General features: G+C 35.1%; 47 protein-coding genes, 1 pseudogene and 1 riboswitch. Of the genes and pseudogenes, 28 read left to right on the forward strand and 20 right to left on the reverse strand.

All coding sequences use genetic code 11. The annotated features are described in order from the left end of the window. Positions 1–407: 407 nt before the first annotated feature. The 4 genes from ACECE_RS0220135 to ACECE_RS0220150 form a co-directional block, all read right to left on the reverse strand. Positions 408–614: a hypothetical protein gene (locus ACECE_RS0220135; protein WP_010250531.1), complete on the reverse strand. Its 207-nt coding sequence runs from the start codon at positions 612–614 to the stop codon at positions 408–410. 184 nt (positions 615–798) lie between these two features. Continuing rightward, positions 799–2,643 carry a leucine-rich repeat domain-containing protein gene (locus tag ACECE_RS29700; protein WP_010250533.1) on the reverse strand — a complete coding sequence of 615 codons (1,845 nt, stop codon included), beginning with the start codon at positions 2,641–2,643 and terminating at the stop codon, positions 799–801. A gap of 354 nt (positions 2,644–2,997) precedes the next feature. Continuing rightward, on the reverse strand, positions 2,998–4,320 hold the full coding sequence (locus tag ACECE_RS0220145; protein ID WP_010250535.1) for a hypothetical protein: 1,323 nt from the start codon (positions 4,318–4,320) through the stop codon (positions 2,998–3,000). Next, on the reverse strand, positions 4,317–4,559 hold the full coding sequence (locus tag ACECE_RS0220150; protein ID WP_162862601.1) for an SDR family NAD(P)-dependent oxidoreductase: 243 nt from the start codon (positions 4,557–4,559) through the stop codon (positions 4,317–4,319). The genes ACECE_RS0220145 and ACECE_RS0220150 overlap by 4 nt, the downstream gene beginning before the upstream one ends. A 523-nt stretch (positions 4,560–5,082) precedes the next feature. Here ACECE_RS0220150 and ACECE_RS0220155 point away from each other — a divergent pair. Next, a complete protein-coding gene (locus tag ACECE_RS0220155) occupies positions 5,083–6,480 on the forward strand; it encodes an MATE family efflux transporter (protein WP_010250539.1) in 1,398 nt (465 codons plus the stop codon). Between the two features lie 148 nt (positions 6,481–6,628). Then, complete coding sequence (locus ACECE_RS0220160; RefSeq protein ID WP_010250541.1) at positions 6,629–7,657, forward strand: DUF6709 family protein; 1,029 nt, start codon at positions 6,629–6,631, stop codon at positions 7,655–7,657. Between the two features lie 86 nt (positions 7,658–7,743). Here ACECE_RS0220160 and ACECE_RS0220165 read toward each other — a convergent pair whose 3' ends face one another. After that, entirely contained in the window at positions 7,744–9,777 is a 2,034-nt protein-coding gene (locus tag ACECE_RS0220165; protein ID WP_010250543.1) for a carboxylesterase/lipase family protein, read from the reverse strand. 437 nt (positions 9,778–10,214) lie between these two features. On the opposite strand from ACECE_RS0220165, the gene ACECE_RS0220170 reads away from it, so the two are divergent. Then, positions 10,215–10,970 carry an acyl-[acyl-carrier-protein] thioesterase gene (locus tag ACECE_RS0220170; RefSeq protein WP_010250544.1) on the forward strand — a complete coding sequence of 252 codons (756 nt, stop codon included), beginning with the start codon at positions 10,215–10,217 and terminating at the stop codon, positions 10,968–10,970. A gap of 230 nt (positions 10,971–11,200) precedes the next feature. On the opposite strand, the gene ACECE_RS32690 is transcribed toward ACECE_RS0220170, so the two are convergent. Together ACECE_RS32690 and ACECE_RS28390 are read right to left on the reverse strand one after the other, a co-directional pair. Further along, on the reverse strand, positions 11,201–11,365 hold the full coding sequence (locus ACECE_RS32690) for a hypothetical protein (RefSeq protein WP_010250545.1): 165 nt from the start codon (positions 11,363–11,365) through the stop codon (positions 11,201–11,203). A gap of 78 nt (positions 11,366–11,443) precedes the next feature. Further along, positions 11,444–12,583, reverse strand: a complete 1,140-nt coding sequence (locus ACECE_RS28390; RefSeq protein WP_010250546.1) for a sugar-binding protein — start codon at positions 12,581–12,583, stop codon at positions 11,444–11,446. 152 nt (positions 12,584–12,735) lie between these two features. Here ACECE_RS28390 and ACECE_RS0220185 point away from each other — a divergent pair, with 152 nt between their 5' ends. Both ACECE_RS0220185 and ACECE_RS0220190 read left to right on the forward strand, forming a co-directional pair. Continuing rightward, positions 12,736–14,406 carry a phosphate ABC transporter substrate-binding/OmpA family protein gene (locus tag ACECE_RS0220185; protein WP_010250547.1) on the forward strand — a complete coding sequence of 557 codons (1,671 nt, stop codon included), beginning with the start codon at positions 12,736–12,738 and terminating at the stop codon, positions 14,404–14,406. Between the two features lie 47 nt (positions 14,407–14,453). Further along, a complete protein-coding gene (locus ACECE_RS0220190) occupies positions 14,454–15,218 on the forward strand; it encodes a hypothetical protein (protein WP_010250548.1) in 765 nt (254 codons plus the stop codon). 80 nt (positions 15,219–15,298) lie between these two features. Here the strand turns inward: ACECE_RS0220190 and ACECE_RS0220195 are convergent, their stop codons facing one another. Beyond that, positions 15,299–16,927, reverse strand: coding sequence for a dockerin type I domain-containing protein (locus ACECE_RS0220195; protein ID WP_010250549.1), 1,629 nt, complete (start codon positions 16,925–16,927; stop codon positions 15,299–15,301). Positions 16,928–17,162: 235 nt separating this feature from the next. Between ACECE_RS0220195 and ACECE_RS0220200 the strand changes: the two genes are divergently transcribed. From ACECE_RS0220200 to ACECE_RS0220215, 4 genes are all read left to right on the forward strand, one after another. After that, positions 17,163–17,540, forward strand: coding sequence for a YsnF/AvaK domain-containing protein (locus ACECE_RS0220200; RefSeq protein ID WP_010250550.1), 378 nt, complete (start codon positions 17,163–17,165; stop codon positions 17,538–17,540). A gap of 398 nt (positions 17,541–17,938) precedes the next feature. Next, on the forward strand, positions 17,939–18,607 hold the full coding sequence (locus ACECE_RS0220205; RefSeq protein ID WP_010250551.1) for a GntR family transcriptional regulator: 669 nt from the start codon (positions 17,939–17,941) through the stop codon (positions 18,605–18,607). A 2-nt stretch (positions 18,608–18,609) separates the two neighbouring features. Continuing rightward, the gene (locus tag ACECE_RS0220210; RefSeq protein WP_010250553.1) at positions 18,610–19,956 is read left to right on the forward strand and encodes a citrate/2-methylcitrate synthase; all 1,347 of its coding nucleotides are present in this window, start codon (positions 18,610–18,612) and stop codon (positions 19,954–19,956) included. A 120-nt stretch (positions 19,957–20,076) separates the two neighbouring features. Beyond that, a complete protein-coding gene (locus ACECE_RS0220215) occupies positions 20,077–22,002 on the forward strand; it encodes an aconitate hydratase (RefSeq protein WP_010250555.1) in 1,926 nt (641 codons plus the stop codon). Between the two features lie 355 nt (positions 22,003–22,357). Here ACECE_RS0220215 and ACECE_RS0220220 read toward each other — a convergent pair whose 3' ends face one another. Next, the gene (locus ACECE_RS0220220) at positions 22,358–23,605 is read right to left on the reverse strand and encodes a DUF445 domain-containing protein (RefSeq protein WP_010250557.1); all 1,248 of its coding nucleotides are present in this window, start codon (positions 23,603–23,605) and stop codon (positions 22,358–22,360) included. Between the two features lie 298 nt (positions 23,606–23,903). Here ACECE_RS0220220 and ACECE_RS0220225 point away from each other — a divergent pair, with 298 nt between their 5' ends. Continuing rightward, positions 23,904–25,088 (forward strand): oxygen-binding di-iron domain-containing protein, encoded by a 1,185-nt coding sequence (locus ACECE_RS0220225; RefSeq protein ID WP_026073933.1) that lies wholly within the window; start codon positions 23,904–23,906, stop codon positions 25,086–25,088. A 38-nt stretch (positions 25,089–25,126) separates the two neighbouring features. Here the strand turns inward: ACECE_RS0220225 and ACECE_RS0220230 are convergent, their stop codons facing one another. Beyond that, on the reverse strand, positions 25,127–25,441 hold the full coding sequence (locus ACECE_RS0220230) for a carbohydrate-binding protein (protein WP_010250562.1): 315 nt from the start codon (positions 25,439–25,441) through the stop codon (positions 25,127–25,129). 216 nt (positions 25,442–25,657) lie between these two features. Here ACECE_RS0220230 and ACECE_RS0220235 point away from each other — a divergent pair, with 216 nt between their 5' ends. Beyond that, complete coding sequence (locus ACECE_RS0220235; RefSeq protein ID WP_010250563.1) at positions 25,658–26,008, forward strand: hypothetical protein; 351 nt, start codon at positions 25,658–25,660, stop codon at positions 26,006–26,008. Here the strand turns inward: ACECE_RS0220235 and ACECE_RS0220240 are convergent. Further along, positions 25,997–26,386 carry a hypothetical protein gene (locus tag ACECE_RS0220240; RefSeq protein ID WP_010250565.1) on the reverse strand — a complete coding sequence of 130 codons (390 nt, stop codon included), beginning with the start codon at positions 26,384–26,386 and terminating at the stop codon, positions 25,997–25,999. The two genes, ACECE_RS0220235 and ACECE_RS0220240, sit on opposite strands and share 12 nt — an antisense overlap. Positions 26,387–26,564: 178 nt before the next feature. Between ACECE_RS0220240 and ACECE_RS0220245 the strand changes: the two genes are divergently transcribed. From ACECE_RS0220245 to ACECE_RS0220275, 7 genes are all read left to right on the forward strand, one after another. Beyond that, complete coding sequence (locus tag ACECE_RS0220245) at positions 26,565–27,740, forward strand: homocysteine biosynthesis protein (RefSeq protein WP_010250567.1); 1,176 nt, start codon at positions 26,565–26,567, stop codon at positions 27,738–27,740. Continuing rightward, a complete protein-coding gene (locus ACECE_RS0220250) occupies positions 27,727–28,134 on the forward strand; it encodes an NIL domain-containing protein (protein ID WP_010250569.1) in 408 nt (135 codons plus the stop codon). The genes ACECE_RS0220245 and ACECE_RS0220250 overlap by 14 nt, the downstream gene beginning before the upstream one ends. A gap of 21 nt (positions 28,135–28,155) precedes the next feature. Continuing rightward, entirely contained in the window at positions 28,156–28,878 is a 723-nt protein-coding gene (locus ACECE_RS0220255) for a UPF0280 family protein (RefSeq protein WP_010250571.1), read from the forward strand. Between the two features lie 39 nt (positions 28,879–28,917). Then, positions 28,918–29,475, forward strand: coding sequence for a hypothetical protein (locus tag ACECE_RS0220260; protein ID WP_010250573.1), 558 nt, complete (start codon positions 28,918–28,920; stop codon positions 29,473–29,475). Positions 29,476–29,486: 11 nt separating this feature from the next. After that, positions 29,487–29,825 carry a DMT family protein gene (locus ACECE_RS0220265; RefSeq protein ID WP_010250575.1) on the forward strand — a complete coding sequence of 113 codons (339 nt, stop codon included), beginning with the start codon at positions 29,487–29,489 and terminating at the stop codon, positions 29,823–29,825. Between the two features lie 209 nt (positions 29,826–30,034). After that, positions 30,035–30,727 carry an iron-sulfur cluster assembly scaffold protein gene (locus tag ACECE_RS0220270; protein ID WP_010250577.1) on the forward strand — a complete coding sequence of 231 codons (693 nt, stop codon included), beginning with the start codon at positions 30,035–30,037 and terminating at the stop codon, positions 30,725–30,727. Positions 30,728–30,754: 27 nt separating this feature from the next. Beyond that, positions 30,755–31,753, forward strand: a complete 999-nt coding sequence (locus ACECE_RS0220275) for a GGGtGRT protein (protein WP_010250579.1) — start codon at positions 30,755–30,757, stop codon at positions 31,751–31,753. A gap of 91 nt (positions 31,754–31,844) precedes the next feature. On the opposite strand, the gene ACECE_RS0220280 is transcribed toward ACECE_RS0220275, so the two are convergent. Next, on the reverse strand, positions 31,845–32,762 hold the full coding sequence (locus tag ACECE_RS0220280) for a Tad domain-containing protein (RefSeq protein ID WP_010250581.1): 918 nt from the start codon (positions 32,760–32,762) through the stop codon (positions 31,845–31,847). Between the two features lie 272 nt (positions 32,763–33,034). On the opposite strand from ACECE_RS0220280, the gene proB reads away from it, so the two are divergent. Together proB and ACECE_RS0220290 are read left to right on the forward strand one after the other, a co-directional pair. Further along, the gene (proB, locus tag ACECE_RS0220285; RefSeq protein WP_010250583.1) at positions 33,035–33,871 is read left to right on the forward strand and encodes a glutamate 5-kinase; all 837 of its coding nucleotides are present in this window, start codon (positions 33,035–33,037) and stop codon (positions 33,869–33,871) included. A gap of 1 nt (position 33,872) precedes the next feature. Next, entirely contained in the window at positions 33,873–34,505 is a 633-nt protein-coding gene (locus tag ACECE_RS0220290) for a response regulator transcription factor (RefSeq protein WP_010250585.1), read from the forward strand. 8 nt (positions 34,506–34,513) lie between these two features. Here the strand turns inward: ACECE_RS0220290 and ACECE_RS31940 are convergent, their stop codons facing one another. The 3 genes and pseudogenes from ACECE_RS31940 to ACECE_RS0220300 all read right to left on the reverse strand — a co-directional run bounded on the left by ACECE_RS31940 (position 34,514) and on the right by ACECE_RS0220300 (position 37,738). Further along, positions 34,514–35,506, reverse strand: a complete 993-nt coding sequence (locus ACECE_RS31940) for a sensor histidine kinase (protein ID WP_235715987.1) — start codon at positions 35,504–35,506, stop codon at positions 34,514–34,516. A gap of 54 nt (positions 35,507–35,560) precedes the next feature. Beyond that, positions 35,561–36,256: pseudogene (locus ACECE_RS32440) on the reverse strand (histidine kinase N-terminal 7TM domain-containing protein); the annotation flags it as partial. 153 nt (positions 36,257–36,409) lie between these two features. Next, positions 36,410–37,738 (reverse strand): cellulose binding domain-containing protein, encoded by a 1,329-nt coding sequence (locus tag ACECE_RS0220300; protein ID WP_010250589.1) that lies wholly within the window; start codon positions 37,736–37,738, stop codon positions 36,410–36,412. A 245-nt stretch (positions 37,739–37,983) separates the two neighbouring features. Between ACECE_RS0220300 and ACECE_RS0220305 the strand changes: the two genes are divergently transcribed. From ACECE_RS0220305 to ACECE_RS0220315, 3 genes are read left to right on the forward strand one after another with little or no spacing between them, the layout of a single operon-like run. Continuing rightward, positions 37,984–39,513, forward strand: coding sequence for a cache domain-containing sensor histidine kinase (locus ACECE_RS0220305; RefSeq protein ID WP_026073935.1), 1,530 nt, complete (start codon positions 37,984–37,986; stop codon positions 39,511–39,513). Beyond that, complete coding sequence (locus tag ACECE_RS0220310; protein ID WP_026073936.1) at positions 39,461–39,835, forward strand: sensor histidine kinase; 375 nt, start codon at positions 39,461–39,463, stop codon at positions 39,833–39,835. The genes ACECE_RS0220305 and ACECE_RS0220310 overlap by 53 nt, the downstream gene beginning before the upstream one ends. Next, the gene (locus tag ACECE_RS0220315) at positions 39,810–41,033 is read left to right on the forward strand and encodes a response regulator transcription factor (RefSeq protein ID WP_010250591.1); all 1,224 of its coding nucleotides are present in this window, start codon (positions 39,810–39,812) and stop codon (positions 41,031–41,033) included. The genes ACECE_RS0220310 and ACECE_RS0220315 overlap by 26 nt, the downstream gene beginning before the upstream one ends. Positions 41,034–41,039: 6 nt before the next feature. On the opposite strand, the gene ACECE_RS0220320 is transcribed toward ACECE_RS0220315, so the two are convergent. The 4 genes from ACECE_RS0220320 to ACECE_RS0220340 all read right to left on the reverse strand — a co-directional run bounded on the left by ACECE_RS0220320 (position 41,040) and on the right by ACECE_RS0220340 (position 46,507). Beyond that, positions 41,040–42,536: an ABC transporter substrate-binding protein gene (locus ACECE_RS0220320; RefSeq protein WP_010250593.1), complete on the reverse strand. Its 1,497-nt coding sequence runs from the start codon at positions 42,534–42,536 to the stop codon at positions 41,040–41,042. A gap of 350 nt (positions 42,537–42,886) precedes the next feature. Further along, positions 42,887–43,642, reverse strand: coding sequence for a cell wall hydrolase (locus tag ACECE_RS0220325; protein ID WP_010250594.1), 756 nt, complete (start codon positions 43,640–43,642; stop codon positions 42,887–42,889). Between the two features lie 3 nt (positions 43,643–43,645). Further along, positions 43,646–43,772, reverse strand: a riboswitch (cyclic di-AMP (ydaO/yuaA leader). 58 nt (positions 43,773–43,830) lie between these two features. Further along, the gene (locus tag ACECE_RS0220330; protein ID WP_010250596.1) at positions 43,831–44,520 is read right to left on the reverse strand and encodes a DUF1287 domain-containing protein; all 690 of its coding nucleotides are present in this window, start codon (positions 44,518–44,520) and stop codon (positions 43,831–43,833) included. A 352-nt stretch (positions 44,521–44,872) separates the two neighbouring features. Continuing rightward, positions 44,873–46,507, reverse strand: coding sequence for a WG repeat-containing protein (locus ACECE_RS0220340; protein ID WP_010250598.1), 1,635 nt, complete (start codon positions 46,505–46,507; stop codon positions 44,873–44,875). A gap of 490 nt (positions 46,508–46,997) precedes the next feature. On the opposite strand from ACECE_RS0220340, the gene ACECE_RS28395 reads away from it, so the two are divergent. The 3 genes from ACECE_RS28395 to ACECE_RS0220355 all read left to right on the forward strand — a co-directional run bounded on the left by ACECE_RS28395 (position 46,998) and on the right by ACECE_RS0220355 (position 53,572). After that, positions 46,998–51,368, forward strand: coding sequence for a peptidoglycan-binding protein (locus ACECE_RS28395; RefSeq protein ID WP_010250600.1), 4,371 nt, complete (start codon positions 46,998–47,000; stop codon positions 51,366–51,368). Between the two features lie 205 nt (positions 51,369–51,573). Further along, positions 51,574–52,671 (forward strand): hypothetical protein, encoded by a 1,098-nt coding sequence (locus tag ACECE_RS0220350; protein WP_010250602.1) that lies wholly within the window; start codon positions 51,574–51,576, stop codon positions 52,669–52,671. A gap of 304 nt (positions 52,672–52,975) precedes the next feature. Continuing rightward, entirely contained in the window at positions 52,976–53,572 is a 597-nt protein-coding gene (locus ACECE_RS0220355; RefSeq protein WP_162862602.1) for a hypothetical protein, read from the forward strand. A gap of 99 nt (positions 53,573–53,671) precedes the next feature. Here the strand turns inward: ACECE_RS0220355 and ACECE_RS0220360 are convergent, their stop codons facing one another. After that, positions 53,672–56,095: a transglycosylase domain-containing protein gene (locus ACECE_RS0220360; RefSeq protein WP_010250606.1), complete on the reverse strand. Its 2,424-nt coding sequence runs from the start codon at positions 56,093–56,095 to the stop codon at positions 53,672–53,674. A 222-nt stretch (positions 56,096–56,317) separates the two neighbouring features. On the opposite strand from ACECE_RS0220360, the gene ACECE_RS0220365 reads away from it, so the two are divergent. Together ACECE_RS0220365 and yunB are read left to right on the forward strand one after the other, a co-directional pair. Next, on the forward strand, positions 56,318–56,782 hold the full coding sequence (locus tag ACECE_RS0220365) for a helix-turn-helix domain-containing protein (protein ID WP_407636676.1): 465 nt from the start codon (positions 56,318–56,320) through the stop codon (positions 56,780–56,782). 75 nt (positions 56,783–56,857) lie between these two features. Further along, positions 56,858–57,529, forward strand: a complete 672-nt coding sequence (gene yunB, locus ACECE_RS0220370; RefSeq protein ID WP_010250610.1) for a sporulation protein YunB — start codon at positions 56,858–56,860, stop codon at positions 57,527–57,529. The last annotated feature ends 142 nt before the right edge of the window (positions 57,530–57,671 follow it).

The raw sequence follows: 57,671 nt of genomic DNA on the forward strand, positions 1-57,671 counted from the left end.
ATTCCAGAGGAATATTTTCACTTTTCAAGGTTCGCGAGAGTAAATTTCATTACTTTCTATTTTCATATCTCACTTTACACTATCGATTAGATTATTTATATTCTTTGCCTTTACTTAAAGCTTATTTTTATATAACCGTAAACATAAGGTGTTCCAAGCTTTTACAAGATTGAGGCAATTTCTATTGAAAAAATAAAATGTATTGGCAGATGTCAGAGACAGAATCGATGTGAAAAAATAATATATACAAAAGCATATATCCAAATGTATTATAACAAAATTCTCCACAAGCAGTCAATATATTATGTCCATGAATTATCAATTCAGAAATTTCAAGGAAAAAGTTTCGTAAGAATTGGGCAAGATTAAATATAAAGTTTATCATATCTGCAAATGTTAACCATTACTTATTGAAAGCAATTATCATTGCCCGATAAAGAAATGCCTTCAATAAATTTTTTATCGTCTTTAATCATTGTAGCTTCTGACAGTTTTCTACCTAAATCATAGCAACTTATATTGAATACCCTGAACCCTTGTCCTTCAAGCTCATCCAATAAATTTAAGTAATCTTCCTTTGTATCTCTAGTGCCCTGCTTGATGTTAATAATCATATGAATTCCCCTTGTCGTAAAATTATTTTTGTTTCACAATCCCGAACATTTGTTCTTTTTATATTATATACATTATTCCATTAGTTGTCAAGGAATTAAAATAAGTAGAATACTTTTGATCAAAAAAGAGTCCAATATTTTAGAGTATCAATACTGGACTCTCCTTGGATTTTTACAAGCTTAATCAGAACTGATTTATTTTACCTGAAAGGTATTGTTTCATTTTGGCAAAGTCTATAGCATTAAATGCACCATCAACATTTACATCTCCCAATGGTCCATCGGAAAACTGGTTACAAGGTAACTCCTGTATCATTCCAAGCAGACACATTCTCATAAATCCAAAGTCAACGGAATTAACCTTACCATCTACATTTACATCGCCCATATCAAAAACAGGCTTCTTAGGTGCAAAAACTTTTATTGGATAATAATGTGGCGTTGGTGTTGGGGCTATGTAGTTATCAAGGTAGACAGAAACATCTGAAGCAAACGAATCGAGTGTGGTTCTATCAAGTTCGGGGATGTCAGATAAGTAAAGGTATTTAAGATTAGGACATTTACTTAATGCACTTACATCAGTTACCTTGGTTTTGGATAACCAAAGTTGAAAAACTCTTGACATATTACCTAAAGCGCTTACATCGGTTATAGGGTTGTTAATCAGATTAAGATGAGATACACTATTCAAATTACCTAAAGGAGTTATATCAGTTATTAAGTTGTTGCTTAAGTTAAGAGTATAAAGCATTGTCAGATTACTTAAAGGACTTATATCAACTATATTGTTATTATTCAAATTGACTGAATAAATATTAGTAACCTTACTTATCGGACTTATATCAACAATATTGTTGAAAGAAAAGTCTATACAGCCTAGTTTTAAGTTGCATAGAGGAGCTATATCAACAATTTTGTTATTGTCAATAGTCAGGTCGGAAAGTTTGGTTAAGTTACTTAAAGAACTTACATCAACTATATTATTATTGTGTAAATAAAGTGTAGAAAGATTGGTCAAACTAGCAAAAGAACTTACATCAGAGATATTGTTTTCATATAAATAAAGTTCAGAAAGATTGGTTAAGTTACCTATAGGAGTTGTGTCAACAATATTGTTATTACAAAGATTAAGATAAGAAAGGTTGGTAAGGTTGCCTATTGCACTTATATCACTTAAATTTATGTTGGAAATAAGAGTTAGCTTTGTTAAGCTTTTTATATTGGAAATACCGCTAATATCGTTTAAATTGCCCGATAGTATCTCAAGAGTAGAGAGATTTGAAGCGCTTAATTCTGAATAATTGTTCAAATTAGTGAGTAAATTGGAATATACAATCAGAGTATGTAGTTTTTCTAAACCGCATAATGGCTTCATTTTAATATCTGGTCCATTATTTAGCTTTAATATTTGGAGATTGGATAAGTTGCTTAGATGACTAAGGTCTCTGATTTTATAAGCATTTAAATTTAGTTCGGTTAAATTGTCAAGCCCCTCTAAACAGATTAAGTCGGAAGATGTAGTAACATAATAGTTCAGATCTAAATACTCAAGCTGTTTTAAGCTGCTTATTGCACTTAGATCTAACGAATAACTCTCCTCTATGCTCTTAGCTGTCAGTTTTTTTAGGCTTGTTAGAAATTGAATACCTTCAAAGTCAAATGCAGAATCTACTTCTAGAGATTCCAGATTTTTCACATCTCCGTAATAAATATCGCCAGTGAATTTTCCTGTTGCATATCTAATACATTTTTCTAAAACATAATCTGGGAAATAAATGGTTGTGCTATCGGTCAGTTCATCATTAACCGCAGGATTATCAGGGAAAGTAGTAGGTTCAGGCCTAGTAGGCACAGGTGTTTTAGCAGCCATTGTAAATGCAACGCTTATTTTACCCGGAGTAGGTACGGGTAATTGTAAAACCGCAGCTTTTGTCTCAACTGGTTGTGAATAGAAAAAGGAGAACATCAATGTGTTCACTAGTAAAGCTGAAAGCATAATACAGATTAGTTTTCTTTTTTTTGAAATCATATTTGTACCCCCTAATGTAATATATTTGCAAATGCCTATAATATATTTAACAAACTCCTTGATACCGGAGTTTGTTTTTTGGATCGTAAGGCTGTTATATGCTGCAAAGGATGGGTGTATAAAAAGGAATATTAGTAACTAGTAGGAATAGATTGAGTATATAATTGCATTATATACTAATTTCTATAAAAATCTCAATTCTAATAAAGAGATTTAATAAATTGTTAATTATTCTTGGTTACAAACTGAATTTTCAAGACTGTAGCGTATAAGAAATAGACTCAAAAAAGTGAAACCACTAAATACAGCAACTTCACTTTTTAAATCTCATTATTGTAAATTAAATAACACGGCCTATTTAATTATTATAAAATTCTGAGTTTTATCAAGCTTAAATGAAGTGTGAACATCAATTTCAATACGGTCAGAAAATTTGCTAATCTTAATTTTTTTACCTGTAAAATAGTCTTGTGGAACATTTTTATAATTATTTTTATCCATTGCATAAAAATACACAGAGATTTCGTTTTTCCTTTTTATAGCATTTTCAGTTAATCCGCTATACACACCATCATTTATATTGTATAGAAATTCTCCAATATAGTCTTTTAAAAAAATGGGATCTTCCATAGCTCCAAAATCTACTGGTTCTTCATAAGGTACAATATCTAAAGGGTTTCTTACGCTTTCAGCTGACGAATAATAATAGCCATCCAATCTTCTCAAGTATTTATTTCTATCCATTAAAGGCCATATACTTCCCGAATTTTCAAGCATTGTTTTATATCTCATATATTCATTTGAAAATCCCACTTTATAAGTTCTATCCAAATTATCTATAATGTCGTCCTTTAGGTTTGCAAGTTCTTTCAAATCATATGATGCAAAAGTATTCTGGTTGTTATAATAATATTCTCCCATGTCTTTTGAAATAGCAACAAGACATAGAGCGCCTATCAAATCTGTATTTTTGATTCTATAAGCATTAGCTAAATTATGCCATGCTAAAATATATTTATTTACTGCTTCATCGTATTTCTGTTCCATTTTTAATCTTTCCATTTCAAATAATTCCAATTTAAAGATAGTTATAAGAGTTCTAATGTGAACTATAGAATTATCAGAACCCTCCGATAAAAAATTAAATTTTCGTGTTTTATCAAAAGTGCTTGGAATAGCAATGCTATTTTTATTTATAAATTCAAAAACTTCTTTTCTATCGTTATCAGTTCTTTTAATCAGTTCTATTATTGCTGATTTATTGGAATCAATAATCTTAGTATTTCTAATTAAATCTTGATTGCTAACAGCTAGTTTTTCATCAAATTCTTCAAGCATTTTAGCCAAATGATTTCCGGCGTTAATCTCTTGTTCTGTTACATATTCAGGTTTAAGCTTTTCTTCAAACGACCCTTCAGAAGGATAATTAATTATACATAAAATTATATAAAACACCAAAGCAAGGTATGGTATTAATGTAGATAAAACGAGAAATATCTTCATAGCAGTCTTTTTAAGAAAAGCAATCTTTCTGTAAACAATCGCTAAAAGTAAGAAAATAGCTGGAATAATATATATCCAAGGAGCTTTTTTTGGTATAAAAAATGATATAGCCTCAACTATTTTACTACATAAAAATGTACTTACAATAAACGCGAAAAACAAATTTAATCTCATAAAAGTGCCTCCATATCTTCCGCTTTTCTCAGATCTGCACAAAAAATGCTTACTCTGGCAGTTTTCTTTTCTATATCATTTTTTATTGCCAAAAGCTTTTCCTCTCTTCTAGCAACCAAAATAATATGGACATTCATATCAGCCAGCATATATGCCAAGTGTTCTCCTATACCGGAACTTGCTCCAGTTATGAGAACAGTTTTTCCCTCGAGTTCAACTGCCAACTTCTTTTTATTCATGTAAGAAGGTAGAAACAATATGTTTTCGAAAAAACTGTATTTGTGCATAATTTCCCTTTCCGTAGCTGATTGAAGCCCAAAATGAATTTTCTAATTTTAACTAATATTCTCCATAAAAGTAAAAACTCCTTTCGTAACATCATGGCATCCAGCGTATTATTCTGTTTCTGTATATCTTATTTGGGGCAAGATACTTTGATCCTATTGGATTAAGTATAACGCCAATTTATAAATCACAACACGGTTTATTATCTCCAATTCTCCCAGAAGTACAGTCAGGACACGATTTATATTTCTGTAATACCTATAAGTTGCATTTACTCTTACAAAATGTATAAAAATATAAATCTCCGCTTAAATTTATTGATTAAACAAACCAAAATATGTTATTATATAAACTATTGCTTAAAAAACTTACCATCAGATAAATCCTGCTCTGTTTCAGTATGCTTGTTTGACAAAGATTGTTTTCAAATATAGAGAAACCAGGTTTTGATGAGGAAAAAACGAAAGAAGGGATATTATGAGCAACAAATTGGGTACAGACTTAACAACCGGAAGTATACCCAAACATCTTCTGTCTTTTTCACTTCCTATGCTGCTGGGAAATTTGATGCAGGTAGGCTACAATTTAGTGAATACGATTTGGTTAGGGAATATTGCGGGAAAAGATGCTGTAGGAGCATCAGGAGTAAGCTTTCCTATTGTATTTATACTTCTAGGAATTGCAGTGGGAATCAGCATGGCAACCACTATTCTGGTTTCACAATATTATGGATCAAAGGATTATAAAATGGTAGAGAAAGTTGTAAATAACTCATTCTCCATATCTTTAATCTTAGGTATCTTTTTTACAATTGCAGGGATATTATGCAGTGATATACTTCTAAGACTTATGGGTACTCCACCAGAAATTTTCTCACTTGCTTCAAGCTATCTGAAAATAACTATTGCGAGTTTCGTTTTCATGTACCTGGGAAACTTAATTACCTCCATCCTCCGTGGAATTGGCGATACCAAAACTCCCCTAATATTTATGGCTATTGGGTTAGTAATAAATGCTATACTTGATCCTTTGTTTATTATCGGCGTAGGTCCGATTCCCAAGCTTGGGCTAAACGGCGCTGCTTATGCTTCTTTTATTTCACAACTCATTGCAACATTAATGGGAATGATATACTTAAACAAGCAAAACCATATTGTTTCTTTCCGCTTTAAGAAACTAATCCTAGAAAAGGATTTGACACTGCTTATTCTAAAAATAGGATTCCCATCTGTTGTTCAACAGTGTTTGGTTTCCATTGGTTCTGCGTTCGTTACAACTTTTGTAAACAAGTTTGGTCCATCGGCGATTGATGCCTTTAGTGCAGTTGGAAGAGTAGATTCAATTGCCTTCTTGCCCGCCATGTCCATGAGTGTGGCCGCCGCAACATTGACAGGCCAAAACCTTGGCGCTGGAAAACCCGAAAGAATAAAAGATATATTCAAATGGGGTGTGATCATGACTTCAGTTATCACTCTCACTATTTCACTGTTTGTTGTGTTATTCCCGAGATTGATCCTTACAACCTTTGGATTTGGCAAAGAACCTGTTGTAATGGATATTGGAATTACATATTTGAGAATGGTAGGTTCATCCTATATCCTGTTTGCTATTATGTTCATATCCAACGGAATTATCAATGGTGCAGGACATACTATGAAAACTATGATATTTTCTCTTGTATCCCTGTGGGTTGTCAGAGTCCCTCTAGCATGGATTTTATCGAGTACATCATTAGGTTTAAGGGGTATATGGATTTCTATGATAGCAAGCTTTCTTGTCACTATGGTTATCAGTTTTGCTTATTATAATTCTGGGAAATGGAAAAAACCAGTGGTCAAACACAATACCACCGCTCCTATCCCTGAATTCGATTAGTACTACTTGATTCTTAAAAGGTTGTTGGATATTCTCCAATAGCCTTTTGATAGGGTGAAAGTATGGTCTACATGGTACGAAAGAAACCTACCTGAATATGCTATCTGTATGTTAAAAAAATATTTTATAAAGGATGAAGGGTGAGTGTATGGTCAATGGTTTTATTATTTCAAATGTAAAGCGTACTAATCGAAATTTATTAATAACAAACACGGTGCTAATATTGTTTGTTGTGTCTACACTACTCTTATCTTGGCGGTATTTTTACAATGTTATCAATGGCCCATTTGAAGTCAGTAATAATAAGTTATTATCAATATCGGATTTGTCGCAGGAACTGGAGTATTATATAACGGTTAAGGGTTATGAAGTAATATATAGTGGGTTGTCGTATGTTGAAAAAAGTCAGGATGGTTCTGAAAATTCTAGTATCAAATATGATTATTTATTGCTAAAAGTAGATAGTAAAATGTTGGTTGTACAAACACGACCGACTACAGATCAAACTCTGGTATATTCTGGAGCATTATTGAAAATGCCTGATGAAATAGATGGGCAACTCATTGAGATTGCAAAAAAGCAAGGAATATCTCCTGATGAATATAGACAAAAGTTTTTGCCATATATTCTTGACACTGTAGACTTTAAAGCTGATGGCTATATTTTGCTTAGCTTAATTATTTTATGTTTCATTTTGAGCACAGTAAACCTTACAAAGTTTTTTATTAGGGTAATGAATAATCGTTTTCATCCAATACATAGAGCATTGTCATACTATGGCAATTCGGATTTGTTAGAAAAAGAAATTAATGAAGAGATAAAGAATAATGTAAAAGCATATAGTGATAAAGTAATCATAACGAAATCTTGGCTATTTATTAAAACATTATATAAATTGAAAGTTGCAAATATAAATGATATAGTATGGATACATAAAGATTCGTTTTCCATAAATGGAATTTTGATACCCGAAAGAGGAATTCATATATATCTCAAAAACGGGAAAAAATACTATGCGCCGATGAAACGTGAGCTTATAAATGAAATGTTTATATACTTGCAAGAATGGTGTCCATGGTGTATCTTTGGGTACTCTAATGAGATAAAAAATAAGTGGAATAAAAACCGAAAAGATTTAGTTAATTTTGTTGAAGAAATAAGATGTCAATATAGATGAAAATAAGGGCAGAAAAAAATCTACTGCCCTTATTTTTATTCATATATAATGGTTCGTTGCAAACTACTAGTGCTCTATAATAGAGTTTACCATAATAAAATTTTGACAAGATTCCGTACAGCTTCGGGAAGTGATTCAACCTCGTTTAGTATTTCCTCTTTTTTATATTCTTCTTCCATCATACTGATTTTAGCTTTTTCGAAATCTGCTTCAAATACTATGCTCTTAGGACCTTTATCATTTGACCATTTTGTCCATTCAGGAAGATTATCGATATTATTGTTAGGATTCCCGGACTTGATAAAAGAAGCTATGTAGGACATTATAGCGTTCTGAAGATCTTTTCTTCCCGGTTCGTTTTCTTGTGAAAATGATACATTGCCCCATGTATCGGTATCCCAACCAAAGAAGAATGATAATTCAAAGGCATGTCCGCTGCCAATCAAAAAGTCAAAAGGCTCAGTACCGGAACCTATACCACCCCAATTGAAAACATAACAGTAAACATCATCCTGGTTATTCTTTAAAATTCTCGCCACAGAATCTACTGTTGAAGCTTTCCAATACATAGAAGGATATTTTCCGCAAGCATCATACAATTGTCTATCCGAGTCGGTTGGCATTAATTCATCAAGTGTTATTTTAGGTTCTTTAACGCCAATAGCGTTATAAACATTATACCAAGTGTATCCGCTGGAAGTTGGAACAAAACCGAGCCAGGATGGGAGGAATGGTCTCATCTCATCCTTGTCGCTGCCAAGTATAACGGGTACTTTGTTATAAGCACCTGATTCAAATACCGAGGCTTGGGTGTCTGGCAACACAGCTCCGTCTGCAAATGGAGCTACAGTGGTAATTGAACCGTATTGATCCATGACTGAGCGCTCTATTTCTTTATCTGTTTTACTTCTCAAATAAGTTGATATTTGTTCATTAGTCATATCTGCTCTATACTTTGCAGCGGAAGCCAAATCAGTACAGGTTCCGTCTGCCACGAGAAGGTTGTCTATAGCTGAATTTGACCTTTCAATACCTGTTGAAAGAGGGTAATTTACGCCGCTTGCTCCTGATGCTATTATCTTATTGAATAGACCTTTAGCAAGAGGTGAAATCATTAGGTTTAAAGCATGATATCCTCCGGTTGATTCTCCGGCGACGGTTACATTGTCCGCATTACCGCCAAATTCTTTGATATTTTGTTTTACCCAATTGAGGGCTTTAATCTGATCAAGTGTGCCATAGTTGCCTGAGTTGTCTTCAGCTGTGCCATTGGGGTTTAGTGAAGGATTATAAAACCAGCCTAAAGGTCCTATCCTGAACTGAATTACAACAACAATCATGTTGGACTTGCTTGCAAGTTTTGTTGCGTCATATTGTTCCGCACCGCTAAATACATGACCTCCTCCATGTATCCAAACACAGACAGGCAGATTTTTTTCATTTGTTTTTGGTCGGAACACGTTTAAATAAAGACAATCTTCTGAACCTATAACATCATTTAACGGATTCCATTGATTATCAAGAGCAGGTTGAGTACATCGCGTGAAGTCATATGTAGAATATCGTACCTTTTTCCATGGTTCGGGATCTTGAGGAGCTTTCCACCTAAGTTCTCCTACAGGAGGCTTAGCATAGGGTATACCCATCCAAGCCCAACTGTCGTTGATTGTTTCTACTCCTGCAACTTTTCCGAAGGAGGTTTTAACTGTTGTTCTAAAAGCATTTTCCAATGAGGCTATTGTAGTGTTAAGAGATTCTAATATTAGTTGCTGTTGATTTGCATTTATGTAAGTTATGATTTTTTTTCGTATATCGAAACTAAGTTTGTTAATTGTATAAAAATAATTGCCGTTTTCAATATGTTTTGTAATTTTGTCTAGTTCATTTATGAGTAATTTTTTGTGGTGTGCTGCATTTTTTCCCGTAAATGAGGACTCGGGTAAGTCTTTAATACAGTCAATAAGATGCTCTAAGGAATCAATTGGATCAGGTGTTTTAACCAATGGTGCTAATAGGCTTTCAGGCTCATTAGAAGAAGTTAGATCACTAGGAAATGCTGTACTTGTAATAGTGATAAAACACATAATTATTACTAGAAACGCTGATAATACTTTTCTCATTTACATTTCCTCCCCTAGGATATTAATGTTATTTTTTGTGTCTAAAGTTCAATACATGTGATATTCTTTTATTCACCCCCTTGAGTATAGTCGTTCAGTTGTAATAACAATAACGACTGTTTCTGTAAAATGCGATATTTACAAATTTACATAAGTTTATTACAATTTTACCAAATATATAAAATAAATTAAAGATATGATGGGGAAATTTGTTAGCTAAAACAGAATTATATTTTTGATTAATTTATTTTGAATTATACGCAAATGCACAATTTAGTTGTATAATTGCAATGGGAGCGAGTCTCGTATGAATAAAGAAGCGAAAAGCAAAAAGATTAATATATATGGATTGTCTGCTGTGGAGTATACAATTTATTAGTATATAAGCTACAAATAGTGATATAAACTTTTGACAATCTGAATTAAGGGGTAATGAAATGGAATCTGAATGGATATATAAAAAGAAATACCATATTGAATTAAGTAATGTTGATTTTACGAAAGCGTTAAAATTGAGTGCATTGTTTAATTGTTTCCAGGATATTGCAAGCGAGGCTGTTGAAAGCCTTGGTATTGGAATTAATACATTAGAACAGGAATTTGGCGTTGCATGGATACTAATTCGTATTAGAGTGGACATTGTTAGAACTCCTGTATGGAATGAGGATATTTGGATTGAAACATGGCATCAAGAATCTAAAAAATTAGAATTTGAGAGAGACTTCATTGTACGAGATTCCAATGGAAGCATAATTGCATCCGCTGTTTCCACATGGGTTATTGTTGATATTAAAACAAGAGAAATTAGAAAAACTGAGTTAATTGCTTTTAATAATTTTCAAAACATAAAGGAGAGAGCAATAGACTGTAAATTAGGGAAAGTAAAACCTTTTGGACAGAAGGAAGTTGTATATAAAAAAGTAATAGGGTATAGTGATATTGACTTCAATGGGCATATTAACAATTCCAGGTACATTGATTATATTATGGATTGTTTTAGTGTGGATAATCATATGAAATATTGTGTTAAGACTATGGAAATTAATTATGTAAACGAGGCGCTATATGGAGATAGTATTATTCTTAATAAAGATATATCTGCTTTAAACTCAAATATGCTATACATTGAAGGTATTAGTGAAAAGAATGGTAAAATAATTTTTAAATCTCAAGTAGAGGTCGGAGCAAAATAAGGTAATGATCTTCATTTGTCATTCACCATTGATTTTACAGTATATAAAAGAAACAACTTAGTGCAATTCGGTAGAATATAGCAAAAAACACCTGACAAAAAAAGAGAGTGTTGCAAAACCACTTACTCAGTAATGCAGCACCATCTTTATAAATATATTTACCAATTTTCAATTGCAGCAATACCAGTCGATAAACTTCCTGAAGAATAATAAGATTTACCAGAAAATAACTAGAAATTTGCAGGAAATTGATTAACAATACCATAGGTCATATAATCAGCCATACCTAAAGCTTGTTTCTCAATTTCATCCATGGTTGATATACTATCTGAATACTTTTTAGTCAGCATGTCAACAGCCTCAGTTTTAGTTAGTGCAAGGTGTTCATGCAGCATTGTTTTCCAATTATTCTCGAACCAATAGGGATTAATACTTGCGAGGAAAGCAGCTATTGCGTCAATAGTAAAGGTAGATCAATAAACCGTGATTTCTTTACTTTCCGAGTCCCATTCCACAGTCAGCCCCAAGTTTTCACTTACAAACCTTAACGGAAGAAAAGTTCGCCCATTAACAATGAATGGATATATATTTTTGTTAGAGGGATCTATGAGCTTAGATTCATTATTTATGTCAGCATAGCTCTTGCCAACCCACAGCTTAACTTCTTTTTCCCCATGAGTAATTGATATTTTTTGATCTTTTGCATTCCATTCAATTTTGGCACCGATTGAATCAGTAACATATCTGATGGGAATAAAGGTCCTACCATCCTTTATCAATGGGGCAACATCCATTTGTTTTTTTTCATCATTAACAAAATAATAGGTTTTATCAACATAGTAGCGTTGAGTAATATTTTTGCCAGATGTCAATTTAAGAGAAGAAAATACATCGGCATTCTGCCATGCAAGATTTTTATCATTTCCAGGAATGTCAAAAGAGCCTATAAAGCTTTCACGGTCTTCTCCGCCATCATTATCGCAATAGGCTATCCCAAATCCCAACACTTTGCCAGCATTTAGATCCACAGGTTGATTGGAAACGGCGGTTTCATCATATTTATCATCAAACACTTTTAGCTCTATTTCCCATGTATATGTATCATCATTCTTTGTTCTTTTTATATTCAAATGGTCGTTATAAAGTTTTGGGGCACCGCTTGTACTTAAGTCAACTGCATTATAGTCCATTGCAATATGGTATGCTATAGCATTATAGTTATATTTGTGATCTCCGCCTGAGTTATCTTCATCTAAAAATATTTCCAATGTATCATCCTTGTAGTAATCAACTAAGGGTTCATCATGAGTGTCCGACAAAACATCGTCAACAATCTCAATGAGGAAATAGAGTCTTTCTTTTGACCATACAATCTTGTACCGCCCGCTGAAGTCATTTGCCTCTGGTTGTTGACCAAGCCATAAATAGTTTATATCTGCCCATTTGGCTTGTTCCCAGCAGCTGTCATTGCCCAAACCATCAATTTGAGGAACTTTGGAAACTTGAACAGATTCATAGTTAACTCCGGTTGAGTCCTTTGAATATACGGGAGTCGTTAGCAAACCCAAAAGTATTACCACTAATAAAAAATGTGTTGTAAAAGTATGTTTCATTTTCTCCTCCTATTTAAGTAGCTTGGAATTATGCGTATCATATTTTATCATAATTATACCAGCCGTGCAATTTCTAAAGCTGTGTTGAAGTATTAGTGAAAAGTAGTTATAATTTTCTTATGATACTATTTTTGTATAATAGGAGGAGTCAGATGGAGGGCAAACGAATAAAGTGGGGTAATATCATTATAGTTTTACTTATAATTGCTGCGGGGATTGCTGCTTTTAACTATAGAGGAAGCGGTTCAAACGGAGGTATCTTTGGGTTCTTCTCAAATGGCGATAAAGACAAAAAGGGCGATCAAAGCCTTAATAGCGATCAAAGTGACAATAATGATAACCAGAAAGATAATTCTAAAGGCAATGGAAATAACGTTGACTCTTCAAGCAGTGACTTTATTATGGGGTTGGACAGTTGGATAGGTGGGACTCCGATTTTAGTGGGATTAAGCAGAGAGTACAACAGGGACTATTCGCTAAGTATGGATGTAAAATATATACCAAGTGACAATGACAGAATAGAAGCTTTAAATAAAGGGGAGATACAGGCAACAGAAATGTCACTACCTGCATTTATGAAGTTTCAGGCAAAATACCCTGATGCTGGAGTTATAGTAGGTATTACGGATTTTTCACGCGGAGCAGATGGTATTGTTGCAAAAGCCGAAGTTAAAGACCTTAATGATATGGAAGGCAGGAAAGTATCCTTTGTTGCAGACGGTACAGGAAAATTCATATTAAACAAGTTTTTAAGGCTGGTTGGTTTGAGATATCAGGACATAGAACCTATTGAGAGAGAGGATATGTCGCAGGTAATTGAAGACTTGAAATCAGGAAATGCCGATTTGATTGTTTCGTGGAGCCCGGATATGAACATTGCAGTTAATGAGATAAATGCTGCTAATCCCGGTTCGGTAAAAGTTCTTATTACCACTAAGGAAGTTCCTGATTTGGTACCGACCATGCTGGTTGTAAATAAAGACTATGCACAAAATAATGCTGGAAAGGTAGAAAGTTTTATAAAAACCTGGTACGCTGCATCAAAGTATGTGATTGAAAAACCAGACAAGGCATATGAAAAGCTTGCTGAATTAATGACCGAAAAAGGTGAATACGGAGAAGTAGCTAAAAAGGATGTTGAAGCCTCATTTAAAGATATTAAGCTTATGTCGTTAAATGATAACTTAAGTTATTTTGGAGTAAATGGGAATGAAAACAAGTTGGATGGAATAATTAATGATACAGTTGAGACATGGAAGAGATATGGCGACATTGATCTGAATTTCAATTTGTCACAGGAGGTATCCAGTAAAGGATATCTGGGAAATGTAAAAAACTCTGAGGGCATTGAAGAACTTCTTGTAGGTGCTGTTGATTCAGAAATTTCAGGAAGTGCAAGTCAGGCTGAAGAGAAAAAGAAGGAGTTTAAGCAGCAGGATGCGCAGAGTATAGAGAAGAACACTGAAAGAGTAGCAAAAGTAGACATTCCACCTGTTTATTATGATTCAGGAAAGGCTACGGTTAAGGCGGAATCAATTGCAGTTCTTAATCAGGTAAAGGAAATGCTTTCTCAATTTCCGGAATACTATCTTATTATTGATGCTCACACAGATACTGTCGGAAATAATGAAAATAACCTTAAGCTTTCAAAAGACAGAGCTGATGAAGTTAAAAAATACCTTGTGCAAAAGGGTGTTGACGAGAAGCGAATAATTGCAAGAGGTTGGGGAGAGGATAGACCTATTGTTCCAAAAGAGAGCACTGAAGGTGATAAAGCAAAAAATAGAAGAACGGAATTCATTCTTACAAGAGAAATTGGATAAGATAAAATGTAATTTACCAATAGCAGTTTGGAGGTAAAGGTTGACTTATGAGTTTTAAAACTTTTTTTAAAGCGGCTACAAGACTAAAGAATATTACATTGCTTGCTGTAGTCATTGGTATATATATGGCTACAGGGTATCTGCCATTTCTTTTGATAGGTGCTGCAGGCTATGTGTATTTTATGATGCAGACCTTAAAGGATGAAAGCTTTTTGCAAGAGGTTAATAAGGAACAGCAGATAGAAGGCATACAAAACCTTAGTACTCAATGTGACAGCTTTTACAGAAATATATCGAGAAGACTGCGTGGAGGAATGAGGGAAAAAGTAATAAATATATATGCTGAAAAGCAAGCCTTGATAGGTTACTACAGCCAGGTTAAGGATGACCTTATAAAGCAAAAAATTGTTGAGCAGGCATTAAATCTGGTTATTGTGTATTTTAAGCTGATTTATAACTATAATGTAAGGGCTAAAGAGATATATACCATCAACGTAGATAAAATTGAAGAACGGTTAAGGATTAACAGGAAAAAGAAAGAATGCCTTACGAATCCTAATGCAATAGCTGATATTGAGAGAGCGTTGGAGCTGGACGAAAGGTTGATGGGGAAAATAAACAGTGAAAAGAACGAGTTGGAAATGGTACACTCCAAAATGGACTATATTGAGAGTGCGATAGTTACTTTTAAACATCAGATCATTTCAAACAGCGATTCGGACCCTGCACTTTCGGAGATTGATAATGTAGTAAATGAGGCAATGGCTTTAGATAATGTTTTATCAAATAGAAATAATAAAATGAAGCTTTAAAAACAGTATAAAAAGACTCCACATTTTTAGTTTGTGGAGTCTTTTAAATTATGGAATTTGCAAACGAATAGTTAATATAATCAAGGAACATCCAATTCGAAGGATATACAGTAATTTGGATGTACAATTCCGGTTGTGTTACCCACAAATTTATCTGAATCTATAAGCTGTCCCCAACGGTAAGTTCCATTTGTTCTTTTTTCTCCGCTGCCGGTAAATGCGTAACCTACTTTTAAGCCTGATGTTGGGAGATCACTTGCGCAGGTTATTTTTACCGAGTTGCCTGAAATTTCAACTGAACTGATTTCAATCTTTCCGCTTTGCGTGTATACTTCAAAGCCCTTACCGTTTTTCCACTCAGTAAAGTTTTGATTAGGCGCAGGTAGTTTTGTATCCCATACTAAAGGTCCGGTTGGAACATGGAAATTAACAGTAATTACTTTGCCAGCCCGCTCAACGCTTGTTGGCTTAAGTGGCTGCCAGTCATTACCCAAAACTACTTTTTGGTAATAAATTCTGGCATATTGCTCGCCGAGCTGCTGATACCCGCTTGCAGTCAAATGGACAGCGTCAGGTGCATAATTATTCTGATAATTAGGGATAGTTATAATATCCTCAGGATAGTCCTGATTGGCATGCCATTGAGCTGAAAGGGCAGCGGATGTGCCGCTTGCACCGCAGGAATGCATCTGAGCTACAAAAAGTGGAATGCTCTGTGATTGTCCTGTAATGGCCTTCAAATCAGTATTATAGTTAGTCCACAATGTACGAAGTTCATTTTCATAGTTTGTATTTCCTGAATCTCTTTCTCCATGTGTGATTATTATTGCACCAACTCCGTAAGTTTTTCCAGCCTCGCCAGCTAAGCGTTTGATTGCACTTACCTCAAAAAGTGTTGCTGCATATGCACGACCTACAGAACCTGTGTCTACAGCGCCTTTGCGGAGTGCATCAATACCCTGACCCGATTCACCGACGCATGTTTGCGCTGTGATATAGTCTTTATCCCAATTGGATCTTACCATGTATGTAATTTGGTTAGCCATAGCTGAGTGTGGAGTTTCACCAAATATATTTCCCGGATATGGGCCAGGTGTCCAAAAGCCGTAAACCCGTAATGGCTCAACGCATGGGACCATCTTGAATTTACTGTTGTTGGGATCAAGAGGAGGTATTGCCTGATTTTCAAGAGATATTTTAAGGTTGTTGTAAGGCTGGGTTGTAGTCAAAGCAGGAAGACCTTCTGCACCAACTGCAAGACTCTGGCCTGTACCTATAACACCTGCCCAGTCCCAAGGAATGTTGAGATCGCTTTGGGTAGATTCAACAGGGAATTTATCGATCATACCAAGCAAATACATCCTTAACAAAGCATAGTCAAGTGAATTAACCTGCCCGTCACCATTTAAGTCTGCCGCTTTACTTCCGTCAGCTGACGGGAAAGTGGAAATCATACCTAGCATGTACATTCTAAATGTACCAAAATCAAGTGAATTGACATTGCTGTCACCATTTAAATCTGCATATTTAAAAGTAGTTGAAGAAGCTTGAACGAAATTATTATGAGGGATGCTTAATACAAGAGTAGATAAAAACATGATACAGCCAATTTTCACACTTCGGTTTATAAATTTCCATCTAGAGCTTTTTGCTTTCAGGTAGTCTGTTTCCTGATCGCAAAGTTTTTCCGTTTTAAATTTTTTCACCATAAAAAAACACCTCAATTTAAAAAATAATATTATTCGTACATTATTAGTAATATTATAAATGGCTTTAACTTATAGTATTATTCTACCAGTAATATGAATTAGTCTCAAGATAAAAATCAAAATATGCCTGCTAATGACTGCTAAAAACATAAATTTGACTATAATTCACGGTCTAGCCTTATTAGTCTAAAAACATGTTTTTAATATATGAAAAATTCAGATGGAGGATGATGAAATGATAAAGAAAACATATGCAAACGCTGCAAAGCTTCAACTTAAAGAAGAACGTTTGGATATTTCAAAGAAATTAATTCAAACCGGTGAAGTGAGAATGCATAAAGAGGTTTTAACAGAAGAAAGAAGTATTACTGTACCTGTGATCCGCGAGGAACTTGTAATCGAAAAGAAGGCTATAAGTGATGACACTAATGCAGATGAGCATACAGAAACCATCCGAATACCTATTAGTACGGAACGGATTGAGATTGTTAAGCATACTGTGATTTTAGAAGATGTTGAAGTCTATAAACGTAAATTCCAAGAGTTTCAGCATATTGAAGAAAACCTGAAAAAAGAAAAGCTGAATGTAAAAACTCAGAATAACAAGGTTTAAAATACTGCAAAAAAGTTATAACAAGTCAAAAATTAATAAAAAAATAGAGAGCCTATGTGTGCTCTCTTTAGGGGAGTAAAACTGTGTCAAATGCTTGACACTTTTTACACCCTCTCATTCTAGCACAGATGTATCTGAAAAACAATTCTAATTTTTGCAAATACTAAAATAGTTTCATTTTAGGTATTTATACTAAGATTTAAGTAGTTGGGAAATATCGTATTGTAATGCCAGAGAAAATATGATGGAATTATAACTACCTATTGACTGTATGTGTATAATTGTATACAATTATACAAGAATACATAAATGACTATGTTATGTTGCAAACTACTTCTGAATTATAAAACAAAAACAAGTGTTGCAGGCATATGGCTCTGCAAAGGAGGAGAGCACACATGGCAAAAATTGAACAAATGGATAACGACAGCAGTTCTTCGTTACGTGGAAAAGTATTCAGTCACCTTGAAAACGATATATTGAATGGAAAATATAAAACAGGGGACAGTTTGATAGAAACGAAACTTTCGGAAGAGCTTGGTGTCAGCAGAACACCAATACGAGAAGCTATCCGGCAGCTCGAACTTGAAGGCCTGGTGCAGACGATTCCAAACAAAGGGGCTATAGTTACCGGCTTATCTGCTAAGGATATTGATGATATTTATACTATTCGATTGGCAATTGAGGGACTTGCGGCCAGATGGGCAGCTGAAAATGTTACAGATGAGGAACTTAAGGATATGAAGCATTCCTTGGAGTTGGAAGAATTTTATACAGCGAAGAACGATCTGGAGCATATATTAAAACTGGATACAAAGTTTCATGAAGCTATATTCAGGGCAAGTAAGAGCAAACCGTTGATGAATATGCTCAGTAACTTTCATCACTACATTCAAAGGGCACGAACATATTCATTAGGAATGAGCGGTAGAGCAGCAGAAGCTTTGACAGAGCATAAGGCTATATATGAAGCAATATCTGGAAAGGATGCTAAAAAAGCTGAAGAGTTAACAATAGAGCATGTAAAAAAAGCTAGTTTGAACCTATTAAGAGAGGAAGTGTTTTAATAATGGAACTTGAAAAAATCTATAGTCAATATTCAGAGCTTGTAAAAAAGAATAATAATATTGAGTCAGAAATGTTCGAGAAATATAATGTTAAACGTGGTCTTAGAAATGCAGATGGAACGGGTGTTTTAGTAGGGCTTACTGAGGTTGGAGATGTTCATGCCTACATAATGGATGAAGGTGAAAAGATACCGGTGCAGGGAAGACTTAGATATAGAGGCATTGATATTTTTGATCTGGTAAAAGGGTTTATGGGTGAAAAACGTCTCGGGTTTGAAGAGGCATGCTACCTCCTTTTATTTGGAGAGTTGCCGAAAAAGGAAGAGCTGGACAATTTTAATAAGCTGTTAGGCTCAAGAAGGGAATTGCCTAATTCATTTACTGAAGATATGATTTTAAAGGCGCCAAGTAAAGATATTATGAACAAGCTTGCAAGGGCTGTTTTGGCGTCCTATTCATATGATGACAACCCTGATGATACAAGTGTTGAAAATACGCTAAGGCAGTGCATTGATCTTATTGCAAGGTTCCCTACCATGGCTGCTTATGGATATCAGGCAAAAAGGCATTATCATGACGGACAGAGTCTTTTTCTGCATAGTCCAAAGCCTGAATTGAGCACAGCTGAAAATATTTTGCATATGATACGTGCCGACAGCTCATATACAAGGTCGGAAGTTGAAATTCTGGATCTTCTCCTTGTACTTCATGCTGAGCACGGCGGTGGAAACAATTCAACCTTTGCAACGCGTGTAGTTTCGTCAAGTGGTACTGATACATATTCTGCCATCGCTGCTGCAATTGGTTCATTAAAGGGACCGAAACATGGTGGTGCAAATATAAAGGTAATGCAGATGATGGAGGATATAAAGGCTAACGTAAAGAATTGGGCCGATGAAGGGGAATTAAGTGACTATTTGGTTAAAATACTAAATAAGGAAGCTCATGATGGGTCCGGACTTATATATGGTATGGGTCACGCTGTTTACACTCTTTCAGACCCTCGTGGTGTTGTGCTTAAAAGGAAAGCACAAGAATTAGCAAAGGAAACAGGCAATGAAGAAGAGTATAATCTCTTTACACTTATAGAAAAAATAGCTCCTGATGTGTTTGCAAGGGTAAAAAGATCTGATAAGGTAGTAAGTGCCAATGTGGATTTCTATTCTGGATTTGTATATAAGTCTTTGGGAATACCTCATGAACTCTACACACCGCTTTTTGCAATCTCTAGAATAGCAGGATGGAGTGCACACCTTCTGGAGGAAATCATAAATGGTGGCAGGATTATTAGACCAGCATATAAAAATGTACTTGGAAAGGTTCAGTATAAACCTATGAAGGATAGATAGAAATTGCTAATGTAGAAAGTGCTAGCAATTTTATGAATTGTGGAATATTTATTGCAATGCTTTTTAAAATTATATATTATTATTTACATATTAGATTAAAGCTAATTTGGAGGTCATGAAATGAAAGGGACTATTACAGAAAAAATATTAAAACAGCATATGGTTGATGGGGATGCAACTATTGGAAGTGAGATCGCCATCAAAATTGATAACACATTAACGCAGGACGCCACAGGTACTATGGCATATCTGCAGTTTGAAGCTATAGGAATGGACAGAGTTAAAACCGAGCTTAGTGTAAGCTTTGTTGATCACAATACCTTGCAGACAGATTTTAAGAATGCTGATGATCACCGCTATCTTCAATCCGTTGCAAAGCGTTATGGATTGTACTTTTCAAAGCCTGGAAATGGTATTTGCCACCAGTTGTTTTTAGAGCGTTTTGCTCAGCCTGGAAAAACATTGATCGGTTCAGATAGTCACACTCCTACTGCAGGAGGAATAGGAAGCTTTGCAATGGGAGCAGGAGGACTGGACGTTGCTGCTGCTATGGCAGGTGCACCTTTTAGAATCAAATTCCCTAAGGTTGTCGGTGTAAAACTGGAAGGAAAGCTTAGCGATTGGGTATCCGCAAAAGACGTCATCCTTGAGGTTTTGCGCAGAATTGATGTTAAGGGTGGAGTAGGCAAGGTGTTGGAGTACTTCGGACCAGGTGTTAAAAACCTTTCTGTACCTGACCGTGCGACAATAACCAATATGGGTACTGAGACAGGCTGTACTACAAGTATTTTCCCAAGTGATGAAATTACTAAAGCTTTCTTAGAAGCTCAGGGACGTGGAGATCAATGGATTGAGCTTGTTCCGTCAAGTGATGTTGAATATGATGAAATAATTGAAATTGACTTAAATACATTAGAGCCAATGATAGCTCTTCCGCACAGTCCTGGAAAAGTTCAAACTGTAAGGGAAGTGGCAGGATTAAAAGTTGATCAGGTAGGTGTTGGTTCCTGTACAAACTCATCCTTAAGAGATTTGAAGATGGTTGCCAATGCATTAAAGGGAAAGACAATAAATGAAAATGTAAGCATGACAATAAGCCCAGGTTCTCGCCAGGTTGTTGAACATATGGTGGACAGCGGAGAATTGAACTACTTGGTGCAAGCAGGAGCACGTATACTGGAAAACTCTTGCGGACCATGTATCGGTATGGGTTCAGCACCATGTTCAGCAGGGGTTTCAGTTCGTACTTTCAATAGAAACTTTGAAGGCAGAAGTGGTACAAAGGATGCACAGGTATTTCTTGCAAGCCCAGAAGTTGCAGTTGCTGCAGCTCTTACAGGAAAGATAACAGATCCAAGGGATTTAGGTGAGTGCCCTAAGATACAGATGCCGGATAAATTCTTTATAAACGACAATATGACATTAAAACCATTGCCACAAGAGGAAGCAAAGAACGTTGAAATAGTAAGAGGGCCGAATATAAGACCATTGCCTTCATTTGATAAACTTCCTGATGTTTTGGATGGAACTGCACTGCTTAAGGTTGGTGACAACATCACAACTGACCATATTATGCCTGCAGGAGCAAAGATTCTTCCTTTGAGAAGTAACATCCCTGAAATATCCAAGTATGTATTTGAAGCAGTAGATGAAAACTTCTCTAAAAGAGCTTTGGAAAGCAGCGGAGGATTCATTATTGGCGGAGAAAATTACGGACAGGGTTCAAGCCGTGAGCATGCAGCTTTAGCACCAAAATATCTTGGAGTTAAAGCGGTTATAGTAAAATCCTTTGCAAGAATTCACCTTGCAAACCTTGTTAACTTCGGAATTGTTCCTTTAACCTTCAAAAATCCTGCAGATTATGACAGGATTGAGTTGGGAGACAAGATTGAGCTTGTTATAGGCGATTTGAAAGGTGATGTAAAACTTAAGAACGTAACTAAGGGCTTTGAAATAGAGCTCACACATACATTGTCTGCCTTAGATGCCGAAATACTAAAGGTAGGCGGAAAACTTCCATGGATTAAGGAAAGCGTTAAGAAATAAGGATTATATAATGAATTGATGATTTTCGCGGATATTTACGAGTAAATATCCGCGAATTTTTTTAGAAGTGGTTCTTTTGGTTTGTTGAAATAACTTGAAAGTAAAGACACTATAGCTTATGTTTATGGTTCGAGAGTTGTGATGTCGAATAGGATAAAATCAGTAAATCATTCCTTGACCATAATGTTGTTTTTATATGGACAATTAATTCACTATATAACTTTATCAGAGCTAAGATAGGCAGTATTAATAAGGTCGCTTAAAGTTTGGTATTTATTGTGCAGGTTGAAAAATACTTTGTACAATTTCTTCAGTAATTTTCACCTTTATGATCAGTATGCATCCACAAGCAGCCTTAAAAAACAGTAGTGATAAGATGGATTGCAAGGCCTGCCAAACCACCTATAACAGTTCCGTTAATCCTTATGTATTGTAAATCGGCTCCAACTTGCGCCTCCAGCTTATTAGCCATATCTTTGCCTTCCCAGTTATTTATAGTGTCATTTATAAGGTTTCTTATTTCCGCTTTATACTTTACAACTACCTTTATTATCAGTTTTTTCAGGAATAAATCAAACTTATCTTTGAGATCATCTGCGTTCAATGCTTTTGTCATTAAAAAGTCAAAAAATTCTCCAACCTTATCTCTAAGTTTATTCTCCTCATTCTCTCCATATGAAACCAAAGAGTTTTTCAGCTCGTTTAGAACATGGGTTAAATATCCCTGATACAGTTCGGATTCTAAAATCTCGCCTTTCAAAATTTCACCCTTTTCAATAAGTGTTTCTGAGGTTTTGAGCTTATTAACCAGCTTAGGCAGACTGTACGTTAACAAGCTGTTTATATCGGAATCGGAATTGTTTTCGATGCTCTCTATCTGCTTTAAAAGAATTTTCAAAATATTTCTATAGACTATATCTCCTACAACAGGCAGAGCAAGGGTTTTGTTCAAACTTCCGATGAATGCAAGTGTTTCGGTCCGATTATCTTCTACGTAGTTATGAATACATACTAATAGTTCCTTGATAATCGGGCGATGATGGCCTGATGAGACCAATACTTCAAGGAATCTTCCAAGAAGCGGATAGAGTTTTTGATTTTCAAGTGTTTTATTAATGTTGTCTTTTATAAAACTTTCCAGCTTAAGATCTTCAAATAAGTAACTTAGAATATCTGGAAAAGCAGTAACTGCCCTGTCAATTATCTTTTCTCTGTTTTGGTGGAGATAACTTATAAATTCATCTGTCAGTTCAATATTTTCGAGCTTACTCTTAATAATATCCTCTGTAAAGAAGTTTGTTACAACAAAGTCTGAGATCGAACTTCCGATTCGGTCCTTGTTATTTGGTATTATGGCTACATGGGGTATCCATTTTAGCCCCAACGGATACCGGAACAGCGCTACAACAGCAAACCAGTCGGCCAATGCACCTATCATGGATGCTTCAGAAAACGCCACAATGCAGGAACATAAATAGTTGGTTTCTTCAAACCTCTTAAATATAATGTAGATTGCAGTCATGAGCAAAAGCAGCCCTGTAGCTATAAAGCGCATTTTTTTTAATTTTGCAGAATTTTTTTGAATGTTTGTCTTTTCAATCATATAATTTCCACCCTACATTTCCTTTGAATAAGGGACAGTTGAAAAACTTAGTATTTTCCAATTCCCTAAAATATATTTACAAAAAACCTGACTATACATGATTATACTGTAAAACCATTAGCTTTGTTGCACAAAATTTTTAAAATTAAATAAAATGCTGAATAAGGAATACTCAAATTTTGTGACAAAGCATATGTACAAAAACAAATTTAAGTTTATAATAATTAAGAGTGGGGATATATATAACTATCTGAGCGACTTAAAACTTACAAACTATGTTTTCGAAAGGAGATTTCATATGATAGAGGTAAAAGACAATGTCTATTGGGTTGGCATAAAGGACTGGGATTTAAGAAGGTTTCATGGACATGAATTATCTACTCACAGGGGTTCTACCTACAATTCATATATTATTAAAGACGAAAAGACCGTTCTTGTTGATACTGTATGGGGCCCATACAAGGAAGAGTTTGTAGAAAACCTTGACCGTGAAGTAGGTCTTAAGAATATTGATTATATTGTTATAAACCATTGTGAACCTGACCACTCTGGAAGTCTTGGCTATCTGATGTCAAAAATTCCTGGAACACCGATATACTGCTCAAAGCACGGAGAGGAAACTATAAAAAGACATTTTCACGGTGATTGGAATTTAAACGTTGTAAAAACCGGGGACAAACTAAATATCGGTAAGAGTGATCTTATTTTTGTTGAGATGCAGATGATGCACTGGCCTGATAGTATGCTTACATATGTAACAGGCTCGAATGTGGTATTGTCAAACGATGCTTTTGGACAGCACTATTCTCCTGTTTCATTGTTCAACGACCAAGTAAATGAATGTGAACTCTATCAGGAAGCTATAAAATATTTTGCAAACATACTGACACCATTTAGACCTTTGATTAAAAAGAAAATTGAAGAAATTAAGGCTTTAAATCTTCCAATAGATATTATTGCTCCAAGCCATGGTGTTATATGGAGGAAAAATCCTTTACAAATTATTGAAAAGTATTATGAATGGTCTCAGCCTGACTATAGCGAGGGCAATGTTGTAATAGTATACGATACAATGTATGATGCTACAAAGAAGATGGCAGAGGCAATTGGTGAAGGGCTTCTAAAGAACAACGTACCCTACAAACTTTATAATTCCTCAATTACTGATACCAGTGATTTGATTACCGAGCTATTTAAGGCTAAAGCTATTATAGCTGGAAGCTGCACTGTAAATAATGGTCCTTTATCATCAATTTCATTGATAATGGAAGAACTGAAGGCACACAAGATAAAAGGAAAGCCTGCAGCCGGTTTTGGAAGTTATGGCTGGAGCGGTGAGGGTGCAAAGCATATAAGTGAAACACTTGCAAAGAATGGGTTTAACGTTGTTAACGATCCTATACAGTTTAAATACCAGCCAACAACTGATGAATTAAATCTGTGTGTTGAATTTGGAGAGAAGTTTGCTAAAAGCCTTTTATAAGTTAAGTTAGGGGTTGGTTTTAGCCAACCCCTTTTAACTTACAAGTACTTAGACTCAACATTGAAAGAGTAGTTCGAACCAGAGTTGTTATCCCAGTTGCTTGCACTGTCTTTAAACGCTAAATTTAGCTTGTCAGTTGATGTTACAGGGATTTCTGCTTCAAAGCCTTCCTGGGTTCTAGCCATTTTTACGTTTGTCTCATTAGTCCAGCCACTACCAAATCCCATACGCATGTATACCGCATCTGCGCCGGAATTGTAGAGTAATCCCTTATACTTAACTGTTGCCTTGTCTCCCTCAGCTAAAACGTTTGGTGCAATAATAACTCCGTTTTGTATATAATTGTTATACATTATTGAACCAACCCTTTCTATAATTTATTGAGTTTCATGAATAGTATCTTAAAATTTGAAATAAAATATGCTAGTGTTTTTTACATTTAACATTATATATTTGAAAAACAAACTTTTTCTTACATCTTTCGTAATCTATATTATAAATCTATCAAATACATTTTTATGTTATAATAGTTATAAGTTATTTGTAAAATTACAAGAAGGTGGAAAAATATGGGCGATATGTTTTTGATCAACTTATTCAAAGCGTTTTTTGTACTTGGAGGCTTTGGCATAGTCCTTGGGTTTCTAGGCCTTATAGTAGCATATTTTATTGATTCGAGAAATATACGTGAAAATTATGGTAACTTTAGTACAACTTTAGGCAATGCACTGTTTATTATACAAAATATATTTGAGCCCCAGGCAAAGTTCCGGACAGAACAGGTAATTTGGGTAAAAAAAAGGCGAACTCCGGCAGAAAGAATGGTTTCAGGTTTATCGGAGCTGCACTATGATAAAATAAGTATTAGAGGGATTAAAAGTATGAAAAATAGAAAATTTTATGTAAAATCAGGATTTTAAAATTTCGTGAATTTGTAAGACTTTTTCTATTAAGCTCCTTTTATCTTTATCAACTATGGGTTTTACTATTTCCAGTGTTTTTACAATTCCTTCACTGTCAACTTGCCTGTTTGATTGCAGGTTCTTTAGGTGTTGCTTAAGATTTTTGTATGTATCCTGATAAACAGTGGTTCTTTCCAATCTGTCACTTAATGAATTTCTGTGAGGTTCTGGAGAGTATTGAGCGATAACACTTAGCATTTGCATAAGAAGTTCAACATTACTTGTCTCCTGACGCTCTTCCGGGCCTTTTCTGTTTAGCGAATCCCGGGCATTTTTTATTTTATATGCAGCATTTATTCCATTTGTAATCTGTTCAAGTTTCTGGTATCTGTTCATATCTGCTCCTCAAATATAAATCTCTGGTTTTATATTATGTTAAATATGAAATTTTCGTTACAAATAATTATGTTATCGTATGGAATTTACTAGTATAAAGTTTTGTCGCAAAAACATTGAAATATGAAAAATAAACGCCTATAATATAGATTAATATTATAAAAGAGGAAGAGATACGATGGGGTATAAAAGTTTTGATGAGATCAATGAAAAGATAAAAAGTGGCAAGGCTGTAGTTGCTACAGCTGACGAAATCATAGATATTGTAGCTGAAAAGGGTGTAAAGCAGGCAGCAAAAGAGGTTGATGTAGTTACCACTGCAACTTTTGGTCCTATGTGTTCTAGTGGAGCATTCATTAATTTCGGGCATGCAGATCCCCCAATAAGAATGGCAAAGGTTTGGCTAAATGATGTACCCGCGTATGCAGGTATAGCGGCAGTTGATGCATACATTGGAGCTACTGAGGTTTCGGAAACCATGGCAAGTACCTATGGTGGAGCTCACGTAATTGAAGATTTGATAGCTGGAAAAGATATAAAGCTTTATGCAGAAAGCCATGGTACGGATTGCTATCCGAGAAAAGACATAACAACTTACATTAATAAGTCAAATATAAACCAGGCATACATGTTTAATCCTAGAAATGCCTACCAGAACTATTCAGCTGCTACGAATATGTCTGATAAAACTATATATACTTACATGGGAACACTTCTTCCGAATTGCGGTAATGTTACTTACAGTACATCAGGACAACTAAGCCCACTGCTCAATGACCCGAACTATAGAACCATTGGTATTGGAACAAGGGTTTTTATTGGTGGTGCGCAGGGTTATGTAGCCTGGGAGGGTACTCAGCATAACCCTGGGCAGAAGAGAAGCGAAAATGGAGTTCCTATGGGTGGTGCAGGAACATTGGCACTGATTGGTGATATAAAGCAGATGGATACAAGATTTGTAAGAGCGGCAATATTCGAAAAGTACGGTATTTCTTTGTTTGTAGGAGTTGGTATACCTATACCGATTCTGGATGAAGAAATGTTAATTCAGACTGCTGTAAGAGATAAAGATATATTTACAAATATTTATGACTACAGTGTGCCTTCTAGATCTAGGCCGGTATTGAGAACTGTTTCTTATGAGGAGCTTAGAAGCGGGTTTGTTGAATTGAAAGGAAGAAAGGTTTCTACAGCGCCTATGTCAAGCCTTAAAAAGGCAAGGGAGATTGCAGAACTCTTAAAGCAGCAGGTTAAAAATGGAGAATTCCTTATTTCGCAGCCGGTTGCATCGCTTCCTATGGAAAACAAACCTAATAGTCTTGAGGTTAGGGGGCCTGAAAATGAAAAAGATTAAAGTATCGTTGTTTTATCCTGCCTCGGAGGTTACAAAGCCTATAACTTATCACCTTATTAAGGATTTTGACCTTCAGGTTAACATTCTTCATGCCGATATCAGCTTGAACAAGGTGGGGAAACTTGTCATTGATATAATTGGAGAGGATTGTAATATAGAAAATGGTCTTAAATATATAGAAGAACAAGGAATACAATACAAACTGTTTACAAAGAGTATAATATGGCAGGAAAATGACTGTGTGCACTGTGGAGCATGTACAGCAGTGTGCCCATCCGGAGCACTTCAAATGGATAGACTGAACTGGGAACTTACTTTTGATAAGGAAAAATGTATGGTTTGCGAGCTTTGTGTAAAGGCTTGTCCTCTTAAGGTTATGTGTGTGTCTATATGACTTTTGTATTCAGGAGATTTTATGTACGAGGAAAGAGTTTATAGAGATTTGTTCAAAGGCGTCAATTTGAAGTTTTTTGACGTGTGTATTGAAGAAACCGATTTGATGATAGGTGCAACAAAAGAGCTTTATAATGAAGCTCTTTTGTTGGTTAAGAAATACAGGTCAACTCTAAAAGATTATATCAAAGAAAATCCAGAGTTTTTAACAAGCCTTGTACCATTAGAACCTGCCAATAATGCACCTTATATTGTAAAAAGAATGTGTGATTCAACAGCACAAGCAGGAGTAGGACCGATGGCAGCTGTTGCAGGGGCTGTTAGCGAACTTGTAGGACTTGAACTTCTAAAGTTTTCTGATGAAATTATTGTTGAAAATGGTGGCGATATTTTTATTAAGACCAACTCAAAAAGAAAAGTTGGCATATATGCAGGTAAATCGCCTTTAAGTGAGAAAATTGCCATTGAAATAGTTCCTGAAAGGACTCCAATGGGGATATGCACTTCCTCCGGAACGGTTGGACATTCGCTTAGCTTTGGCAAAGCAGATGCAGCTGTTATTATGGCGAGGGATACTTTTTTGTCTGATGCTGTTGCTACCGCAACGGGTAATAGAGTTAAAGAAGCTGGTGACATTGAAAGTGCAATAGAATTTGCATCGGGAATTAAAGGCGTGGAAGGTGTGTTGATTATAGTTGGGGACAAGATTGGTGCATGGGGAGATATAAAACTTACAAGTTTTTGAGAATAAGTCTGCTATTATTAACAAAGGAGGAATAGCATCATGTTATACAGGTATTTTGTTGGTAAGGGCGAAGTAAATATCGAAAGTATTGAAAAAATGTATGATTTGTACCGAAAAGGTATGATCAACCCTACAAGCAAGTTGTATGATGTTGGCAACAATGTATATGTTACAGCAGCTGAAATACCTGAATTCAATGATGTTTTCCAGGGGAATTACTCAAAAGAAGGAAAATTGGTAAAAATGATAAGATACATAAGTTCATTTATTATATTTTTGCTGGTTTTACTGATTAGTATGTTGAGTGCTTTTTTTCATTTGGGAATTAAGGAAATAGAGAAGAATACTACGTATTTTTTTATAAATATGCTGGGAACTTTTATAGGTGTGGTTGCACTAATTGCGCTGGTCACATTTGTTTGTATAAAAGTAAGTAAAACATTCAATTCTTTTTTTATATTAGGTTTCAGTGTTTTATTTCTCATTATTTCAGTATGCATTTTGGTGAGTAGTATTGGATCAATGAAGCATGAGAAGAACGACGAAAAGATATCATTATTACATTATTATGATGAACAATCGTATTTTGAATTATAAATTATAAAGGAGTGAGTTTTACGCTTCCAATAATATTGCTTGTAATATCAAATATATTTATGACTTTTGCCTGGTATGGGCATTTGAGGTATAAAAGTACTGCATTACCCATAGTTATAGTTGTGAGCTGGCTTATCGCTTTTGTAGAGTATTGTTTTCAGGTGCCTGCAAATAGAATTGGGAGTTCTTACTATACAGCGACTCAACTTAAGATCATTCAGGAAGTTATATCCCTGTCTGTGTTTGCGGTATTCTCTGTTTTGTATCTTAAAGAAAGCTTTAGATGGAACTATCTGGTTTCATTCGCTTTCATTTTGGGAGCAGTATTTTTTGCCTTCAAAAAGTGGTAAGAAACTTTGTAAAAAATTTAACAAAAAAATCTCTTTTTTTATCTCGACATATTAATAATTATGGTATAATGTTATCTGAAACTTTTTGATGATTTTAACGCAAGCTTTAAAAGTTGTGCTTTTAAGTCTTGCGTTAGCCCAATATTGGGTTAAAATAAATCAGCTTATAATGTAAGTAAAACTATATTTGTGAAGGGGGATAAAGATTCATGAATTATTCACATGAAGTGGAAGGAATGATTTGTGTTAAAAAAGGACCAAATCATGGACCGGCCCCAATTCCTGAAGAGGGAAAATGGGTCAGGTCAAAGGAAGTAACTGATATATCAGGTTTGTCACACGGTATTGGCTGGTGTGCTCCGCAGCAGGGTTGCTGTAAGCTTACCTTGAACGTTAAGAAGGGTATAATCGAAGAAGCTCTTGTTGAAACTCTTGGATGTTCAGGTATGACACACTCAGCAGCAATGGCAGCTGAAATCCTTGGAGGAAAGACAATTCTTGAAGCTTTGAATACTGACCTTGTTTGTGACGCTATAAACGTTGCAATGAGAGAAATATTCAAACAGCTTGTATACGGTAGAACTCAGACTGCATTCTCAGAAGGCGGACTCCCAATTGGAGCAGGTCTTGAAGATCTTGGTAAAGGACTTCGTTCCCAGGTTGGAACAATGTTCGGAACTAAGGATAAGGGTGTAAGATACCTTGAAATGGCTGAAGGTTATGTATTGGGTATCGGACTTGATGCAGAGAGCGAAGTTATAGGTTATAAATTTGTTCATCTTGGAAAGATGATGGAAGCTATCAGAAAGGGTGTTGACCCTAAGGAAGCTTATGAAAAGAACGTTGGAACATATGGAAGATTTGATGAAGCCGTAAAAGTAATAGATCCAAGGAAAGAATAATATTATTGCGAAGAGAGGTGAGTTAACGTGATTAGATTTGAAGGTTATGAAAGAAGAATAGATGGATTAAATAAATGCTTGGCTGAGTATGGTTTCAAAGACCTTGAAGAGGTTAGAGATCTTTGCTTATCCAAAGGAATAGATGTTGATAAGATAGTTAAGGGCGTACAGCCAATAGCTTTTGAAAATGCAGTATGGGCATATACTTTAGGTTGTGCTATAGCTTTGAAAAAGGGTATAAAGAATGCTGCTGATGCAGCTGAAACTATCGGAATAGGCTTACAGGCTTTCTGTATCCCAGGTTCTGTTGCAGATAGCAGAAAAGTTGGTATAGGACATGGTAACCTTGGTGCAATGCTATTAAGAGAAGAAACAAAATGCTTCTGCTTCTTAGCAGGCCATGAATCCTTTGCAGCTGCAGAAGGTGCTATAGGTATAGCAAAGACTGCAAACAAAGTTAGAAAAGAACCATTAAAGGTTATCCTTAATGGACTTGGTAAGGATGCAGCTTACATAATCTCAAGAATAAACGGTTTCACATATGTGAAAACTGAATATGATTACTATACAGGAGATTTGAAAGTTGCTGAAGAAAGAGCCTTCTCAAAAGGTGATAAGTCAAAAGTTAGAGTGTTTGGTGCTGACGATGTAAATGAGGGTGTTGCTATAATGGCTATGGAAAAAGTTGACGTTTCTATCACTGGGAATTCAACTAACCCAACAAGATTCCAGCATCTAGTTGCAGGTACATATAAGAAATGGGCCGGTGAAAACGGTAAGAAGTATTTCTCAGTTGCATCAGGTGGTGGAACAGGTAGAACACTTCACCCTGATAACATGGGTGCAGGTCCTGCTTCCTATGGTTTAACAGACTCAATGGGAAGAATGCACGGAGATGCTCAGTTTGCAGGTTCATCTTCAGTTCCTGCTCACGTTGAAATGATGGGATTGATAGGTATGGGTAACAATCCTATGGTTGGAGCAACAGTTGCAGTAGCCGTTGCAATTGAAGAAGCAAGCAAATAATTAAAAAAGTAAGATAAAGAAAGCTGCTGCAGGTTACCTGACAGCAGCTTTTTGTATCACTTTTAATTATGTGCAAATGCAGCAAAAAGATCTATTTAACAAGCTTTATTCCGTAAGTGCCATAGTCATTTATGTCCGGAGATGTTTCGCCGTCTGCATGGTATGTTATGAACCTTCCGATAATATCGGCTTGGCCGCCTGAATTTACTGCTCCTTCAAGAAAAAAGGTTGCAAAACCTACAACGTCTACATATTTCTTACCATTGACATATAGAGTGTTTACAACAGGAATAAATATTATTCTTGAGCAATTCTTATTGTAATAGTTATAAGTACATGGAGGAGTGTGGTTACATCTGGAGACCAATGTTTGGATAGAAGTAAATGTTTTTTGAGCAATAACTCCTGTTTCAGTAGGTATTTTATCTCCTACTCTTATTGTACCGCTATAACCATTTAGCAGATTGTCTTCGTAAGTTGAACCGCCGTTGCCTCCAAGGGCAATAGCTGCATAATTACCGTTGTAACCGTCGCTGGCGCCTTCCTTTAAAACATATATATTTCCGTAGACAAAGGTCTGCTTTATAACCGCAATTGGTCTGCACCCGTTTAAGGCAGAGATATTCTCGACCTTTGCCTTAGCTGTTGCTATCACATCCTGGGAATTGTTTCCGAAAACCTTTGCAAAATTGTTTTCTACTGTTTTACTGCTTGTAACTTTAACGGAGCGTTCAGATTCATTAACGATTATAGTTGATTCATTCAGTCCACTGTTGTTTTTGGCTATGTAGTTATTAACTACATTGTTGGTATTGGAGACATTGGTTACCAATTCCTGAGCTCCAGCAAGGGCAGCTGCGTCCACTGTGTTTGAAAGCTTGGCTTTTTCAAAGGCAATTACTCCAACATCGACCGATAGTGCTGCAAATGCTACTATAACAGTTAGTATGATTGCAAAAAATACAAACGTTGTTCCTTTTTTGCTTTTAAATAGTGATGGTATATTCATAACTAAAACCTCCTGCTAATCCTTATTATATAATTCGAGGGGAATATAAAAAAATACTTCTATTTTTATAGGTCGGTAGACTTAAATTGGCATAGGTAATATTAATCAATTTTTTGTTATACGTTTTGTACTGATTATTCTTTAAGAAAACTGGCTATAAAATTTACAGGAGTTATTAAATTTCATTTATTTTTTAAACTTTTTTTAAAGTTTTATAGTATAATTATTATCATGAATTTTAACATAGAGAAAATCTTGAAGGAGTATGCTATATGAGTGATATTGAGTTGCGTAAGGAATTGAATAAATCGAAGAGAATAGTAGTCAAGGTTGGTACTTCTACGCTGACATATGAAAATGGTAGGATAAATTTTACCAGGATTGACAAACTCGTAAGGGTATTGGCTGATCTTGCAAATCAGGGGAAGGAAGTTGTGTTGGTCACTTCTGGAGCTATCGGGGTTGGAGTAAGCAAGCTTAAGCTGCAAAGCAAGCCAAAGACGTTGAGGGAGAAGCAAGCAGTTGCTGCTGTTGGGCAGCTTGAGCTTATGCATATATACGATAAGTTTTTTTCTGAATATGGGCATGTAGTTGGACAGATACTTCTTACGCGTGATGTGGTTGAAAACCATTCAGGAAGAGAGCATGTTATAAATACTTTTGAGACTTTGATTGAGAAAGGGATTATTCCGATTGTTAATGAGAACGATTCTGTGGCTGTCGATGAGATTGAATCAGGGGTTAACAGGGTTTTTGGAGATAATGATACTTTATCTGCCATAGTTGGAGAGCTTGTAAGTGCAGATCTACTCATAATATTATCGGATATTGACGGTTTCTATGACTCTGACCCTAGAAAAAACAGTAGTTCCAAGATGATATCGGTAATAAAGGAAATTACACCTGAGATAGAAAAGTGCGCCGGTGGTGTAGGCTCAGCAAGAGGAACAGGTGGAATGGTCACAAAACTTACGGCAGCAAAGATAGCAACAGCAGCTGGAATTGATATGGTAATTGCAAACGGTGTAGATCCGAACGTAATAATTGAGATTATTAACGGAGAAGATGTAGGTTCTGTATTTTTACATAAAGAGGGATCAAGGAAATAATATGATTAGGATTCTCATAGCAGAAGATATGCAAATGTTGAGGGAAAGCTTGAAATTTATGATTGAAAGTGATGGAGAAATGCAGGTAGTTGCTCTTGCACAAAATGGCAAAGAGGCTTTATCTCTATGCGAAAAGGAATCTCCAGATGTAGTGGTCATGGATTTAAAGATGCCAGGGTTGGATGGTTTTGAAGCTACTAAATTTATTAAGTCAAGATACCCAAACACAAAAGTAATTGCTCTATCAACCTTCAATGATGAGGCAAGTGTTTCAAAGGCAGTCAAATCTGGAGTAGATGGATTTATTACAAAAGATCTGGGCCTCGCAGAACTTCATCAGTCCATAAAAAGTATTTATTTAGGACTGAGGGTATTTCAAAATCTTTCAAGAACTGGCGGTGCAAAAAAGTCATATTGTAGTGCTGAAAGGGAAGCATTGGAATTTAACTTGACTGATAGGGAAATTGAAATCATTAAACATATTTCAGATGGTAAAAGCTATAAAGAGATTGGGGAAGTTATCCATCTTTCAGAGGGAACCGTAAGAAATATGGTCTATGAGCTCCTTGGACGATTTAATCTGAATGACAGAATCCAGTTGGCTGTTTTTGCAGTAAAAAATAATATCATTTAATCTACTGGCTATACTGGTATTTCTGCGTGAATACTGAAACCTTTCTCACCTCCTGAGCCGAAAGAAATCCTGCCATTAATTGAGGATATTCTGCTTTCCATACCTTTTAAGCCATTACCTTTTAAGATCGAAATACAACCTTTGCCATTATCAAATATATAGATATTTATAACTTTTTCACTCAAATTAAGCATCACATTTACGTTACTTGCCTCACCATGTCTTAAAGAATTGGTAAGAGCTTCGCGACAGGTATAATATATTACTGTACTGATTTCCTCGGACAAACTTTCAGGCGGATTACCGCGAATTGAAAAATCAATATTAATTCCCACTGCCATAAATCCTTCAGCCATTGATTTGATTGATTCAATGAGACGGTTTCCTGAAAGATTCACTGCTGCAAAGTTTGAAACTGTATTCCTGAGTTCGGCAAGGCCTTGTTTTGCTACTTCAGAGGCAAGTTTAAATTTATCTTTCGCCATGCTTATATCATTTTCCAGTGTCAGATTCCCAACTTCGAGCAAGGCAATGAGCAGAGATAGACAATGTCCCTGGGAGTCATGAATTTCCGCTGCTATCTTATTTCTTTCTTTTTCAGCGGTTAGCTCTTCTACAGTTTTGGCGTGTACCAAAAGCTTCGCATTAGTATCAGACAGTTTTTGGTTTTGTTCATTCAATTTATTCTGAATCATTTTTTGTTCACTGATATCAATAAATGAAATTACCCAACCGATCAAAGACCTTTCTTCAAAAAGGGGCTGATAATATAGCTGAAACTGTTTGGAATCAAGTTCCACTTCACACTTTAGTCTTTCAAAATCTCCTTTACTGATTGCCTCAATCACCTTTTTTCCATCCTCTTGATATTTGGCATTTAAAGAAAGGAACAGTGATATCTCTGAAGCATCCATTTCTAGTCTAACCTTGCATTTATCAGTTAATATATCTGATAGATACTGATTGAAATATGATATATTACCTTCATAATCAACAATCATAATGCCTTCATTTATATTTTGAATAATTTTGGGGAATGCCATAGGAAGTATATTCAGAAAACTATATTTTAGTGAGGCTATACTAAAGAAAATTACACTGATGAGAAGTGTGCTGGGCACAATATCAATGTTGTTAAATCTGTGATATAAGCCAAAAAAGTAGTAAATGAATGTAACCAGGTAAGATAATAAGATACCTGTAATAAGTATTACATCCCGCTTTTTTACATGTCCATATTTTTTTATGTTGTTTCTAATGATAAGTATACTGCCAAATAAGAAATAACAATATTGCACAGCAATTTGAAGCCAAAACCCCCAGTAAAGATATAGTATTCCATCAGCATAACGGGTAAAAAACCGGTGGTAAATTGAGGTATATGACATGAGTGCACAAGGCACAGAAGGTAATAGAATTTGTATTGCTTTTTTAATATTCAAACCGTTTACAATGAATTTGCTTTTAGTATAATATAAACTGAAAATAAACCATAATGGTCCAAATAGAAATCCTGCAGCGTACTTTAATAATATAGTGATTTCCATCAAAGGTTTGTTGAAAGGGGCTATTAAAATTACTAGCATTTCACCGAGAGACCAATATAAACAACATGAAACAAATGCTATATATGCTTTGACAGATGCAGCTTTCTGTTTCCTTAACAACAGGATTATTAATGTTGCCATATAGGCTACTGAAGAAATTATGAGTACGATTAATTCAAGTTTGTATTTTATTTGTTCAGGCATAGTTAAAAGGCCTTTCCAAGGGAAATAAATTGTATATCTATTTTATCACAGCATACCTAAAGAAGAAAGCTTAATGAAGGTTATAACATTGCTGCATTAGTGCAAGAAACTGTTCAACAGTCTTGGCTAATGCAGCTTTTATAACTGAAAAGCTTAGTTTAAATAAGTTTCAAGGAATTTCAGAACACTGCTTTCATATTCTTCCTTATCTTCAGTATACATGGCATTACAGTGGCCTGAGTTCTCGAATATACATTTTTCTTTTGGACCTATTGCAGCATCATACAGTGCATCTACTTCACTTACCGATACATTAGTGTCATTCAAGCCATGAATGAATAAAGCCGGTTTATCCATATTTTTCATGGAATTTGTATAAGGTGAAGGCAGCATACTTACCGGATAAGCAGATATATCATCGCCATATACTTCTGCAAAAATGTTAACTACATCATTTCCAATAGATTCCCATGTAAAATATGGTGAATATGTAGGGATAATTGCGTTTGCACCATCAAAAATGGCTGCCTTTATATCGTTGCTGAACGGAGCAAATAATTCAGCATTACATGCTCCATATGAAAAGCCGTAGATGGCAATTTTGTTATTGTCAACATCATGTCTTGTTTTTAAATAATGCACAGCAGATCCAACATCTTTAATTTCATTTGACATCAGTTCTGTATATTTTTCGGGTGTTTCGTAATAGTTCCAGTACCTTGAATTATATGCCAATATCTGATATCCGTTATCAAGCAGGAATTTCAATTTAGGAACTTCCCAAAGGGCAGTACTTCCATAACCATGAAGCATAATAATTGTACCTTTTGCATTTTTTACAGGGAAAAACAAGCCCTTGAGTGTAATTCCATCTTCGGTTTTAAATTTTACATTCTTGTACTTTGCTTGAATAAATTTTTCCACAGGATTTTTTTCTATAATCTCATAGCCAACCCTATGAGGTTCATCGCTCGGGAATTTCGTTAAAAGGTAAGTAAGTCCATGAGCGAAGGATTTCTGAAATTCCTCACCTGTTTTTATACCGTAATACTGTTGCCATTCAATGTCTTTTTGAGCTAATTGGTCGTAAATATCAGTTACAATAAAATTTGAAGGCTCGGAAGTTGAGTTCCCGGATTTTCCGGTGACAATTAAGGAGATTTTCCCACCGGTTGGAATTACTTTGTTACGTGAAACAGAAGATATGGTATAGTGGTTATCCTGACTTTTTTCAATTTTGGCGTTTAATACACATGTTATTGTTCTGTCCCAATCAAATTCAAGTTTCCACTGGTCAAGTTCTCTACTGCTGTTGTTTTGAATGGTAATCTTGCTCAAAAACCTGCAATTCCAGTTACCTTCCGCTTCATACTTGATTTCGACTTCCGAAGATGCATTGGCAAATGACACTGACAATAGCTGAATACCGAGTAAGCTAAGTATAAGCAGCCAGCAAAAGATTTTTTTACGGTTTGTTTTCATAACACATTCCCTCCAAGATCATTATTTTAATTCTATGATATTATGTTGTTTGTCATCTTGGTAAGTGCAGTTCATCATATAAATTTAAGCACTTTGTCACTTTTATAAAATATTAAATATTGGGATTAAGTAAATTGCAGGTTTATTATTAACATGTATGTTGTAAAAGGCATTTTTATTATGTAAAATTATATATATATAACCTTGGGATATATCCTAGTTGGTTGGTAAGCAGGTGACTTTGGATGGTAATTAATATATACAAAGGACTATTTGGTCGTAAGTTCTTTAATAAGGTATTTTTAATATACTCATTAACTACAATATGTGCGATTATAATAATTGCTTACATGTCGTCACTTAATATTGACATATCACTTAAGAACAAAGAGACTGAAAATAATGGTAAGGTATTGACAAGCATAAATGCCTATTTTGAGCAAAAGATTGCATCTTCCAGAAGCATAGCTGTAAACATATATACTAGCAGATCAATTAATGCAGAAATTGTCTATCTTATGAAAAATGGATACTATAAGCATCTCCAATATAAATATGACAAGCTTCTTTCAAGCCCGGAAAACAAATACAATGGTTTTGAGAGTTATTTTGATTCGTGTCTTTACAGGGACAGGGATATTCTCGGCATCTCTATATACAGCGGTACTCAGTCTGAAGCGTTTGTCTATTCCAACACAGGGCTGAGCATATATGATAAAGATCCGGTAATAACAAACTATTTTAAAAATCAGTCTGTAAACGATCAAGGTGTAATGATTATTCCGACCCATCCGGTTAATTTCCTGAATGATAGCAATGCTTCCCGCGTATTTACAGTTGTTTACCAGGTTAAAGATACTTTTTCTTCCGACGTATCAGGTTATATAACTATAGACTACTCAATTGACGGTATTAAAAACGAATTCAGTAAATATTCAAATGATTATAAAGGTACTGTATTAATATTTACACAGCAGGGTAAAACTATTTTTGATTCTTCAGATACGTACTATAATAATGACTATCCCTTTTATAGCAGTTTGAATGACACTAAAGGTGCTTCTCAGCTTTATAAGAACAATATAGTAAATACTGTTATATCACTCGATTCGGGTACTCTGGCAGCAGCAATTCTTCCCCAACAACTGCTTGAGGACGGCAGGAACCGTTCAGGCAGAACTATTTTCCTGATTTCTTTTGCCTGTATTATTGCCACTTTACTTCTAACCTTTATTACAATGCTGACTTTTTCAAAACGTATAGGTTCATTAATGTCCGGAATAAAGAGTATAGATTCAGGCGACCTTTCAAGTAGAATAACCATAAAAAGCAAGCAGGATGAAATAAGTGAGATAGCCGGAAGCTTTAACAATATGTGTGATCATTTAAACGAGTACATAGAAAAAGTGTATATGTCGGAAATAAAGCAAAAACAAGCTCAGCTAAAAGCGCTTGAGGCGCAGATTAATCCCCACTTTTTATATAATACCCTGGAATCCATAAGGATGAGGGCTCTTGTAAACGGCTCGAAAGATGTTGCTGAAATGATTTATCTCCTATCCTCGCTTTTCAGAAATTCCGTTAAGGGAAAATTTGTTATAACTATTGGCGAAGAAATAAAATATTGTAAAATGTACATAGAACTCTTTAATATGCGATTTATAGATAATATCCAGGTAACCTTTGATATTAAAGAAGATACTGCATGCAAGCTATGGTATCATGAAGCATTCAATACAGCCTCTGATCGAAAACTATATTGTTCATGGAATTGACACTGATAGACCCGATAATTTATTGACAATCAGGGCTTTTAAGCATGAGGGTGATATATACATATATGTTATAGACAATGGAAGCGGTATACCGGAAGAAAAGTTAAACCATATTAAGCAGAAGCTTAAGAACCCCGATGTGGAAAGTAGTTCTGGTCTGGGTCTGACAAATGTAAATGAACGGATAATGTTGTTATTCGGAAGCAGTTATGGAATGGACATATACAGTGAGTACGAAAAGGGAACTGTTGTTATGCTAAAATTACCTGCCAAAACAAGAGAGGAGCTGGAAAGCAATGTACAGAATGTTAATAGCAGATGATGAACCTTTCATTGTTGAGGGGCTTAAATACATTATGAACTGGGAAGAGTTCGGTATTGAGCTGATAGGTACAGCTTCGAACGGTTTTGAAGCATTGGAGCTAATAAAAAAGGGAGGAGCAGACCTCCTTATTACAGATATAAAAATGCCTAAAATGAGTGGGCTGGAACTAATACAAAAGGTAAAGGAGCTTAAGCTAAACACTCGTTTTATTATCTTAAGCGGCTATGATGACTTTGAATATTTGAAGGAGTCGATAAAGCTTGGTATAGAGAATTACCTTCTAAAGCCAATAAACTGCGAAGAACTCGAAGAAACAATAGTGAATGCAAGAAATAAACTTGAAAGCCAGAATTTGCAAAATTCGTATTCAAATAAAGATATGGATATTATAAAAAATAATATCCTCTATAGGTGGGTTACTGCCTCCATAAGCGAGAGTGAACTATTAGAGAGGGCTTCGCTTCTTGATATTCCATTGGAATATTCAAAATATGTAGCATGTATTCTCAGACTTTTTCCAAATACAGATGCCGGTGACGACTTGTACGTACTTATACAAAAAGCAGAAGAAATTTGCGCTAATGCAATAAAGTCCTGCAACTCAGGAGTTATATTTTGTACTCCTGAAAACAACATTGTATTCATAATGAATGATTTGGAAGAGTCTCATAATCTAGCTAGGCATTGTATAAGCAATTTGAAGGATGACTTGAATGTAAACTGTTTTATTACGATTGGCAGCATTGAGAATGATTATAAAATTGTATCGAGAAGCTACTTCAGAGCGCTGGAATTGCAGCAGCACTCAATAATAATGCCGGCCAATAGCATACTTGATTACTTAAGCTTTATGAAAAGGTCAACAGAAAAGAATGAAAGTATTAGTCCTTTAATAAAAAGAGTTTTAGAGTACGTCAAAAATAACCATTCCAGTGATCTTAGCTTAAAAACATTAGCAATTGACTTCAACGCCAATTCCAACTACTTGGGACAATTGTTCAAAGAAGAAACAGGCGAATATTTCTCTGATTATTTAAATATGGTAAGAATAAACAAAGCAAAGGAACTCCTTCAAAGCACTGGCAAAAGTACTAAAGACATCTCCGTCGATGTAGGATATAAGGATGTAAACTATTTCTACAAAACTTTTAAAAAGTATTGTGGAGTTTCACCTTCAGAGTTTCGGAGCATGTAGACGATTCTACTGACCTGACTTTTTTGATATCCACTGATCGATTTGCCTCTGCTGTTCATCCATAACTTTGTCAAGTCCAGCCTTCTTGTATTTTTCAATCACCTTGGGAATATAAATTTTAGGATCAACTGCGCCAACAAAAACAGGTGCTTCTACTTCCTCAGTTACTTCTGTTATTTTGGCTATCTCACTTTCTACTGGTGTCGGGTCAAAGTTGAATTCCAACAAAGGTGAAATAATTGCCCTTGAATCAAAATCTTTGAAATCCTCGTTCAATGTTTTAGGATAATAGGACATGGAATATGCCAGATAACTGTTTCCGTAGGTATGATTTGCAATAGAATACCCATTGCCGCACATATCTATAACATTTTCCGAAACCTTTTTATAGTGTATCCCCTCTATACCGTATCCTAACAGGTTGTATAAATACTTGTCGGTATTAAGCAATTCCAAAAACATCATTACCCTTTCCGGGTCCTCAGAGGTAGAGGATATTGCCTGCATATGATATTCTATATCCTTTTTGGTAATAAACGGCTGCCTTAAGGGTACAGTTACAACATCGTACCCCAAGCGGTTTGAAAGCTCACTTGAGACCCTGGGATTGTATGCTGAAGCACCGACAAACCAATTTCCAGTTTTCTCATAGCCAGCTATACTTTTTATAGTGGCTGCATCTTGAAGAATATAGGCTTTTTTATACCATTTATGCATTAAAGCTGCATATTGCTGAAACTCGGGTGTTTCAAAAGTATTCACCAGCTTGTAGTCTGTCCGGTTATCAAAGTATAAAGCACTTGGTACCTGCTCGTCGATTCTTTCCATAGGCATGGAAAAAGCGGAACAAGAATATGCACATATCAGGTAAGGGACAACATCGGGTTCATTTTCCTTTATAACCTGAAACATAGGTTCCAAATCTTCAAGCTCTGAGACGGATGATATGTCAAATCCATACTTTTGCACATATTTTTTATTAAGTGTAATACAGAATTGGTGCCCAAGTTCCTTTATCGACGGAACGGCGTATATTTTACCGTTTACTTTTGCACCATCCAACAATACTTTGGGAGAACGCTCCAAAATACCCTTTCCGTATTTCTCTAGCAAGGTATCAAGCTCAACGAAAGATCCTTTTAAGGAGTTTTGGACATAGCTGTTTATCCAAGCAGATGTAAAGCATAAATCAAACTTTTGACCGGATGAAATTACTGACTTAATTTCCTTATCGTAATTGTTAAAATCAATCAATTCCAACTTTAGTCTGGCATTTATTTTTTTCTTAAGGTATTTGTTAACCTCTTCTAAGACAAGTCCGGAATCCTTCTGAGGAGTATTCATATGATACCAGACAATTTCATATTCCGGTAATGGAGAACTACTGTCATTTTGTTTCAGCGTTCCATTACTCTGCAAATTTTGATCACATGCAGCAAAAAGAATAGTAATGCATAAGAGAATTAAAACACATAATTTAATTTTAATAGTGCTCCTGCCCATTTAACACTTTCCCCCTAATAATAGCGATGCTGGCAATATAAAACTATATCTCTATGTAATATTAATGGTCTATATTGAGTAATTACATTTAGTCTGCGAGGTTCTGCAGCGTTAGGTTATACTTTGATGAAAGTCAGTATTGACTAATGCAAGATGTTTTTGAAGAAGTATATAGTTGTATTATACAAATTATACCATGCTTTGGCTTATTAATCAAAGCAGATATTAAAATTATCGTAATTAAATATAAAATAATGATAATCAAAATGATTAATTTTAACAGCAAATGCTTAATATGTAAAAAATGCGGCAGGAGAGCCACAATCCTGCCGCATTTTTTATATTATATTTTAATAAACGTATACCATTTTTCCAACTCTTAATGCAATTGGTTTTGACCACAGCCATTTATTTGTTGCACTATCATCAAAATAATACAATGCGCCGTTCGTTGGGTCAACCCCGTTAAGCGCTTCCAATGCGGCTTGTTTTGCAGAAGATGTTGCAGGTTTGTTTATCCAACCGTTTTCAACGGGTGTAAACTGATAATAGCGGCTATCCTTCTGATAAATGACACCACTAATGGTGTTTGGAAACTGGGAACTCTTTACCCTGTTTACCACTACTGCACCAACCCCAACCTTTGCTTGATAGGGCTCACTGGCTGCTTCAGCATTGATGAGCCTTGCAAGCAAATCGAGTTCATAAGCGGAATAGGATATTGCCGATTTACTGGTATTTACTCCATTTGCAATAGGTAAAACTAACTTCTGACCAATATAAAGTGAATTGTCCCACTTATTGTTTGCTTTTCTCAAGGATAAAAGCGAAATTCCAGCTCTTTTAGCAATAAGGTAGAGTGAGTCACCGCTTTTTACTGTATAATCTACGCCCGGAACTTTGAGTACCTGGCCGGGATAGATTGTATTGCTCGACAAATTATTATCTGTCTTAATTTTTGTTGTACTTGTGTTGAAGGTCTGGCTGATGGAATAAATTGAGTCATTGTTTACAACAGTGTAACTGCTTGCATTGACTGGTATAGCCAACGCTAAAGTTAAGGCTGTAGTAGCAATAAATACTGCTGCCTTTTTAGTAAAATACATATTAAATTCCCCCTTTTAGCCTTCGAGGTTAGTTGACGGGTTCGGGTTAAGGTACCCTACTCAATAGATGAGATTCACCCCGGATATTGCATCCCCCGTACTCCTTATGGAGATTCGGCTTTACCGTGCTATTTTAACAGAGACCACGGGGTAACTCCATACAAAGATTATGGAAACTAAGGAAATATTCAGTGCCTCGCTTCTGAATCACAAAACCTGAAGTGCCCTATTATATTTTGTGAATTGTACCAATTGAGCAAATGGTTTTCCTCTTTCGGGTATGTACTGGCATTGTGAATTATATAGGGTACACCATTTTTGCCTCTTTTATCAGATATGATGGCAACATGCTGCGGTAAAACAACGATGTCTCCCCTTTGCCATTGTACCAGGTTGCTTTTGTCATAAGGTATGACTTCTGTTGTTAAATTCATGGCATATTTCTTGAAAAAAACATACTGGTTCTTAACACGCCTGAAATCAATATTTGGATCGGGGTTTGCAACTGAGCCGGAATAATCCTGTAGATTTTGTTTGATATCTTTATCAATATTGGATTTAAGGTCGTAGCCTGCATTTTTAAGGGCTCTCCATACAACATCGGTACAAACCCCTTCAGTTTGGGGAGGATAGCCGCCTGAATAATATTCGCTCTTGTATTTAGGGTGGTTTCGAATTTCCTTTCTGGCACCCTCTAAAATGTCATCAAGATCAGAAATACCGTCTTTATCCATGTCGCTGTTTACTACAAGATTTTCTACATCTATCTTTGGTCTCATAAAATATAAATAATCTCCGTAAAGAAAGTAGTTGATAGGCATAATAGCTGCAATACCCAAAATTAAAACAACACTGCTAATTATTAATACTTTTTTCATCCTATTGCTCCCGTTTTTAAGTAATCAAGTAAAATTAATATTCTGCCAGATCAATAATTATACTATAACTTTTTACTGAACAATACAATATAGTTGAAGATTTTGACTGGCTGTAAAAAATTCAGTTGATGTAGTTTTAATGGATATAAACCTTTCCGCAAATCAAAAAGATGGAATCCTGGCAGTACTTGAAATTTTAAAAATCAAAAATATCGTAAAAATTATAATGCTTAACAAATAGCATAAAAAAGTAAGACAAACATCCGTCTGCCTTACTTTAAACTAATATACTTTCACTATAAACTTGCGTCGTCCTAATTCTGAGACCTTGAGTTAAGACAAACGTAAATTACTACTTTTCAATTATTACCGTTTGACTTTCTGAATCCCAGTTGACTTTTGCATTTAAACTTTCTGCTACGGCTCTTACTGGAACTAAGGTTCTACCATTTAATATTTGAGGCTCTACATCTAACTCTATTTGTTTTTCTCCTGTTGTAATTATTTTGTTTCCTATTTGCATTACTATTGTTGTTTTATCTTTGGTTGCTGTAATCGTTTTGGTTGTATCTTCCCATTCTACTGTAGCTCCCATTGCTTCAAATATTGCTCTCATTGGCACAAGGGTTCTTCCGTTTTGTATGATAGGGGGTTGGTCTAGTTTTAGATCTGTTCCGTTGATTGTTATTTTTATTTTGTTTTCTGTCAGCTGTATTAGTCCTTTTTTTCCATCTTTAACGTATGCCAGAATGCCATTTTCCTGGGTAAACCAAGTATCATCTATGCTTTTGTCAAAGTCGGATATTTTGTTCCCTTTGTCATCAATAAAGTAGTATTGGTTTTCTTTTTTTACTAGAGCCCTATTGTTTATAAATTTACACGCATCATCAAATTGGGGTTTTATTATTTCTTGTCCTTTTATGTTTATGTATCCAATTTTTTTGTCTACCATGACCATTATTAATCCATCATACATTGATCCCGATATTCCGTCATATTTTGGAGTTACGATTACTTTTCCTTCCGCGTTATATATTCCGCATTTATCGCCTTTTTCATTCCAGTATGTTGCATATCCATCTTGGAAGTAGTTTACGCAGTAGTTTTCCGGTTTTATGACCCATTTTCCTGTCTTGTCGATTGCTCCCCATTTTCCGTTTTGCTCTACTATTGCAATTCCTTCGTCACTAAATATTTGGCAACTACTATTATCTTTTATTGCTATATCAGTGTAGAGTGGTTTTATTATCCATTTGCCTGTTTTGTCTACTATTCCCCATTTTTGTGTTGTTTTATCTTTTGCTAGTGCTATTCCTTTGTTGTATGAGAGTAATTCTTCTAGTTGATCACTTGTATATACGATTTTGCCTGTTTTATCAATATATCCTACGTTCAATCCAGTTTCTACTTTTATATTTACACAAGCTATTCCTTCTTTAAATTCAAATCCTGTTGTTATATAGCTTTGATCATTTTCTGAGGCATCTCTGCTTCCTGCAATATATTTTCCTGTCAAGTCATAGTAGTCTACGTAACATTGTGCATCTGTCTCAAGTCCAATGATTCCTTCACTACAGTCTGAAGCATTATAGTATCTGTCTTCAGCTAGTTTATCTCCGTCTAGTATTACTTCTCCTTTTTTGTTTATTACTTGTACATCTACTTCTCCTGAAAATCCTATCCCTGTTTCTATTATTGCCCATGCTACTCCTTCATGAAAGTCTCCTACTCTGCCATATTTAGGTTCTACTATTACATTTCCTTGTTCGTCTATGAAACCCCATGCTTCTCCTTCAGCATCATTTCCATATGCATCTTTTTTTATAACTTTTTGCATTACTGCTGACATTCCTTCAGAGTAGGGACGTATGTCATCCCATTTTGCTTCGGTTATGTCTGTATAGCTTACACTTTTTGCATATGCTGCTGTACTGCTTAAAAGTCCTATCACAATTGTTAAAAGTAAAAATATCCTCGATATTTTCATTGTTTCTCTTCCTTTCTTTTTTATGTTTATAGTTCTTTTCTTTTTTGTTTTGGCAAGTTTGCCCTCCTTTACTAGTATATTTTTGCCCTTACCTTATTAACGGCCATGTTTTTATTAAAGTATTCTGAATATGCAAAAAACAATTAGTTCATTCTTGAAATATTAATATACCAAGTAAGAACCAAGTTATTTTCCTTCTGTATAATATGTGATATAACACCAAATATTCTATTAAAATATAATTAATACGAGGTTTGGTAGGGGATAACCTAAAGAATACACTTGCTTTCGCTAAAATACTTTTATTGAGAATTTGCATAATATAATGCCATGCTGGAGTGTATTTGGTTAGTGTTATAAAAACTTTTTAATATAATTTTCATTTACAGATAAAACTAAGTTTGATAAAATTCTTACCATAAATTACATAAATAATGTGGTTTGCAAGGTTTGCAAATAATAATAATTTATTTCGGGGGGAGAAAACTAAATGTTTAAAAGCAAAAGAATGATTCCACTTGTCATTTCTGTGGTGTTTTTTGTCCAAATTCTAACTTCAGCTTTGTTTACTTCTTTTGGTATTGTAAAAGTTGATGCTGCAAATACTTTAGCGGAAGAAAATGTTGAATCCAAACTCAAGGGTGATGTAAATGGAGATGGAGAAAGAAACAGTATAGATTTTGCACGTATGAGAATGTTTTTATTAGGAATAATAACAAGTTTTCCAGTCAAAAATAGTGCCTGGGCTTCAGACGTTAGCTGCGATGGGGTATTTAACAGTATTGATTTTGCTTATATGAGACAATTCTTACTGGGAATAAGAAAACTGCCTGAGGAACCGTACATATCACCAACACCAAGCGTAATCCAATCACCATCACCAACACTAAGCGTAATTCAATCGCCATCACCAACACCAAGCATAATTCAATCGCCATTTCCAACCCAAAGTGACACTCAACAGCCATTGAAGCCGAATGGCCTAAACTGCTTGCTGGTAACAGATACTACGGTATCAATTTGTTGGGAACCGTCAACCGATATAGATATCCTTGATTACTTGGTTACCAAAAATGGAGAGTTTGAAACCATGTCACATGGGAAGACGGAATGTACAATTACTGGGTTGACTCCTAACGAAACATACGAATTTAAAGTAATCGCAATAGATACAGCAGAAAATATATCAGAGCCAAGTGATTCCTGTTTGGTAACAACAAAAGTAAGCAATATGGAACAGTTGAAAATGTCATTGATCCGTAATTTTGATGTAAAAGGAACAACTTATAGTCTAACTTATAATGGAGACGTTACAGATATTCAGAGTAAAATCAGCAAAGCACTTTCTGATGCAATTCTTGAAAGTAATAAGCCTTTTCTGATTAAAGATTATTCTATCGAAAATAGTGGTTATGCCGGGGATATGGAAATAACATTTATATTTTCGTATGATAATACATATCAACTCACCGACGTGGCTCGTTCAGCTGATGAATTGAAATCAAAAATATTAAATGGACTTAGTAATAGACTTCAAAATATTAATATACTTTATAAAGGTACAATTGATAATAACGATATAAATTCGACATTAAGTACCGTATTAAGTAATGATACATATTTATTGGAGAGTCTTAGAGAGTATAACTGTCAAATTGGATACTCAAACGGTTTTACAATAATAGAATTTAACATTGACTATAAAATTACTAAAGAGCAGGAAGATAATCTTGATCGTGCTGTTGAGTTTATTGTCTCAAAACTTACCGTCAGTGATATGAGTGATCATGAAAAAGAAAAACTGATACATGATTATATTTTGTCTAATATTGAATACACTGAAGACGAAATGTACAGTAATGCCTATAGTGCACTGGTCTTTGGAAAAACCAACTGTGAAGGCTATGCAATGTTAACATACAAAATGTTAGAAGCTGCAGGTATAGAAAATATCATCGTGACAAACGAAGATCATGCATGGAATGTTGTTAAAATAAATAGCAGATGGTATCATTTGGACACAACCTGGAATGATGGCAAAAAAAGAGATTCGGGTTTTTATAAATATTATAATTTGACGGATAACGAAATTTGTAAAAGTCGCAATTATGTTAATAAATATGGTATTTTATGTACAACGGATTACATTGAGGATTTAGGTGAAATCAATACTGCAACTAATGGAAAATACGCAGAAGTATTAAAAGATATAAAAGAGACACAGGATTATGTATTTGTAAGCAACTTCCAAAATGATGCGGCAATAAGTTTATTATATAGTAAAGCTCTAGTAAAAGAAGGGGAAAGTATAAATTTAGTAGATCCCAAAATTCTTAATGAATTGAATGCGAATTCATATCAATGGTCAACTAGCGATCCGAATATAGCAACTGTAACTAATGGAGTATTAACAGCAAAAAAGGAAGGAACAGTATTTATTTCAGCGAAGCTTATAGATGGCATGTTTAATACATCAAGCCTTCTTTGTAAAATTTGTGTAATTCCTGTTGAATCAGAAGGTGGAAAGAGTCCTCAAACCCTGGCTGAAGAAAACATAGTCGGGTTTACAGATTCAAGTATTCAGCCACAGATAACAATTAGCAGCAGGGGTGATATAAATGCTACGACAACTGTAACAAATGCTTCTGATATGTTAGATGGGAAAATAGAGTTTATAGGGCAACCGATAGAGATAAGTACTACATCTGAATTTAACTGGGCAGAAATAGGATTTAAGTTAAATAAAGAGCAGTTGGAGACCTTAGATATAAACAATTTGATGATCTATTGGTATGATGAGAAAAATAACGAAATTGTTCCACAGGCAACAAAAGTAGATGAAGAAAGTGGGGTTATTTCTACGACAGTAACTCACTTTAGTAAGTATTTTGTTAGTTATAGAATAAATATAAATAAAAGAATTGATATTGCATTTGTAATTGACAGTAAATATTCAGATCAGGCGAGTTTAAATACATTTAAGAAAAATATCACAAATACTATTCTCGAGTTATCCAAAAAATCAGATTTACGGATATCATTTATTGATGCTCAAACTCAAACTAAAGTTTATAGTTTTTGTATTCAAAAACCTAATAACATAATTGCTGATATGACTTCGAAAGCTAAAATTGATACTAGTGTTATAGCCGCATTCAGCAAAGTTTCACCAGGAGGAAAGACACCAAGTAATCAGGAAATTTTGGCTGTTATTAAAGATGGATTTACAGATGGAAATGAAGTGGTAAGCAATACTCCGTTTTGTGCCATCAATTATAAATATGTATTGATTTACACTCGTTGGGATGCTTATTTTACAGAGAACAATTCTATTATTGCAAAGATTGGAAACGTGACTGGACTGATAGTAGGAAAAACAGTAGCATATTACGTAGGTGGAGAAATAGCCTATGATCAAAGCGATGTAATTCCATTAACGGAATTTTTATATTCAGGGAATTACAATCTAGTAACTATTCCTTATACGGAAAATAATCTCTGGTCACTTAAGCAATATGGAGACAATAACAAAAATGACGTTATTGTTTTACAAAAGAAATTAGTAACTCATGGATACCTGAAGATGCCAATAGACCAATATACAAAAACACAAGTTCCTTTTGGAACTTTTGACGAGGTAACTAAAGAGGCTGTTGAACAATATCAGAGTGATAAAGGGTTGTATGTTGATGGTGTAGTGGATAAAGATACATGGATTGCACTGACTCTTCCATGGGATAATGAAAACGCGCAACCTGATAGAAGTAGCTGGACTTACGGGTATATTTTTGGGAATAATAGCTTCTATATGGTAAATCCGACGATTAAATTTACTTCGCCTGCTAGTGGAACCAAAGCAGAGGTGCGGGAAAAGATTAAAATAACTGTAAACGCTACCAATTGTCATCATATAGCTTTAGTTATTGATGGTGAGTGCATTGCAACTATATATGGCGAGTATAATGTAAATGTTATAAACTTCGAATATGACTATAGAATACCTTGTGTCGGAACACACTCAATAGAGATAAGAGGAAGGAATGTACCGGGCAGTAATGACGGAAATCTTGTGATATCAAATAGAACGGTTGAAGGGATATACCCTGAGCCTGAAGTAGATGGGAAAGTAATAGGTTCTCAAGATTATATTGATATGATAGATGAAATATATGATGAAACATGGAGTGAAACTTATTTAGAATATGTGATATTATTAGGAGCTATAATTGCGGATTATGAGGCGAAAATAGTTGCTTCAAGCAAGTGCATGGAAATAATTATGTCAGATGTTAAAAACAATAGCATTAAACTTAATTATATTTCAGACTATAATTTTTTAAGATTATGTGAAAAGGTGAATAGTTTGGTAAGAAAACAATCAGTTGTTAGTCAAGAGTTACATTACTTTAGGAATTACTTAAATAGAGTGCCTAAAACATTAAATGAATTGATAGATGAAAATTCAAAATTGTCCTCAGATGAGCAATGGCAGCTTATGAGCATAGACAGATCGTTATACCATATGCAGCAAGATGGAGGATTGAAAAATTTGAAGTTTGTTTCAGCTGATGGTCGATTTGAAGCTGTATATAATGAGTATGGACTGTTAGTGACAGATTCGATTAATATGGGTACATATAATTATGCACCATCTATAACTGAAGGACATGCATCGCATAAAAAGTATGATGTGAATCCCTACGAGGAGTGGGGAAACACTTCTGATTCACCTCAGAAAGGAAAGGCGAATATAGACGAAGCAGTTGAATTAGTGAAAGATCAGTTGAAGGGAGATGTAGAAGAAGATATTGAAGATTATAGACAAGAGTTAATTGATATGTATGGCTTTATAGAAATATAATAAATTTACAAAGATTATGGAGTGTTGGGCAGAATGGACCTTCTGCTATTCTTTTACAAAAAAGTATATGCCTGGTAGAAAAATCAATTACTGATTTTATGTATAGCTTATTTCGAATATGGGAGTTATTTTTGCTATTGTTTTTGAGTTATTACACATTATAATGGCTGCAAATATGAGCAGGGCTATGGAGAGGAGATATTAAGTGAAAAAGAATAAATTGGCAATTAATGTTTTAATAATTGTGTCATTGTTAATAATTAGTGGATGCAAAAAGTTTGAAAGTATTGATAATCCTAAAAACTTAACTACTTCACCGTCAATGACTTCTGCTATTACAGTAGCTCCAACGATTGCACCGACAATAGTGCCAACCGTTAAATCTATAATAAAGCCAACCCTCAATCCAGAGGAACGTTCCATGGAAGCCTACAAGAAATTTATGAAAAATGAAACGAAGGTATCTTTTGACCTTTTTATGCCAAAGGACGGTATGGACGAAGCTTTATACAAAAAGGGAAGTGAATATACATTTTCGGAAGTACTCGACATAGTTACAACGAATTATTATAATTATTCTTCAAATAAGAAAATTAAATACATAGATCATAGCTATATCGATTGCGGTAAGGATGGAGTAAACGAATTGGCTCTTCGTTTAAATGGTATGGATATTTATAGTGAGGATGATGATAGTACTCTTGTTTATATCATAAAATATATCAATGGGAAACTATCTGTTTGTTATTATTACGAGACTTGGGCCAGAAGCGAATCTACAATAAATGAATATGGATATTATCAGTCTTATGGTAGCGGTGGAGCAAGCAATCATGGTGCAGAATATGGTCTTATTGACAAAGATGGTAACTGGCAGCCAATTGTATATATTGAAAGTGAAACTGATATTAATCAGCTTGCTTTGTCAGACAAGCTAGGGCAGATTCCTAAAATGGCGGAGGCAAAGGGAATATCAGGCGGGATTGAGCTGGATACCATTCGTTTTGATAATAATAGTAATGCAGCTAATTCAGATGAGATTGGCAATAAAGAGTGCTTTTACACATTTTATATTTATGACGATAATTGGGAGCCAATCAAGGATCCGAACCTTTATACGAACAGCATATATAAAGAAATCTTCGATGAGGCATTGGTACCATTTATTACGCCAGATGAGCTTTCGGCTATTATTTCGGAAAAAGAGGAAAAGGTGGGAGCTACAGCTGAAATCAAAGAAGGGGCAGAAACTACATGGAAGACACTTAATGGGAACATGTTTTCAGAGTATGTAGGAAGATAGTCTATAGAATGAAAAAGAATATCGAAAAAATGAAAAGATATGAGGGCTGCTGTCTGTGGTAGCAGAACCGCAATGAGGGCAACAAAAAATATCATAACCAAAGTCGCCATAATAAAATTGGGAAGTTAAATAAATGTGATATGATGAAATGCAAGTTTTATTTAAGAGGAGCTCGTTCTGAGCTCCTCTGAGACACGGGGCAAAGTGGTACAGACTGTGAGGTGTCTCCAACTACAGGTGCAATTATGGGAAGATCATATTTTATATCCACTGAATTTATGGGTACTTGGTGCAGAAGGTAGGTGTGCAAATAATGCTTATTTGGAAAGGGAAGCCAGATCAGTTGAGATATGTTTTGAGTGCTTGGGCATCTTATGTAATAGGAACTTTTATGATGCTTTTCGTTGTTTTTTGGTTTTGTTTGGTTGTTAAATTATTGCATTTGAAATACTTTGTTCAACAGTACAACATATCAGCTTTTATTAAATACTTTGCCATTACTGCAATATTTGCAATTGTTTTCATTACTTTAGGACTGTCACTATCTCTAGGCGTCTATAAAAAGATAATAAAAAATAGCCCAACTACTGAATATGAATTAACTGAAGAAACAATTAAAGTAACGAGCATAGATAAAGTGAGTATACTTAAGCTTTCAGACATAAAGGAAGTTTATGTTGTGCGTACTTGGGCATATTTTAGTAAAGAATATGGTGATGTTTATTTTAAAACTTCTGAGAAGGAGATTCTTACATATGGTTTGAATGCAATAGTAACTAGACGAGAAATACCAAAAGCTTTAGGTGTGGTTGCCATTAAAAATCCTGAGGAATTAGCAGACAAAGCTATATTTATCATTAATAAAAATAGAGGAACAAACATGAAATATACAATAATTTGAAGTTACTCCTTGAAATTTTTCAAAATTAAGAGGTAATTACCAAACTGCGAAGTTTGAGTAATTACCTCTCATCGTTCCAATAGCAATTTCCTTGTTTTTTTAATTAAACAAACCACCAAACCAGTCTAGCAATGAGTTGTCCTTTGAGTTATCTTGTGAATTGCCTCCTGAATTAGCATTCGTATTATCTTGTGAATTTGGACCATGTAAATTACAGTACTCGCCTGCAGGAAGCTCGTATTTCCAGTCTGTTGGATATGGGTCTCCCGGGTTGAGCGGAGTATATGCTTTCTTACGTTGAATAAATATCTGCTCAATTACTGACCCGGCAGGGCAGTAATCACCTGCAAGCAGGTTCCTGCCAAAGATATCTTTACTGTCTTTGCAAACTTTTGCACGAACATGAACATCACAAGTATCTTCATCATCAGGCTCTGTTCCCTTAATGAAATATTCTTCTCTGACTGCATTGCCTCTTGGGTCATTTTGGCACAATTCGGTGGCAATTTTGCCGGAGTATTTGCATATTGTTTTCTTAACAATACCAGATGCTTTTTCAAAGTCAGTCGGTTTAAGGTTCTTATGAACCTTATCCATAACGTCATGCCATATTTGCTGTGCTCTGTTGCGTTCGTTTGTTGACAAGGATACCTGCCTGTCATAGCCATACCATGTTGCACCGACATAATAGTTAGTAAACCCTACAAACCATTTGTCGCGATTATTATTTGTTGTACCAGTCTTACCAGCAACTGGCATTTTACCATTCTGAAGTTTACAACGATTTGCTGTTCCATCAGGAGAATTGACAACATCTTTCATCATATTTGTCATTATATAGGCTGTAGACTCTTCATAAACAATATTATGTGAAGGCTTTTTTTCAAGAATAATATTGCCGTGCATGTCTTCAACTTTTGTATAGGTTGTAGGTTCATAATACATACCCTTGTTTACAAAAGGAACATAAGCTGCTGCCATCTGAAGAGGGCTGACTCCTTTGTCCATACCACCCATAGATAGCGCCAGATTGCGTTCATTTTCCCTGTTTATATTGACTCTGCTCAGGTATTTAAGGGATAAATCCGGGCCTAAATAATTTTTCCATACTGTTGCAGCAATTACGTTTACAGACTTTGTGATACCATCATGGATGGTTGTAAGACCGTCATAATCATTTTTACCGCCTGAATTTCTGGGATAAAGCCCATAACTCACTCCGTTCAAGTATACAGGAACATCATCAACTACTGTTGCAGCAGTAATTAAACCTTCATTAATTGCTGGACCGTAAACGGCGATAGGTTTGATAGTGGAACCCGGCTGTCTCTCTATTGAGGTTGCTCTGTTTAACGGAATACCAACTTTTTTACCTGCACCTCCATACATAGCCCTAACCTGCCCGGTTTTAGGATCGACTATTACCATGGCTGCCTGCGGTGATTGACTTGTCTTGTTATTTACCTTTGTGAAGTATTCATCGTTCAAAAAGACGTCGTCCATGGCTTTTTGTACAGTGGAATCCATGGTTGAGTATATTCTAAGTCCGTTGTTATATATAGTTTTGATAGCCATATCTTCTGAATATCCTATAGCCATAAGATCTTTTTTTACATCTAAAATAACCTGATCTACAAAATATGGCTGGCTGCTGGCAACTTGCTGTTTATGTTTATTAGATTCGGCAAAAGCAACTTCCTGTTTTAAGGCATTATCGTACTCTGGCTGCTCTATAAAACCAAGATCAAGCATTTCCTTTAAAATAATCTTCTGCCTTTTAAGGTTACTCTCTCTACCTTTTGTAGTAAATGGATCATACTTTCCAGGAAGGTTGGTTATTCCTGCAAGCGAAGCACATTCGGCCAGGGTAAGATCCTTTACGTCCTTTCCGAAATAGGTTTTGGAAGCGGATTGTACTCCATAGCAATTTTCACCCATATATATAAGGTTCATATAGATCTCAAGTATTTGATCTTTGGTTATATTGCGCTCAAGTTCCATTGCACGCCATGCTTCCTGGACCTTTCTTTTTATGGAACGTCTGTCTTCACCTGTGACGTTTTTTATAACCTGCTGGGTAATGGTACTTCCACCATGAGATTCACCCCCGGGAAGTATAAAATTGATAATAGCACTTCCAAATCTTTTAAAGTCAATACCGTGATGTTCATAATAACGCTTATCTTCTATTGCAACATAGGCATCTTTCAAATCCTGGGGAATGTCCTTTTCGTCAACCATCTCTCTGTTTTGTACCCCTTGAAGGGCAACAACTTCTTTGTTTTTCGAATCATAAACATGGGTAGTAAAACCTTTAAGCATAAGTTGGTCGGAAGTTATAGGTTCAGAAGTTTTGATATAAGCGAACGCTGCACCAGTGACTATACCTGCCAATATAACACATATAGTAAACCCAATAAGAAATAAAATTCTGAAACAATTGCGTATAATTCTCCCCGTTGATGATTGCTGTTTCTTTTTACTTGTTCTTTCTTTAGAAACAGCGGTTTTCTTAGAGTTCATAAAAGCTCCTCTCCTTTAATAAGCACATCAAAAGTTAGTCTTTCTATGAAAAACTTATTACATTATAACATATCGCATCTGTAGCTGCAATCGATAGGGAAAAGCCTTTGTGGCAAGCGCTATATGTAAATTATCTTTAACTGCTGGTTAAAATTGTTTATCATTTTCCTATTGTAAAATTCAAATTGATTTTATAGAATAGAATAAAAAGAATAAGGGGGTATGTGCGTGGAAATTAAATTCGGGGAAATAATCAAGGCAAAACGCGAAGAGAAGAATTATTCCCTCATAGATTTCGCAAAGGTTGTTGGAATATCTGCAGGATACCTTTCACAATTGGAGAACGGACGCAAAGCAAACCCTAAACTTGAAATTGTACTTAAGATAATAAAAGAGCTTGAAGTTGACATTGACATGCTTCTAGGACTTGATAATTCAAATGAGAATTTGAGTATCAAGATGCCGTCGCTGCTTAAGTTGATTGTTGCCAAGGATAGAAATTACAAGGTTTTAGAGGATAAGGAAGTACTGAAGAAGGTATGTAATATTATTGACAAATCATTAGACTGTAAATATCTCATTGAGAACAAATCCCTGTATGAAATGTTTTTAGAGGATATATATGTGCAGATAGAGACAACATTAAAGAGATATTTGGCTTTCCAGATAATAAAAGATGCTATTTAGGGATGAACTGTTAAGATTTAGGTAATTCACAAAAAAACTTCTTTAATCATACTATAATGATAAGGAGGTTTTTTTATGCGTAGAAAGACCAATTTGTATCAACGTCTGTGGTATGTGAGGCGTAACAGAAAAAGAGTTAAAGCTTATGTTGCTATTGTTTTTATAGTGATTACTTTAATATTGTTTCTTTCTTTTATTGAAAACCGATTGAGGGCTAGTATGGCTCAAATATCTGAATACAAGGTGAAATCCATAATAACGAGAGTAGTTGGTAATGCAGTTAGTGAGAACTTTCCGGATAACATAGAATATAATGATATAGCAACAATTAGCAAGGATGAAAGTGGTAATATTACATCTGTACAAACTGATATAGCCAAGCTGAATAGAATATTTGCAAATGTCTCGCTAAGTGTTCAGGATCAATTATCAGGATTAGATGGAGAAAAGATTTCAATACCATTAGGAACAATTTTGGGAGAACCAATATTTGCGGCATGGGGACCAGATATAAATTTCAAGGTAATTCCCACAGGAAGTGTTGAGACGGATTTTAAATCAGAATTTACCAGTGCAGGAATAAACCAGACCAAACATAGGATATATCTTTTAGTTAAGACTGAAATAGGAGTGGGCATACCTTTTATGGAAAAAAAAACTGTTGTTACTACTAGTTTACCTGTGACAGAAACAGTAATAGTAGGAAGGGTCCCGGATTATTACATAGATTTAGGCAGTAGTGATTGAGACATATTTAGACTTTAGTGTACGTTATCTATAATAATTAATTGCTTACAGGTGCTTCGGAGTTTTGGAATACAGGTAACAGAAAAATGGAGTATATTTCTCTTATACTCCATTTTGGCGTCACTGTATTAATAATAAACTT

This window comes from Acetivibrio cellulolyticus CD2 (assembly GCF_000179595.2).
GTDB classification, from domain to species: domain Bacteria; phylum Bacillota; class Clostridia; order Acetivibrionales; family Acetivibrionaceae; genus Acetivibrio; species Acetivibrio cellulolyticus.

What these genes read in the sequence shown, in the direction of transcription:
- ACECE_RS0220260 (WP_010250573.1), top strand. Translation starts at nt 28,918, where the DNA reads ATGTTATACAGGTATTTTGTTGGTAAGGGCGAAGTAAATATCGAAAGT.
- ACECE_RS0220270 (WP_010250577.1), top strand. Translation starts at nt 30,035, where the DNA reads ATGAATTATTCACATGAAGTGGAAGGAATGATTTGTGTTAAAAAAGGA.
- ACECE_RS29700 (WP_010250533.1), bottom strand. Translation starts at nt 2,643, where the DNA reads ATGATTTCAAAAAAAAGAAAACTAATCTGTATTATGCTTTCAGCTTTA.
- ACECE_RS0220215 (WP_010250555.1), top strand. Translation starts at nt 20,077, where the DNA reads ATGAAAGGGACTATTACAGAAAAAATATTAAAACAGCATATGGTTGAT.
- ACECE_RS0220280 (WP_010250581.1), bottom strand. Translation starts at nt 32,762, where the DNA reads ATGAATATACCATCACTATTTAAAAGCAAAAAAGGAACAACGTTTGTA.
- ACECE_RS0220230 (WP_010250562.1), bottom strand. Translation starts at nt 25,441, where the DNA reads ATGTATAACAATTATATACAAAACGGAGTTATTATTGCACCAAACGTT.
- ACECE_RS0220365 (WP_407636676.1), top strand. Translation starts at nt 56,318, where the DNA reads ATGTGCGTGGAAATTAAATTCGGGGAAATAATCAAGGCAAAACGCGAA.
- ACECE_RS0220200 (WP_010250550.1), top strand. Translation starts at nt 17,163, where the DNA reads ATGATAAAGAAAACATATGCAAACGCTGCAAAGCTTCAACTTAAAGAA.
- ACECE_RS0220240 (WP_010250565.1), bottom strand. Translation starts at nt 26,386, where the DNA reads ATGAACAGATACCAGAAACTTGAACAGATTACAAATGGAATAAATGCT.
- ACECE_RS0220145 (WP_010250535.1), bottom strand. Translation starts at nt 4,320, where the DNA reads ATGAGATTAAATTTGTTTTTCGCGTTTATTGTAAGTACATTTTTATGT.
- ACECE_RS0220160 (WP_010250541.1), top strand. Translation starts at nt 6,629, where the DNA reads ATGGTCAATGGTTTTATTATTTCAAATGTAAAGCGTACTAATCGAAAT.
- ACECE_RS0220255 (WP_010250571.1), top strand. Translation starts at nt 28,156, where the DNA reads ATGTACGAGGAAAGAGTTTATAGAGATTTGTTCAAAGGCGTCAATTTG.
- ACECE_RS0220170 (WP_010250544.1), top strand. Translation starts at nt 10,215, where the DNA reads ATGGAATCTGAATGGATATATAAAAAGAAATACCATATTGAATTAAGT.
- ACECE_RS0220190 (WP_010250548.1), top strand. Translation starts at nt 14,454, where the DNA reads ATGAGTTTTAAAACTTTTTTTAAAGCGGCTACAAGACTAAAGAATATT.
- ACECE_RS31940 (WP_235715987.1), bottom strand. Translation starts at nt 35,506, where the DNA reads ATGATTGTTGATTATGAAGGTAATATATCATATTTCAATCAGTATCTA.
- ACECE_RS0220150 (WP_162862601.1), bottom strand. Translation starts at nt 4,559, where the DNA reads ATGAATAAAAAGAAGTTGGCAGTTGAACTCGAGGGAAAAACTGTTCTC.
- ACECE_RS0220325 (WP_010250594.1), bottom strand. Translation starts at nt 43,642, where the DNA reads ATGTATTTTACTAAAAAGGCAGCAGTATTTATTGCTACTACAGCCTTA.
- proB (WP_010250583.1), top strand. Translation starts at nt 33,035, where the DNA reads ATGAGTGATATTGAGTTGCGTAAGGAATTGAATAAATCGAAGAGAATA.
- ACECE_RS0220185 (WP_010250547.1), top strand. Translation starts at nt 12,736, where the DNA reads ATGGAGGGCAAACGAATAAAGTGGGGTAATATCATTATAGTTTTACTT.
- ACECE_RS0220320 (WP_010250593.1), bottom strand. Translation starts at nt 42,536, where the DNA reads ATGGGCAGGAGCACTATTAAAATTAAATTATGTGTTTTAATTCTCTTA.
- ACECE_RS28390 (WP_010250546.1), bottom strand. Translation starts at nt 12,583, where the DNA reads ATGAAACATACTTTTACAACACATTTTTTATTAGTGGTAATACTTTTG.
- ACECE_RS28395 (WP_010250600.1), top strand. Translation starts at nt 46,998, where the DNA reads ATGTTTAAAAGCAAAAGAATGATTCCACTTGTCATTTCTGTGGTGTTT.
- ACECE_RS0220310 (WP_026073936.1), top strand. Translation starts at nt 39,461, where the DNA reads ATGAAGCATTCAATACAGCCTCTGATCGAAAACTATATTGTTCATGGA.
- ACECE_RS0220220 (WP_010250557.1), bottom strand. Translation starts at nt 23,605, where the DNA reads ATGATTGAAAAGACAAACATTCAAAAAAATTCTGCAAAATTAAAAAAA.
- ACECE_RS0220210 (WP_010250553.1), top strand. Translation starts at nt 18,610, where the DNA reads ATGGAACTTGAAAAAATCTATAGTCAATATTCAGAGCTTGTAAAAAAG.
- ACECE_RS0220195 (WP_010250549.1), bottom strand. Translation starts at nt 16,927, where the DNA reads ATGGTGAAAAAATTTAAAACGGAAAAACTTTGCGATCAGGAAACAGAC.
- ACECE_RS0220245 (WP_010250567.1), top strand. Translation starts at nt 26,565, where the DNA reads ATGGGGTATAAAAGTTTTGATGAGATCAATGAAAAGATAAAAAGTGGC.
- ACECE_RS0220340 (WP_010250598.1), bottom strand. Translation starts at nt 46,507, where the DNA reads ATGAAAATATCGAGGATATTTTTACTTTTAACAATTGTGATAGGACTT.
- ACECE_RS0220235 (WP_010250563.1), top strand. Translation starts at nt 25,658, where the DNA reads ATGGGCGATATGTTTTTGATCAACTTATTCAAAGCGTTTTTTGTACTT.
- ACECE_RS0220300 (WP_010250589.1), bottom strand. Translation starts at nt 37,738, where the DNA reads ATGAAAACAAACCGTAAAAAAATCTTTTGCTGGCTGCTTATACTTAGC.
- ACECE_RS0220165 (WP_010250543.1), bottom strand. Translation starts at nt 9,777, where the DNA reads ATGAGAAAAGTATTATCAGCGTTTCTAGTAATAATTATGTGTTTTATC.
- ACECE_RS0220305 (WP_026073935.1), top strand. Translation starts at nt 37,984, where the DNA reads ATGGTAATTAATATATACAAAGGACTATTTGGTCGTAAGTTCTTTAAT.
- ACECE_RS0220315 (WP_010250591.1), top strand. Translation starts at nt 39,810, where the DNA reads ATGTACAGAATGTTAATAGCAGATGATGAACCTTTCATTGTTGAGGGG.
- ACECE_RS0220250 (WP_010250569.1), top strand. Translation starts at nt 27,727, where the DNA reads ATGAAAAAGATTAAAGTATCGTTGTTTTATCCTGCCTCGGAGGTTACA.
- ACECE_RS0220290 (WP_010250585.1), top strand. Translation starts at nt 33,873, where the DNA reads ATGATTAGGATTCTCATAGCAGAAGATATGCAAATGTTGAGGGAAAGC.
- ACECE_RS0220360 (WP_010250606.1), bottom strand. Translation starts at nt 56,095, where the DNA reads ATGAACTCTAAGAAAACCGCTGTTTCTAAAGAAAGAACAAGTAAAAAG.
- ACECE_RS0220205 (WP_010250551.1), top strand. Translation starts at nt 17,939, where the DNA reads ATGGCAAAAATTGAACAAATGGATAACGACAGCAGTTCTTCGTTACGT.
- ACECE_RS0220330 (WP_010250596.1), bottom strand. Translation starts at nt 44,520, where the DNA reads ATGAAAAAAGTATTAATAATTAGCAGTGTTGTTTTAATTTTGGGTATT.
- ACECE_RS0220155 (WP_010250539.1), top strand. Translation starts at nt 5,083, where the DNA reads ATGAGCAACAAATTGGGTACAGACTTAACAACCGGAAGTATACCCAAA.
- ACECE_RS32690 (WP_010250545.1), bottom strand. Translation starts at nt 11,365, where the DNA reads ATGCTGCATGAACACCTTGCACTAACTAAAACTGAGGCTGTTGACATG.
- yunB (WP_010250610.1), top strand. Translation starts at nt 56,858, where the DNA reads ATGCGTAGAAAGACCAATTTGTATCAACGTCTGTGGTATGTGAGGCGT.
- ACECE_RS0220225 (WP_026073933.1), top strand. Translation starts at nt 23,904, where the DNA reads ATGATAGAGGTAAAAGACAATGTCTATTGGGTTGGCATAAAGGACTGG.
- ACECE_RS0220135 (WP_010250531.1), bottom strand. Translation starts at nt 614, where the DNA reads ATGATTATTAACATCAAGCAGGGCACTAGAGATACAAAGGAAGATTAC.